This is a genomic window from Sphingomonas spermidinifaciens, from assembly GCF_002351485.1.
GTDB lineage: Bacteria > Pseudomonadota > Alphaproteobacteria > Sphingomonadales > Sphingomonadaceae > Sphingomonas > Sphingomonas spermidinifaciens.
In genome coordinates, this window is record NZ_NWMW01000002.1 from 903,149 (window position 1) to 957,293 (window position 54,145).

The 54,145-nt window shown below is 68.2% G+C and carries 59 protein-coding genes (2 of these 59 cut by a window edge); 37 read left to right on the forward strand and 22 right to left on the reverse strand.

Annotated features, from left to right (window positions below; translation table 11 throughout):
- The 8 genes from COC42_RS14275 to COC42_RS14310 all read left to right on the forward strand — a co-directional run.
- Window positions 1-488, forward strand: partial view of an intermembrane phospholipid transport YdbH family protein gene (locus COC42_RS14275; RefSeq protein WP_245844152.1) — the end only. 2,653 nt of this gene lie to the left of the window's left edge; 488 of the gene's 3,141 nt are visible here — the last part of the coding sequence; the start codon falls outside the window, past its left edge; its stop codon occupies window positions 486-488.
- Between the two features lie 98 nt (window positions 489-586).
- Entirely contained in the window at window positions 587-712 is a 126-nt protein-coding gene (locus tag COC42_RS14280; RefSeq protein WP_342747316.1) for a YnbE family lipoprotein, read from the forward strand.
- Window positions 713-714: 2 nt separating this feature from the next.
- The gene (locus COC42_RS14285; protein WP_096343948.1) at window positions 715-1,086 is read left to right on the forward strand and encodes a YdbL family probable chaperone protein; all 372 of its coding nucleotides are present in this window, start codon (window positions 715-717) and stop codon (window positions 1,084-1,086) included.
- A gap of 422 nt (window positions 1,087-1,508) precedes the next feature.
- Entirely contained in the window at window positions 1,509-1,826 is a 318-nt protein-coding gene (locus tag COC42_RS14290) for an AtpZ/AtpI family protein (RefSeq protein WP_096343949.1), read from the forward strand.
- Window positions 1,827-1,891: 65 nt separating this feature from the next.
- The gene (locus COC42_RS14295) at window positions 1,892-2,653 is read left to right on the forward strand and encodes a F0F1 ATP synthase subunit A (RefSeq protein ID WP_096343950.1); all 762 of its coding nucleotides are present in this window, start codon (window positions 1,892-1,894) and stop codon (window positions 2,651-2,653) included.
- 35 nt (window positions 2,654-2,688) lie between these two features.
- Window positions 2,689-2,916, forward strand: a complete 228-nt coding sequence (locus tag COC42_RS14300) for a F0F1 ATP synthase subunit C (protein ID WP_096343951.1) — start codon at window positions 2,689-2,691, stop codon at window positions 2,914-2,916.
- A 58-nt stretch (window positions 2,917-2,974) separates the two neighbouring features.
- Window positions 2,975-3,466: a F0F1 ATP synthase subunit B family protein gene (locus COC42_RS14305; protein ID WP_096343952.1), complete on the forward strand. Its 492-nt coding sequence runs from the start codon at window positions 2,975-2,977 to the stop codon at window positions 3,464-3,466.
- Window positions 3,459-4,118, forward strand: a complete 660-nt coding sequence (locus tag COC42_RS14310; RefSeq protein ID WP_425442855.1) for a F0F1 ATP synthase subunit B family protein — start codon at window positions 3,459-3,461, stop codon at window positions 4,116-4,118. The genes COC42_RS14305 and COC42_RS14310 overlap by 8 nt, the downstream gene beginning before the upstream one ends.
- A 70-nt stretch (window positions 4,119-4,188) precedes the next feature.
- Here the strand turns inward: COC42_RS14310 and COC42_RS14315 are convergent, their stop codons facing one another.
- From COC42_RS14315 to COC42_RS14330, 4 genes are all read right to left on the reverse strand, one after another.
- Window positions 4,189-4,653 carry an immunity protein Imm33 domain-containing protein gene (locus COC42_RS14315; protein ID WP_096343953.1) on the reverse strand — a complete coding sequence of 155 codons (465 nt, stop codon included), beginning with the start codon at window positions 4,651-4,653 and terminating at the stop codon, window positions 4,189-4,191.
- Between the two features lie 263 nt (window positions 4,654-4,916).
- Window positions 4,917-8,090, reverse strand: coding sequence for a TonB-dependent receptor domain-containing protein (locus COC42_RS14320; RefSeq protein WP_096344227.1), 3,174 nt, complete (start codon window positions 8,088-8,090; stop codon window positions 4,917-4,919).
- A gap of 147 nt (window positions 8,091-8,237) precedes the next feature.
- Window positions 8,238-9,413, reverse strand: a complete 1,176-nt coding sequence (locus COC42_RS14325; RefSeq protein ID WP_096343954.1) for an acetyl-CoA C-acetyltransferase — start codon at window positions 9,411-9,413, stop codon at window positions 8,238-8,240.
- Between the two features lie 25 nt (window positions 9,414-9,438).
- Complete coding sequence (locus tag COC42_RS14330) at window positions 9,439-10,455, reverse strand: alpha/beta fold hydrolase (RefSeq protein ID WP_425442862.1); 1,017 nt, start codon at window positions 10,453-10,455, stop codon at window positions 9,439-9,441.
- 94 nt (window positions 10,456-10,549) lie between these two features.
- Between COC42_RS14330 and phaR the strand changes: the two genes are divergently transcribed.
- Entirely contained in the window at window positions 10,550-11,110 is a 561-nt protein-coding gene (phaR, locus tag COC42_RS14335) for a polyhydroxyalkanoate synthesis repressor PhaR (protein WP_096343955.1), read from the forward strand.
- Between the two features lie 13 nt (window positions 11,111-11,123).
- On the opposite strand, the gene COC42_RS14340 is transcribed toward phaR, so the two are convergent.
- Entirely contained in the window at window positions 11,124-12,266 is a 1,143-nt protein-coding gene (locus COC42_RS14340; protein ID WP_096343956.1) for a hypothetical protein, read from the reverse strand.
- Between the two features lie 142 nt (window positions 12,267-12,408).
- Between COC42_RS14340 and COC42_RS14345 the strand changes: the two genes are divergently transcribed.
- The 6 genes from COC42_RS14345 (at window position 12,409) to COC42_RS14370 (ending at window position 19,743) form a co-directional block, all read left to right on the forward strand.
- On the forward strand, window positions 12,409-14,211 hold the full coding sequence (locus COC42_RS14345) for a DUF885 domain-containing protein (RefSeq protein WP_096343957.1): 1,803 nt from the start codon (window positions 12,409-12,411) through the stop codon (window positions 14,209-14,211).
- Window positions 14,212-14,273: 62 nt separating this feature from the next.
- Window positions 14,274-15,335 carry an alpha/beta hydrolase gene (locus tag COC42_RS14350; RefSeq protein WP_217991295.1) on the forward strand — a complete coding sequence of 354 codons (1,062 nt, stop codon included), beginning with the start codon at window positions 14,274-14,276 and terminating at the stop codon, window positions 15,333-15,335.
- 90 nt (window positions 15,336-15,425) lie between these two features.
- Window positions 15,426-17,345, forward strand: coding sequence for an excinuclease ABC subunit UvrC (gene uvrC, locus COC42_RS14355; protein ID WP_096343959.1), 1,920 nt, complete (start codon window positions 15,426-15,428; stop codon window positions 17,343-17,345).
- A 90-nt stretch (window positions 17,346-17,435) separates the two neighbouring features.
- Window positions 17,436-17,672: a hypothetical protein gene (locus tag COC42_RS14360; protein WP_096343960.1), complete on the forward strand. Its 237-nt coding sequence runs from the start codon at window positions 17,436-17,438 to the stop codon at window positions 17,670-17,672.
- A gap of 236 nt (window positions 17,673-17,908) precedes the next feature.
- Window positions 17,909-18,862 carry a polysaccharide deacetylase family protein gene (locus COC42_RS14365; RefSeq protein WP_176484695.1) on the forward strand — a complete coding sequence of 318 codons (954 nt, stop codon included), beginning with the start codon at window positions 17,909-17,911 and terminating at the stop codon, window positions 18,860-18,862.
- On the forward strand, window positions 18,859-19,743 hold the full coding sequence (locus COC42_RS14370) for a GNAT family N-acetyltransferase (RefSeq protein WP_096343961.1): 885 nt from the start codon (window positions 18,859-18,861) through the stop codon (window positions 19,741-19,743). The genes COC42_RS14365 and COC42_RS14370 overlap by 4 nt, the downstream gene beginning before the upstream one ends.
- Before the next feature lie 61 nt (window positions 19,744-19,804).
- On the opposite strand, the gene COC42_RS14375 is transcribed toward COC42_RS14370, so the two are convergent.
- From COC42_RS14375 to serS, 5 genes are read right to left on the reverse strand one after another with little or no spacing between them, the layout of a single operon-like run.
- Entirely contained in the window at window positions 19,805-20,152 is a 348-nt protein-coding gene (locus COC42_RS14375; RefSeq protein WP_096343962.1) for a DMT family protein, read from the reverse strand.
- Window positions 20,149-21,174: a potassium channel family protein gene (locus COC42_RS14380; protein WP_096343963.1), complete on the reverse strand. Its 1,026-nt coding sequence runs from the start codon at window positions 21,172-21,174 to the stop codon at window positions 20,149-20,151. Before COC42_RS14380 ends, COC42_RS14375 begins: the two co-directional genes overlap by 4 nt.
- A complete protein-coding gene (locus tag COC42_RS14385) occupies window positions 21,171-22,238 on the reverse strand; it encodes a M23 family metallopeptidase (RefSeq protein ID WP_096343964.1) in 1,068 nt (355 codons plus the stop codon). Before COC42_RS14385 ends, COC42_RS14380 begins: the two co-directional genes overlap by 4 nt.
- Window positions 22,239-22,248: 10 nt before the next feature.
- On the reverse strand, window positions 22,249-23,019 hold the full coding sequence (surE, locus tag COC42_RS14390) for a 5'/3'-nucleotidase SurE (protein WP_096343965.1): 771 nt from the start codon (window positions 23,017-23,019) through the stop codon (window positions 22,249-22,251).
- Entirely contained in the window at window positions 23,019-24,299 is a 1,281-nt protein-coding gene (gene serS / locus COC42_RS14395) for a serine--tRNA ligase (RefSeq protein ID WP_096343966.1), read from the reverse strand. The genes surE and serS overlap by 1 nt, the downstream gene beginning before the upstream one ends.
- 91 nt (window positions 24,300-24,390) lie before the next feature.
- Between serS and COC42_RS14400 the strand changes: the two genes are divergently transcribed.
- From COC42_RS14400 to COC42_RS14420, 5 genes are all read left to right on the forward strand, one after another.
- Window positions 24,391-24,849, forward strand: a complete 459-nt coding sequence (locus COC42_RS14400) for a host attachment family protein (protein WP_096343967.1) — start codon at window positions 24,391-24,393, stop codon at window positions 24,847-24,849.
- 52 nt (window positions 24,850-24,901) lie between these two features.
- Window positions 24,902-25,327, forward strand: coding sequence for a hypothetical protein (locus COC42_RS14405; protein ID WP_245844158.1), 426 nt, complete (start codon window positions 24,902-24,904; stop codon window positions 25,325-25,327).
- Between the two features lie 6 nt (window positions 25,328-25,333).
- The gene (locus tag COC42_RS14410) at window positions 25,334-25,888 is read left to right on the forward strand and encodes a hypothetical protein (RefSeq protein WP_245844161.1); all 555 of its coding nucleotides are present in this window, start codon (window positions 25,334-25,336) and stop codon (window positions 25,886-25,888) included.
- Window positions 25,889-26,446: 558 nt separating this feature from the next.
- On the forward strand, window positions 26,447-26,908 hold the full coding sequence (dksA, locus tag COC42_RS14415) for an RNA polymerase-binding protein DksA (protein WP_096344231.1): 462 nt from the start codon (window positions 26,447-26,449) through the stop codon (window positions 26,906-26,908).
- A gap of 84 nt (window positions 26,909-26,992) precedes the next feature.
- Window positions 26,993-27,391, forward strand: a complete 399-nt coding sequence (locus COC42_RS14420) for a PilZ domain-containing protein (RefSeq protein WP_096343969.1) — start codon at window positions 26,993-26,995, stop codon at window positions 27,389-27,391.
- A 48-nt stretch (window positions 27,392-27,439) separates the two neighbouring features.
- Here COC42_RS14420 and COC42_RS14425 read toward each other — a convergent pair whose 3' ends face one another.
- On the reverse strand, window positions 27,440-27,595 hold the full coding sequence (locus COC42_RS14425; protein WP_096343970.1) for a YdcH family protein: 156 nt from the start codon (window positions 27,593-27,595) through the stop codon (window positions 27,440-27,442).
- Window positions 27,596-27,757: 162 nt separating this feature from the next.
- Between COC42_RS14425 and COC42_RS14430 the strand changes: the two genes are divergently transcribed.
- A complete protein-coding gene (locus tag COC42_RS14430; protein WP_096343971.1) occupies window positions 27,758-27,955 on the forward strand; it encodes a YdcH family protein in 198 nt (65 codons plus the stop codon).
- An 81-nt stretch (window positions 27,956-28,036) separates the two neighbouring features.
- Window positions 28,037-28,495 carry a DUF1465 family protein gene (locus COC42_RS14435; RefSeq protein ID WP_096343972.1) on the forward strand — a complete coding sequence of 153 codons (459 nt, stop codon included), beginning with the start codon at window positions 28,037-28,039 and terminating at the stop codon, window positions 28,493-28,495.
- Between the two features lie 26 nt (window positions 28,496-28,521).
- On the opposite strand, the gene COC42_RS17510 is transcribed toward COC42_RS14435, so the two are convergent.
- Window positions 28,522-28,755: a hypothetical protein gene (locus tag COC42_RS17510; protein WP_141395857.1), complete on the reverse strand. Its 234-nt coding sequence runs from the start codon at window positions 28,753-28,755 to the stop codon at window positions 28,522-28,524.
- A 112-nt stretch (window positions 28,756-28,867) separates the two neighbouring features.
- Between COC42_RS17510 and COC42_RS14440 the strand changes: the two genes are divergently transcribed.
- The 8 genes from COC42_RS14440 (at window position 28,868) to COC42_RS14475 (ending at window position 35,023) form a co-directional block, all read left to right on the forward strand.
- Window positions 28,868-29,239, forward strand: a complete 372-nt coding sequence (locus tag COC42_RS14440; protein WP_096343973.1) for an arsenate reductase — start codon at window positions 28,868-28,870, stop codon at window positions 29,237-29,239.
- A gap of 52 nt (window positions 29,240-29,291) precedes the next feature.
- Window positions 29,292-29,732: a hypothetical protein gene (locus tag COC42_RS14445; RefSeq protein WP_096343974.1), complete on the forward strand. Its 441-nt coding sequence runs from the start codon at window positions 29,292-29,294 to the stop codon at window positions 29,730-29,732.
- A 43-nt stretch (window positions 29,733-29,775) separates the two neighbouring features.
- Window positions 29,776-30,648 (forward strand): 3-methyl-2-oxobutanoate hydroxymethyltransferase, encoded by an 873-nt coding sequence (panB, locus tag COC42_RS14450; RefSeq protein ID WP_096343975.1) that lies wholly within the window; start codon window positions 29,776-29,778, stop codon window positions 30,646-30,648.
- Between the two features lie 166 nt (window positions 30,649-30,814).
- The gene (locus COC42_RS14455) at window positions 30,815-31,519 is read left to right on the forward strand and encodes a tetratricopeptide repeat protein (protein WP_096343976.1); all 705 of its coding nucleotides are present in this window, start codon (window positions 30,815-30,817) and stop codon (window positions 31,517-31,519) included.
- Entirely contained in the window at window positions 31,516-32,838 is a 1,323-nt protein-coding gene (locus COC42_RS14460) for an outer membrane protein assembly factor BamB family protein (protein WP_096343977.1), read from the forward strand. The genes COC42_RS14455 and COC42_RS14460 overlap by 4 nt, the downstream gene beginning before the upstream one ends.
- A 144-nt stretch (window positions 32,839-32,982) precedes the next feature.
- Entirely contained in the window at window positions 32,983-34,329 is a 1,347-nt protein-coding gene (gene der, locus COC42_RS14465; protein WP_096343978.1) for a ribosome biogenesis GTPase Der, read from the forward strand.
- Window positions 34,326-34,529, forward strand: a complete 204-nt coding sequence (locus COC42_RS14470; protein WP_096343979.1) for a sulfurtransferase TusA family protein — start codon at window positions 34,326-34,328, stop codon at window positions 34,527-34,529. The genes der and COC42_RS14470 overlap by 4 nt, the downstream gene beginning before the upstream one ends.
- Window positions 34,530-34,600: 71 nt before the next feature.
- Complete coding sequence (locus COC42_RS14475; RefSeq protein ID WP_425442856.1) at window positions 34,601-35,023, forward strand: Hpt domain-containing protein; 423 nt, start codon at window positions 34,601-34,603, stop codon at window positions 35,021-35,023.
- A 179-nt stretch (window positions 35,024-35,202) separates the two neighbouring features.
- On the opposite strand, the gene COC42_RS14480 is transcribed toward COC42_RS14475, so the two are convergent.
- On the reverse strand, window positions 35,203-36,378 hold the full coding sequence (locus COC42_RS14480; protein WP_096343980.1) for an acetyl-CoA C-acyltransferase: 1,176 nt from the start codon (window positions 36,376-36,378) through the stop codon (window positions 35,203-35,205).
- 19 nt (window positions 36,379-36,397) lie between these two features.
- Window positions 36,398-36,850, reverse strand: coding sequence for a MaoC family dehydratase (locus COC42_RS14485; protein WP_096343981.1), 453 nt, complete (start codon window positions 36,848-36,850; stop codon window positions 36,398-36,400).
- A gap of 98 nt (window positions 36,851-36,948) precedes the next feature.
- Between COC42_RS14485 and COC42_RS14490 the strand changes: the two genes are divergently transcribed.
- Window positions 36,949-39,912: an L-glutamate gamma-semialdehyde dehydrogenase gene (locus tag COC42_RS14490; protein WP_425442857.1), complete on the forward strand. Its 2,964-nt coding sequence runs from the start codon at window positions 36,949-36,951 to the stop codon at window positions 39,910-39,912.
- A 45-nt stretch (window positions 39,913-39,957) separates the two neighbouring features.
- On the opposite strand, the gene COC42_RS14495 is transcribed toward COC42_RS14490, so the two are convergent.
- The 3 genes from COC42_RS14495 to COC42_RS14505 all read right to left on the reverse strand — a co-directional run bounded on the left by COC42_RS14495 (window position 39,958) and on the right by COC42_RS14505 (window position 43,181).
- The gene (locus COC42_RS14495; protein ID WP_096343983.1) at window positions 39,958-41,178 is read right to left on the reverse strand and encodes an argininosuccinate synthase; all 1,221 of its coding nucleotides are present in this window, start codon (window positions 41,176-41,178) and stop codon (window positions 39,958-39,960) included.
- A gap of 38 nt (window positions 41,179-41,216) precedes the next feature.
- On the reverse strand, window positions 41,217-42,521 hold the full coding sequence (locus COC42_RS14500) for an MATE family efflux transporter (RefSeq protein WP_096343984.1): 1,305 nt from the start codon (window positions 42,519-42,521) through the stop codon (window positions 41,217-41,219).
- 81 nt (window positions 42,522-42,602) lie between these two features.
- Window positions 42,603-43,181 carry a hypothetical protein gene (locus tag COC42_RS14505; protein ID WP_096343985.1) on the reverse strand — a complete coding sequence of 193 codons (579 nt, stop codon included), beginning with the start codon at window positions 43,179-43,181 and terminating at the stop codon, window positions 42,603-42,605.
- 142 nt (window positions 43,182-43,323) lie between these two features.
- Between COC42_RS14505 and COC42_RS14510 the strand changes: the two genes are divergently transcribed.
- Genes COC42_RS14510 through COC42_RS14535 form a run of 6 tightly spaced genes read left to right on the forward strand, consistent with a single transcriptional unit; the run spans window position 43,324 to window position 50,755 of the window.
- Window positions 43,324-44,439 carry a GNAT family N-acetyltransferase gene (locus COC42_RS14510; protein ID WP_096344233.1) on the forward strand — a complete coding sequence of 372 codons (1,116 nt, stop codon included), beginning with the start codon at window positions 43,324-43,326 and terminating at the stop codon, window positions 44,437-44,439.
- Between the two features lie 46 nt (window positions 44,440-44,485).
- Complete coding sequence (locus tag COC42_RS14515) at window positions 44,486-44,995, forward strand: 2Fe-2S iron-sulfur cluster-binding protein (protein ID WP_096343986.1); 510 nt, start codon at window positions 44,486-44,488, stop codon at window positions 44,993-44,995.
- Window positions 44,992-45,975 (forward strand): FAD binding domain-containing protein, encoded by a 984-nt coding sequence (locus COC42_RS14520; protein WP_096343987.1) that lies wholly within the window; start codon window positions 44,992-44,994, stop codon window positions 45,973-45,975. The genes COC42_RS14515 and COC42_RS14520 overlap by 4 nt, the downstream gene beginning before the upstream one ends.
- The gene (locus tag COC42_RS14525) at window positions 45,972-48,305 is read left to right on the forward strand and encodes a xanthine dehydrogenase family protein molybdopterin-binding subunit (protein ID WP_096343988.1); all 2,334 of its coding nucleotides are present in this window, start codon (window positions 45,972-45,974) and stop codon (window positions 48,303-48,305) included. Before COC42_RS14520 ends, COC42_RS14525 begins: the two co-directional genes overlap by 4 nt.
- Before the next feature lie 9 nt (window positions 48,306-48,314).
- A complete protein-coding gene (locus COC42_RS14530) occupies window positions 48,315-49,133 on the forward strand; it encodes a glycoside hydrolase family 16 protein (protein ID WP_245844165.1) in 819 nt (272 codons plus the stop codon).
- Window positions 49,134-49,174: 41 nt separating this feature from the next.
- Entirely contained in the window at window positions 49,175-50,755 is a 1,581-nt protein-coding gene (locus tag COC42_RS14535) for a cisplatin damage response ATP-dependent DNA ligase (RefSeq protein ID WP_096343990.1), read from the forward strand.
- A 154-nt stretch (window positions 50,756-50,909) separates the two neighbouring features.
- Here COC42_RS14535 and COC42_RS14540 read toward each other — a convergent pair whose 3' ends face one another.
- The 5 genes from COC42_RS14540 to COC42_RS14560 form a co-directional block, all read right to left on the reverse strand.
- The gene (locus COC42_RS14540) at window positions 50,910-51,536 is read right to left on the reverse strand and encodes a PAS domain-containing protein (RefSeq protein ID WP_245844167.1); all 627 of its coding nucleotides are present in this window, start codon (window positions 51,534-51,536) and stop codon (window positions 50,910-50,912) included.
- A gap of 77 nt (window positions 51,537-51,613) precedes the next feature.
- Window positions 51,614-52,159 (reverse strand): LptA/OstA family protein, encoded by a 546-nt coding sequence (locus COC42_RS14545; RefSeq protein ID WP_096343991.1) that lies wholly within the window; start codon window positions 52,157-52,159, stop codon window positions 51,614-51,616.
- On the reverse strand, window positions 52,159-52,803 hold the full coding sequence (gene lptC / locus COC42_RS14550) for an LPS export ABC transporter periplasmic protein LptC (RefSeq protein ID WP_176484696.1): 645 nt from the start codon (window positions 52,801-52,803) through the stop codon (window positions 52,159-52,161). The genes COC42_RS14545 and lptC overlap by 1 nt, the downstream gene beginning before the upstream one ends.
- A gap of 24 nt (window positions 52,804-52,827) precedes the next feature.
- Window positions 52,828-53,448 (reverse strand): ribonuclease D, encoded by a 621-nt coding sequence (locus COC42_RS14555; protein WP_096343992.1) that lies wholly within the window; start codon window positions 53,446-53,448, stop codon window positions 52,828-52,830.
- A 31-nt stretch (window positions 53,449-53,479) separates the two neighbouring features.
- On the reverse strand, window positions 53,480-54,145 hold the 3' portion of the coding sequence (locus tag COC42_RS14560; protein ID WP_096343993.1) for a TerC family protein. It continues 126 nt past the right edge of the window; 666 of the gene's 792 nt are visible here — the last part of the coding sequence; its start codon lies beyond the right edge, outside the window; it ends in the stop codon at window positions 53,480-53,482.

The following is a 54,145-nucleotide window of genomic DNA, read 5'->3' on the forward strand; positions in this document are numbered from 1 at the left end:
TTAGCAACCTCAACGCCACCGGCACTTTCGACGGGACGCTTCCGATGATCTTCGACGAGCGCGGCGGGCGGATCGAGAACGGCCGACTGACGGTGCGGGAGGGCGGCGGGACGCTGGCCTATGTCGGGGCGGTGTCGCAGGAGAATCTCGGCACCTGGGGCAATCTGGCGTTCCAGGCGCTGAAATCGCTGCGCTACCAGCGTCTGAACCTCACCCTCAACGGCCCGCTTGACGGCGAGATGGTGACCGAGATCCGCTTCGCCGGCGTGACGCAGGGGGAGGGGGCGAAAAGCAACTTCCTGATCCGGCGGCTCGCGCGGCTGCCGCTCGTCTTCAACGTGACCGTGCGCGCGCCCTTCCGCCAGCTGATCGATTCGGTCCAGTCCTATTACGATCCCAAGCGGTTGATCGAACGCAACCTGCCCGCGCTCCTCGAACAGCAGAAAAAGGCCGGCGTTCAGCCGCTCGCAAGCGAGAATATGCCATGAGCGAAACAACAGGATTGATGGCCCCCGTGAAACGCGCGACTCTGGTTCCCATGTATAGGATCGCGGTGATAGCGGCGGCAGTCGGCCTTGGCGGATGCGTGAACGTGAGCGCGCCCGACAAGCCGATCGTCATCAACCTCAACATCAACATCACTCAGGAAGTGGTGTACAAGCTGGACGGCGAGGCAAAGTCGCTGATCCAGAACAATCCGGGGATTTTCTGACCATGCGGTACGGACTTGCGGCTCTCATCCTCTCGGTCGGCGCGATCGCGTCGGGCGCCGCCCATGCCCAGCGCGACCCGGCCTACGCCGCGGCGCGCGCCGCCGGGCAGGTGGGCGAGCAGACCGACGGCTATCTGGGCATCGTCGGTGCGGCCACCCCGGACCTTCGTGCGCTGGTGAACAAGATCAACATTCAGCGCAAGGCCGCTTACACGCAGGGTGCGCAGGCGGGATCGACGGTCGAGCAGTTCGCCTTCGTTTCCGGCTGCAACCTGATCGCGCGGACCGAGCCGGGCGAGATGTACCAGGCCCCGGACGGCAGCTGGAAGAAGCGCGGCGCGGGTGCGCCGCAGCGCGATCCGCGGTGCGTGTAAGCTTGCGATTTTCGCGAGTTGTGCTATTTAGGTTTCGCAGTCTCTAATTCAGAGATCATCTTCCGAACCCCGGCCGTTCCAGCGGCCGGGGTTCATTGCGTTTGGGGGCTGGTTCCAGCCAGCCCCCGCCCGTCGCCCTTACGAGCGAGCCACCTCGATGATCTTGATCACCAGGGTGGCAAACGCGATCACCAGCATCGCGATGCCGATGATCAGGTTTGCAGTCTCTTTCTTCAGGGATATCACCTCCCTCCGCGTTCCTGATTGCGGCTGAACCGCGGAACGCATTGTGAACATAGCGCCGTCGCCGGCCCCGTCCACCCGCCCGGTTGACTTGCTCGCCACCCACCCCTAAGCGGCACCTGCCTTGGCGGGCTCGCCGCTTGGCGTATGACTGGCCCCGCCGACAGGAGGGGACAGACATGGCCGAACCAGAGCCCGGACCGGACCCCTTGCCCGAGGATGCGCGGCTCAGCACGCTCGACGAGCGGTTGCGGCGCGCGACTTCCGAGGAGGCACGGCGATCGGGCGAGGGGGCTTCCGCTTCGTCGGAGGGCTATCGCCTGGGCAATCGCGTGCTTGCCGAGTTGATCGGGGGAATGGTCGGCGGTGCGGTGATCGGGGGAACGCTCGATTACTTTCTCGGCACCTCGCCATGGCTCCTGCTCGTGCTGCTTGCCCTCGGCATCGTCAGCGCGTTCAGGAACATCATCAGGCTTTCTGGCAAGCGCCCGGAGTAAACTTCGGGCGCTTTGGTCAAATGGGAACGGCAGTGGCGGCTGAAGGACAAGGCACCATCGATCCGATGCACCAGTTCGAGGTGCAGTCGATCGCCGACATGTTCACGCTTGGCGGGCAGACGATCGCCTTTACCAACTCGGCGCTCTACATGGTCGCCGCGCTGGTGGCGCTGTGGGCGTTCATGCTGATGGGCATGAAGCGCGAACTCGTCCCCGGCCGCGGCCAGATGCTCGTCGAGAGCTTCGTCGGCTTCATCGACAAGCTGCTGGCGCAGAACATCGGCCATGCCGGGCGCAAGTACGTGCCCTATGTCTTCACGCTGTTCATGTTCATCCTGCTCGGCAACCTGATCGGCCTGATGCCGCTGGGCCTGTTCAAGCTGCATCCCTTCACCTTCACCAGCCATTTCACGGTGACGGGCGTGCTCGCGATCATGAGCTTCTCGATCGTGCTGATCGTCGGCTTTGCCAAGCACGGCCTCCGCTTCTTCAGCCTGTTCGCGCCCAAGGGCACGCCGATCCCGGTGCTGCTGCTGGTCGCGCCGATCGAGTTCGTCTCTTTCATGGTGCGCCCGTTCAGCCTCGCGCTGCGACTGTTCGTCGCGATGACGGCTGGGCATATCCTCCTGAAGGTGCTGGCGAGCTTCGTCGTCAATGCGGCCAACACCGGCGCGGGCATCGGCCTCGCCGTCGGCATCCCCAGCTTCGCGCTGATGGTCGGCGTGTCGGCGCTCGAGGTGCTGGTCGCGGGCGTTCAGGCTTACGTTTTCGCGCTGCTCACGTCGCTCTACATCAACGACGCCGAGCATCTGCACGATCATCATTGATTTCCTCACAAACTGATTTCCCAAGGAGTTGAACAATGGAAGCTGACGCAATCAAGCTGCTGGGTGCCGGTCTCGCGGCGATCGGTGCCGGCCTCGCCGCGCTGGGCGTGGGCAACGTCTTCGCCGCCTTCCTCGAGGGCGCGCTGCGCAATCCGTCGGCGGCTGCCGGCCAGCAGGGCAACATGTTCATCGGCTTCGCCGCCGCCGAGCTTCTGGGCCTGCTGGCGTTCGTCGTCGCCGTGCTGCTGATCTTCGTCGCGTAATCACGCGCGAGACGGGGACCGGCACGTTGCCGGTCCCGGCAGCTGACAGGGACGTCCAATGCCTCAGATCGAACAAGTCGCCGCGACCTATGCGTCGCAGATCTTCTGGTTGGTCCTGACCTTCGGTCTGGCCTTCCTGATCGTCGGCCGCGGCATGGTGCCGCGCGTCCAGTCGACGATGGATGCGCGCGACAACCAGGTCGCCGCCGATCTGAAGGCGGCGGAAGCGGCGCGTGCCGCCGCCGACGCTGACGAGGCCAAGTGGCGCGCCGACGAGAATACGGCGCGTGAACAGGCGCGCGCGACACTCGCCGCCGCCAAGGAAGAAGCGACGCGGGCGACCGAGGCGCATCTCGCGGCGTCGGATGTCGAGCATCAGGCGCGTATCGAGGCGGCCGAAGCCCGCATCGCGGCGGCGAGCAGCGCGGCGACCGCCGAGATCGAGGGTGTCGCCGCCGACGCGGCGCGCGACATCGTCGCGCGCCTGTCGAGCGCGACCGTGACCGAGGATGAGGCGCGCGGCGCCGTGAAGGCAGTGCTCCATGGCTAATCCCGTCCACGGCGACCCCGCCGTTCAGACCACACCCGCCGCGACCGGCGGTAATTATCAGGCCGAGCTCGACGCCGCGGCGCACGGTCAGGGCATGGGCATGCCCGAAACCGGCGTGAACGCGATCGAGACGCATGGCGAGGCGGTGCCGCACAGCGACCCGACCGCCTTGTTCCTTGACCCCACCGGCTGGGTGTCGGCGGCGATGGCCGTCTTTATCCTGATCCTGCTGTGGAAGGGCGTGCCGAAGTTGATCGGGCGGATGCTCGACGGCCAGATCGCCGCGATCCGCAGCCGCCTCGACGAAGCCAAGCAGCTCCGCGCCGAAGCCGAGGCGCTGAAGGCCGAGTATCAGGCGAAGCTGGCGAGCGCCGAGGCCGATGCGGCGGCGATGGTCGCCCATGCCGAGGAAGAGGCCAGGGCGCTCCGCACCAAGGCCGAGGCCGACGCCGCAGAGCTGGTGCAGCGCCGCGCGAAGATGGCCGAGGACAAGATCGCCGCGGCCGAGCGCCAGGCAATCGCCGACATCCGAGTCAAGACCGCCGACGCCGCCGCCAAGGCCGCCGCCGCGATCCTCGCCAAAAAGCACGACGCTGCCGCTGACCGCGCGCTGGTGGACCGGACGATCGCCGGGCTGGTCCGGCCGAACTGACTCCAGCCTGATGGATTGAGCCGGTGGAGGTGGCCGAGGGCCGCTTCCGCCGGCTTTTTCGTGTGTGGCGTCAATCGGCCGGGTAGAAGGCCCCGTCTTCGCCGCGCTGGAATGCCGCGCCGATTGGCGCGTCGATCAGCGGAAGCCAGCTGTCGTCTTGGTTCAGCACTTTGCCGAGCGCGATATATTCCGGCCCGTGTCCGTCGACCTCGATCGCAGCGGCCGAGCCGCGGATGCGCCACCCGCTGTCGGAATAGCGGTCGCCCTCCCGCGTCATGTCGGGATCCTCGCGATAGAGGTAGTCGATCGGCTCCCCCTCCAACACGCAATGATCGACGAGGCAGCGATCCCAGAATTCGCGGCGCGGCGTCGGTGGAGGTGCCCGCTCGGGCGCCGCCCAGTCGATATCGATGAGAAACGCGCGGTCGACGGTCACGAAGTCGCCGTGCTTGACGGGCGCGTTCGGCTCGTCGGGCTGATTGGCGAGCGTGCAGGTCAGCGTCGATCCGGCGACCGCGGACACCGTCAGCCACATCCGCTCGGCGCCCCACTTCTCGACCGGGCCGTCATATTCGAAGACGAGCTTGACGTGGTCGCCGATGCCGACGGCCGCGATCTCGGCGTCGTTCGGCAGGAAATAGGTATAGAGCGCTTTCGGCGATCGGCCGCGGATCGGCGAGCGTGTAGCCCGAATTGGAAAGGGCGTTCATCGATGCGCCGTTTCGTCTGATGAGGTCAAGCGAAAAGGGGTCGGACGCCAAGGCGTCCGACCCCCCGATCTATCGATCGCTCGTTCAATCAGAAGCGGGCGGTGACACCGGCGTATAGCATCCGGCCCAGATTGCCATAGGGCGAGTTCGCCTCGGTGCCGAGCTGGTCGAATGGCGGCAGGGTGTCGAAGATATTGTCGATACCCATGTAGAAGCGGAAATCGTCCGCCGCCTTAATCCCGAAGCGAATGTTGTGATAGAAGGTCTCGGGATAGAAGACCTCGGTCCGCAGGTCCGGGTTTAGCGCCGGACGACCGTCAAACGGGAAGAAGTTTTCATACAGGCTCGTCACCTGCTTATCCAGATAGCGGACCTGATAGAAAACGTCGAAGCCCGGCATGTCGAGGTTCGCCGAGAACGTCCCCGCCCAGCGCGGCTCGCCGATCTCCGACAGCGTCCGATCGCGGAAGTCCGGACGCGACACGTCGGTGAAGTTGTTCCGGCGGAACACGTGGCTGACAATACCGCGCAGGTTCAGACGGCCCGCGCCAACTTCGGTGGTGTAGTTGAGGTCGAAGTCGATGCCGTTGGTCTGGAATCGCGCGAAGTTGAACGGCTGGTTGAGAAACGCCGGACCCGTCCGCGTCAGCGGGACGGTGCCCCCGCCGTGCAGAACGTCCTGCTGACCCGCAAAGGTGCCGTCGGGGTTGCGGAAGACCGCGGCGCAGAACGGATTGTCGATGCCGCCTTCATTGTCATAGCACTGATTGATGATCGTCTGGCCGGTCAGGCCCTGGATCGCCTGCTCGATTTCGATATCGTAATAATCGACTGTCAGCGACAGCCCGGGGACGAAGTTGGGCTGGATGACCGCACCGATGGTAAGGCTGCGGCTCTCTTCCGGATCGAGCAGCGAGTTGCCCTGGTTGAAGCCGGCGACGCCAGAGGCGGCGCGGTTGGTGAACGGTTCGGTCGTGCCGTTGAACGTTTGAGTCGTTGGGACGCCGGCCGCGGCGCAGTTGGCGACGCGGTTGGGATTGTTGTTGATGTTCTGCTGACCGCATGGGTCGAGCAGGCCGTTCGCGAACGTCTGCGACTGGGTGGCGAACAGGTTGCTCTGCGTGGGCGCCCGAACGGCTCGCGCGAGCGTCGCACGGAGGCGGATGTCCGGGATCGGCGCGTAGATGCCGCCCAGGTTCCACGTGAAGGTCTGGCGCGTGTTGCCCACATTATAGTCGCTGAGACGGCCTGCCGCCTCGAACGTCAACTCATGTGCGAATGGCAGCTCGCGCAGGACGGGGATGCGGACCTCGCCATAGACTTCCTTGATTTCAAGCGCGGGGGGGCGGAAATCTTGGATCGCGTTGAGGAAGGTCAAACCCGAGCGGGTTGTCTCGTCATACGCGGCGAAGGCGGTTTCACGGCGATACTCGGCGCCGATCGCGAAGCCGACCGGCCCACCCGGGAGCTCGAACAGCTGGCTGAGGTCACCGGACATGAATGCTGACGCGACGAACTGCTCGGCCTTCTCGTCTCGCGTCGAAACATAGCCGAAATAGTCGAGCGCCGCCTGCGATACTTGGCCGCTACCGAACAGGTTGACGGGCACGCAGTTCGGATCGTCGTTGGTGGTGCTAGCATCGGCGTTGACGGCGCAGACGATCTGGCCCGCACCATTGCGCACCGCGTTGATCGAACGGCCATATTCGGCTAGGAGGACGTTGCCGGCCGTCTGATAGGTGCTGGTGTAGCGGCCGTAGTTGGCCGCAATTTCATATCGCCAATCTGTGTTGAACGTACCCTCAATGCCGCCGACGATGCGGAAGGTTTCGCGCGTGTGGCTCTCGCCGCGTCCCGCAAAGTCGGTGTTGAAGCGCTGTGCAGTGAACGTCGTTGCGCCGGGGGCGAGCGTCGACAACAGGGTGCTGCGCGCCTGGTCGGTCAGGAACGGATTGTTCACGCTGAACGTGTTGTTGAAGAAGGTCGGCTGACCTTCCTGAAGCGACTCAACGCGGTTGTACTTCCCCTCGATAAAGGGTCGAAACGCCGGCGAGAACTCAAAGCTTGCAAGCAGATTGGCCGAGAAACGATCGACGCGGGGCTGAAGCATGCCGGTCTCGCGCAGCGTCGAGCCCTCGCCGCCGACGCAGTTCGCCGAACCGAATGCGCGGAAGTCCTGAATGCAATTGTTGCGTACCAGCGAGCCGTCTGGACGGAACACATAGGTGTTGCCGAACTGAGACAGCGTATTCGCCGAACCGGGATTGGCGATCCCCGAGCAGACGCGTGCGCGACGTGCCAGGAAGGCGGCGTTCGATTCACCGGCGGCGGCGGCCGTCGGGCAGACCGCGGTAAAGAGCCCACCGTTCGAGATGCTGTTGTTGCGCACGCCGCTGATAAGCGCGGTATCCGGGATTCCGTTGCCCGTCGCCGGCTCCGGCGTGGTGCGGATCACGCCGCCGTTCGGGTTCAGCTGCTGGCCGGTGTTCTCGACATTCTGGAACTGGGTCCGGCCGCTGAAGGCGCCGGTCTGATTGTCGCGCTGCGTGAAATAGAGCACCGAGCTGTGCGCATACTCAACATTCGCAGCGATGTTGCCGCGGTTGTCGGCGAAGTTCTTGCCGGCCGTCGCACTGACGAAATAGTTGCCGGCGTCGCCGCGATCCGAAACGCCGCCCTGGGCCCGGAGCGAAAAGCCGTCATAGTTACGCTTCAACACGAAGTTGACGACGCCTGCGACGGCATCCGGGCCGTAGATGGCTGAGTTGCCGCCGGTCAAGATATCCGTGCGCTCGATCAGGTCGATCGGGATCGTGTTGACATCGACCGAGTTAGACCCCGGTTGCGACGTGACATGACGGCGGCCGTTGACGAGCACCAACGTACGCGGAGTGCCGAGGTTGCGAAGATCGAGAATGCTGAGGCCGGCGGTGCCGATGAACCGGGTCGAGTTCGCCGACGTAAACGTCTGGCCGAGCTGCGGGAGGTTGGTGAGCGCATTGCCGAGCGAGATGTCGCCCGACAGGATCTCGTCAATCTCAACCGAAGCGATCGGGTTCGATGACTGCAGGTTTGGCCGGCTAATGCGCGATCCGGTCACGACGATTTCGCCGTCATCCTCGGCGATCGCCGACGGGTCATTGGCGTCCTGTTCGGCACTTGTCTGTTCGGCGGGGGGCGTTTGCGCCCAAGCCGCCGACGGCAGACAAGCGATGGAAATGCCCGCAACCGCGGTTGCGGACAGCCAGCGGTTCATACGCATCATATCCCCTTTTTTTACCAGCTAAAACTAGGGGAGAGACAACCGCTTCATGGTGCGTTCATCAAGTCATCAAAATGACGCAATTGCATTTTGTCGTTTCAATTGTGACGAATATGTCACGCTGTTCTGCAATTAGGGCCGCGCCGATCAGTCGCGCTCGACGCACATGGCGATGCCCATGCCGCCGCCGATGCACAGCGTCGCCAGGCCCTTCTTCGCGTCGCGGCGCTGCATCTCGTACAGCAGCGTCGTCAGCACGCGCGCGCCCGAGGCGCCGATCGGATGGCCGATCGCGATCGCGCCGCCGTTGACGTTCACCTTGTCGAGCGGCCACCCCATGTCCTTGCCCACCGCCAGCGCCTGTGCCGCAAAGGCTTCGTTGGCTTCGATGAGGTCGAGGTCGGCGACGGTCCAGCCCGCCTTCTCGAGCGCGCGGCGGCTGGCGGGAACAGGGCCGATGCCCATGATCGAGGGATCGACGCCGGCGCTGGCGAAGCTCTTGATCGTCGCGAGAGGCTGGATACCGCGCTTGTCGGCTTCCTCGCGGCTCATCAGCACGATCGCGGCGGCGCCGTCGTTAAGGCCGCTGGCATTGGCGGCGGTGACGGTGCCGTCCTTCTTGAAGGCGGGGCGAAGCCCGGCGACGCCCTCCACGGTCGCGCCGGCGCGGATATACTCGTCATCGGCGACCACCGTGTCGCCCTTGCGGCCCTTGATCGTCACCGGCGCGATCTCGTCCTTGAAGCGGCCCTCGCTGCGCGCCGCTTCGGCGAGGTTCTGGCTGCGAACCGCGAACTCGTCCTGCTCGCCGCGCGTCACCTGATATTGCTCGGCGAGGTTCTCGGCGGTGATGCCCATGTGATAGCCGTTGAAGACGTCGGTCAGGCCGTCCTTGATCATCGTGTCGACGAGGCTCGCGTCGCCCATCTTGGTGCCCGCGCGCATCGGTACCGCGTGCGCGGCAAGCGACATCGATTCCTGACCGCCCGCGACGACGATCGCGGCGTCGCCGTTGGCGATCGCCTGTGCGCCGAGCGCCACTGCGCGCAGGCCCGAGCCGCAGACCTGGTTGACGCCCCAGGCGGGCACTTCCTTGGGCACGCCGGCTGCCATCGACGCCTGGCGCGCGGGGTTCTGGCCCTGCGCGGCGGTCAGCACCTGGCCGAGAATCACCTCGGACACTTCCTCGCCCTTGACGCCCGCCTGATCGAGCGCCGCCTCGATCGCGACGCGGCCGAGTTCGTGAGCGGGGGTGGCGGCGAAGGCGCCGAGGAAGCTGCCGACTGGGGTGCGCTTGGCGGCGGCGATGACGATCTCGGTCATGGGGCTTCGAAGCTCCTTGAGGGATTCAGGATGGGGCGCTCTTAGCGGGCGAGAGCGCGCTTAACCAGTCGGCGAGCGGTTCCCAGAGCTGGTCACGCGCGCGAGAGCCGACGACCATCCCGACATGCCCCGCGCCCAGCAAGCGCCGATCGGGGAGCATCGCGCTCGACGCGGCGGGGACGATCCGGTCGCCGGCGGAGACGAACTCGACCGCTGGGCAGGCGAGTGCCGCCGGATCGATCGCGCGCCCGCCGACGCGCCAGCGGCCGGTGCCGGGCAGATCGGCATCGTAGAAGTCGTCAAACAGCTCGCGCCCCGCTGCGTAAGTGAGCGGCGCGCCCTGGTTAGACCAGTCCTCCAGCGCGACGAAGGCGGCGGCCGCCTCGGTTTCGGGATGGAGCGCGGCGAAGCGGGCGTATTTGTCGAGCGTCCGCTCCGCGTCGAGCTGCCAGAAGCCGGTCTGGAGTACTTCCATGGGGACGAGCCCCAGTCGGTCGCAGGCGGGCTCGGCCGCGGTCCACAGGTCGGCGATGTCGGCGCGCGCGCGGTCCGAAAAGCCCGAGAAGCGCCAAGGCGCGGCGATCAGCACAAGCCCGGCGACCCGCGTTAGCAGGCTTGCCGCCAGCGCCATCGTCCCGCCCAGGCAATAGCCGACGAGCACCGGCGGCTCGGGCAACGCGGCAAGAAGCGGGAGCAGCCGGTCGGTGACATGCGCGGCGATGTCGAGTGTCCGCTCGGCGGGATCGGGGTCGCCCCAATCGACGAGCAGTGGCGCGTGACCTTGGTCGGCCAGCCAGCCGAGCAGCGACTTGTCGGGCGTGAGATCCAGTACGCGCGGCGGGTTGATGAGCGAAGGGACGAAGACGACCGGCGGCCCCCCGCCGGGCCCGGTGCGATGGTCACGCAGCGTCGCGCGGCCCGCGCTCGCGACCACGGGGCGCGGCGGCGGCGCGGGCGGGCGCGGTGCCCGCTGATAGGCGGCGAGACCGGCCATTATTGCGCTGCGGCGCTGAGGTGATGCTGCGGCATGCTCGCGCAACATCGACAGAAATAGGGTCAACGGCCTCGGCCCGTGTTGCGGCGCGTCAACAAAGGATGTTACGGTCAGGTCATTCAAAACGATGGGGTCCGTAGCGATGAAAAAGGCCAATCCGGGGAACGGCCCCGTCATCATCAAGAAATACGCCAATCGCCGGCTCTACAACACCGAAACCTCTTCCTACATCACCCTTGACCATCTGGCCGCGATGACGCGCGAGGGACGCGACTTCAAGGTCGTCGATGCGCGCAGCGACGAGGACATCACCCACAATGTCCTGACCCAGATCATCATGGAAGAGGAAGCACGCGGCCAGACGATGCTGCCGGTCAGCTTCCTGCGCCAGCTCATCAGCCTCTATGGCGACAGCATGCAGGCGATGGTGCCCGGCTATCTGGAGGCGTCGATGGACAGCTTCCGCCGCAACCAGGAGCAGTTCAAGTCGGCGGTCGAGGGCGCTTTCGCCAACTCGCCCTTCGCCGAGATCGCCAAGCGCAACATGGAGATGTTCGAGGCGGCGACCGCAGCGTTCAAGCCCAAGCCGGCGGCACCCGCATCCGCGGCCGGCACGCCGCCCGCCCATAGCAAGGACGAAGAGATCGCCGCACTGAAGGCACAACTGGCGGACCTCCAGTCGAAGGTCGAGAAGCTGGGCTGAAAGGCGTAGCGGGTCAGGCGCCGGTTGCGGCGGCGGCCGGGTCGCGGGTGATGTCGAGCACCTCGACCGACTCCCGGCCAACCGGCTGCTTGACCAGCGATCCGGCGGGCACGACGCGCCGGGGCCGCAGCGTGATGCGCTCGACCCGGTAGAGGCCGGGGCTCCCCTCCGGCAGGGCTATCGGCGCATATCGGCGCCGCTCGATCGCAGCGACATAGGGGTTCGCCCACTCCTGCGACCCGCTGCCGCGCAGGACCTCAGCCTCGGCGACGGTGCCGTCGGGGGCGACCATGAAGCCCACATCGACCCAGCGGATGCGCGGTGACGACGTCTTCCAGGTCGGCACTGGCACATCGCCGAACTTGTCGGCATGCATAATCGCCAGATTGGCGGCGGAGACGACCGGCGCGTCCTTGACGAGGAGCGGCGGCAGGTCGGGCTGGGTCCTGAGCGTCGCGAGCAGGTGATCGACGCCCTTCTCGTCGCCGCGATAGGTGGCGAGGCGCGCCCTGACCACCGATGCGACCTGCATTACCGAAGTGTCCGACGCGGCGGGAGAGGCCGCCACCTCGTCCAACCGCTGCTCGGTTTCCTTGGTGTCGCGCATCGCCAGCGCGACCATCGCGACCCGCAAAGTCGAAAGCGCCGCGAGCTGATGTTCGCCGCGCGCCGCGAACCCTTGCGCGGCATCCGCATACTGGCTGCGCGCGACGAAGGGATCGCCCTGCTTGATCCAGAAGTCGCCGAGCCGAAGCTGCATCAACAGCCGCTGCTTGTCGTCGGGGGGCAGGTTTTCCAGCGCCTTGCCCTGGCCGATCGTCATGGTGCGATACGCATCCATGTCGCCCATATGGAGATTGACCGTCGCGGCCGCTTCGTAAAGCGCCGAAACCACGCGCGGAAAGCGCTTCGCATTGCCCTTCTGCCGCGACAGCGCGGCCTGCAGCGTGCGGCGGGCATCGTGATACTGGCCCTGCGCGAACTGCGCCTCGGCATGGGCGATCGCGAACCGCGCCTCGTCGGGGGTGGGGCAGCGGGTGGCGATGCACCGCTCCAGCGCTTCGGCCGAGCGGCGCGCCCGGACGACGATGTCAGTGCCGGCGGGGGTTGGCGTGGGCGCCGCCTGAGCGAGTGCGAGCAGAAAGATCAGCGACATCAACGCCTCCTGTGCCAGGATCGGTAGCGTGGTTCGCCCGCATGCGTCCGTCAATACCGGACCGCGTCAGCGCGAGTTGCGGTTGCGCGGTCCCTCCGATCGGCTAGGTTTCGGCCGAAACCATCTGCTTACGGGAGTTGCCATGCGCCGCCGCCAGTTTCTTTCGACCGCGGGCCTTGCCGCCGCGACCGCCGCGCTGCCCGCCGCCGCGCGGGTGCAGGGCACGGCCGATGCGGACCTGCGCGCGATGCTCGACCGCTTCTTTTATGCGCGGCTGGAGGACAATCCCGAGGGCGCGACCTCGCTCGGCCTCGACACCGGGCCGCGCGCGCATCTGAAGTCGAAGCTCGGCGACACCTCGCGCGCCGGCCAGGCGAAGCAGTTCGCACGCGCGAAGCAGGAAATGGCCGCGCTCAAGGCCATTCCCCGCGACCGCTTGGGGGAAACTGCGCGGCTCGATTACGAAGTCGTCGAGTACAGCCTCAATCGCACCATCGACGGCGAGCGCTTCACCTATGGCGCGAGCGCGGGGCGGTATGCGCCCTATGTGCTGACCCAGCTGACCGGCGCGTATCGCGACACCCCCGATTTCCTCGCCAATCAGCACCGGGTGAAGGACGCAGCCGACGCCGACGCCTATGTCGCGCGTGTGGAGGCGTTCCCGCGCGCGATCGAGGCGGAGACCGAGCGCCAGCGCGAGGACGCGGCCAAGGGCGTGTTCGCGCCCGACTATATTCTCGATACCGCGCTGAAGCAGCTCGCCGCCGTTCGCGACGTCGCGCCCGAGGCGAGCGGGCCTGCGACGGATCTCGCCGCCAAGCTCAAGACCGCGAACCTGCCCCCGGAGCGCGCGCAGGCGGTGGCGACGCTGATGCGAGAGCGGGTATTCCCCGCGCTCGACCGCCAGCGCGCGCTCGTGACCGAATTGCGGGCCAAGGCGGCGCACGATGCCGGCGTGTGGCGGCTGCCGGACGGCGAGGCCTATTATGCCGCCGCGGCGAGTGCCGCGACAACGACCGAGATGAGCGGCGACGAGATCCACAAGCTCGGTCTCGCTCAGGTGGCGGAGATCGGCGCGCGGATCGACGGCATCCTGAAGAAGCAGGGCATGGGGCAGGGGACGGTCGGCGAGCGGCTGGTCGCGCTCAACAAGCGGCCCGACCAGCTTTACCCGAACACCGATCCTGGCCGCGAGGCGCTGCTCGAACAGTTGCGTGCGCAAGTAAAGGCGATGGAGGCACGGCTGCCCGAGCAGTTCGGGGTGCTGCCCAGGGCACCGGTCGAGGTGCGGCGCGTACCGCCTGCGATCCAGGCGGGGGCGCCGGGCGGCTATTACCAGTCGGCCTCGCTCGACGGCACGCGGCCGGCGATCTACTTCATCAATCTGCGCGACACCTTCGACCGGCCCAAATTCGGGCTGGCGACGCTCAGCTATCACGAGGGGGTGCCGGGCCATCACCTTCAGGTCATGTCGGCGCTCGAGAGCGAGGACATCCCGCTGATCCGCCGCCGCGGCGGCTATTCGGGCTACTCGGAGGGCTGGGCGCTCTATTCGGAGCAGCTGGCGGACGAGATGGGCATGTACGACGGCGATCCGCTGGGGCAGGTCGGCTACCTCCAGTCGCTTCTCTTCCGCGCCACGCGGCTGGTCGTCGACAGCGGGATGCATGCCAAGCGGTGGAGCCGCGAGAAGGCGACCGATTATCTGATCGCCACCACCGGCATCGCGCGCGGGCGCAGCCAGGGCGAGATCGACCGCTATACGGTCTGGCCGGGCCAGGCATGCAGCTACAAGATCGGCCACACCGTCTGGGTGCGCCTGCGCGACGAGGCGAGGCGCAAGGCGGGGGCGAGCTGGGATCCCAAGGCGTTCCACAAGGTGCTGACACTCGGCGCGATGCCGCTGACGGTGCTGGAGCGCGTGGCGCGGGCGCGGATGGTGTGATCGTATAGGATTGACTTGATCCTCCAACCCCCCGACCACCGTTCAAAACCAGGGAGCGGATGATGGTGGTTCGGAAATGGTGCGGCATCGCAATCGGCGCGGCGGCGCTGATGGTAGGGAGCGCGGAGGCGCAGGTTGCCACGAGCGCGCCACCGCCGGTTGCGGGCGCGAGGCCCGTCGCGGTCGAGCGGATCAAGGTCCGCTCGCCGGCGATCGAGGGCAATCTGGAGGGCAATGCCGCGACACGCGACGTGATCGTGCTGCTGCCGCCCGGCTATGCCGCGAACAAGCGCCAGCGCTATCCGGTGCTCTACGCCCTTCACGGCTATTCGATCGGGGCCGAGCAATGGGCGAAGGAGATCCATGTCCCCGGCTCGATCGAGGGCGCCTTCGCCAAGGGCGCGCGGCCGTTGATCGTCGTCATGCCCGACAGCAAGACGGTGCATAACGGGTCGATGTACTCGCGCTCGCCGACCACGGGCGATTTCGAGACCTTCGTGTCGCGCGACCTCGTTGCCGCGATCGATGCAAAATACCGGACGCTGGCGAAGCGCGAGAGCCGCGGGCTCGTTGGCCATTCGATGGGCGGGTACGGCGCGTCGAGGATCGGGATGAACCATGCCGACGTGTTCGGCGCGCTCTACATGATGAGCCCCTGCTGCATGTCGGCGCGGACGGCGCAGGGGCTGGATGCCAAGGCCGAGGCGGCGTTCGCCGGGGTGAAGACGATCGAGGACGCGCAGAAGCTCGGCTGGCTCCAGCGCGCGACGCTGGCCGCGGCGTCGGCCTGGTCGCCCAACCCGGCCAAGGCGCCGCTCTACCTCGATCTGCCGTTTGGTGACGAGAAACCGAAGGCGGACGTGCTCGCGCGCTGGGCGGCGAATGCGCCGCTGGCGTTTGTCGACCAGCACGTGGCGGACCTGAAGCGATACAGGGCGATCGGCCTTGACGTGGGCGACAAGGACGGGCTGGCGGCGGACACCGCGACGCTGCACGCCAAGCTCGCCTCCTATGGCATCGCGCATGATTACGAGGTCTATGACGGCGACCACACCAATCGCGTGGCGGTGCGGATGCAGGAGAAGGTGCTGCCGTTCTTCAGCCGGCATCTGGCGTTTCGGTGATCGTCGGCTGAGCGGCGGGCCGGGCCGTCCGCCGGAAAGAGAGAGCGATGGCGCTTCACCGAACGGGCCCGACCCCCTAGATCAACGCCGATGTCCGTCCGTACCCCCGACCGCTTCAACGAAGACGCTGCCACCTATGCCGTGAAGGGGGCCGACGCGCCCGATCTCGAGACCGGCGTCGCGGCGATCCGCAATGTGGTGAAGACGCTGCCCACCCGCCCCGGCGTCTATCGGATGCAGGATGCGCGCGGCGACGTGCTGTATGTGGGCAAGGCGCGGGCGCTCAAGAACCGCGTCACCAACTATACCCAGGTCGCGCGGCTGTCGAAGCGGTTGCAGCGCATGGTCGCGCAGACGCGCAGCATGACCGTCGTCACCACCAATAGCGAGGCAGAGGCGCTGCTGCTCGAGGCGCAGCTCATCAAGCGCTACCGGCCGCCCTACAACGTGCTGCTGCGCGACGATAAGTCGTTCCCCTTCATCCTGATCCGTGCCGATCACGACTATCCGCGCGTCCAGCTGCATCGCGGCGCCCGGCGGGCGAAGGGGGATTATTTCGGGCCGTTCGCCGGCGCGGGACAGGTGCGCAAGACGCTCAACGCCCTCCAGAAGCTGTTTCTGCTTCGCTCCTGTACCGACGGCTTCTTCAACACGCGCGACCGGCCGTGCCTGCTCTACCAGATCAAGCGCTGCTCCGCCCCGTGCGTCGATCGCATCAGCGCGGCGGATTACGCCGAGCTGGTGGCGGATTCGAAGCGTTTCCTCGCGGGCAAGTCGACCGAGGTGCAGGCCAAGCTCGGCGCGCAGATGCAGGACGCAGCCGAGAAGATGGACTTCGAACTCGCCGCCGTCCTGCGCGACCGGCTGAAGGCGCTGACCTTCATCCAGGGGACACAGGCGATCAATGCCGAGGGGGTTGGCGACGCCGACGTGTTCGCGATGGCGGAGAAGGAAGGGCAGATCGGGATCCAGGCCTTCTTCATCCGCGGCGGGCAGAATTGGGGGCACCGTGCCTTCTTTCCCGCGCATGTCGCTGACGTGCCCCAGGACGAGGTATTCAGCCAGTTCCTGATGCAATTCTACGAGGAGGTGCCGCCGGCGCGGAACGTGCTGATCGACCGCGACCTGCCCGAATGCGAGCTCTTGGCCGAGGCGATGAGCGAGCGCGCGGGCTACAAGGTCGCGCTGTCGGTGCCGCAGCGGTCGGCGCGGCGGCGGCTGATCGAGCAGGCGAAGCGGAACGCGGTCGAAGCGCTCGACCGGCGGCTGGCGGAATCGACGACGCAGGCGCGGCTGCTGCGCGAGGTGGCCGAGCTGTTCGGCCTGCCCGACAGCCCGAACCGCATCGAGGTCTATGACAACAGTCATATTCAGGGCACCAACGCGTTGGGCGCGATGATCGTGGCCGGCCCAGAGGGATACCGAAAGGGCCAGTACCGCAAGTTCAACATCAAGCGTGCCGAGACCGCCCCCGGCGACGATTTCGCCATGATGCGCGAGGTGCTGACGCGGCGGTTCAAGCGCGCGCAGGATGAGGACCCCGACCGCGACCGCGGCGATTGGCCCGACCTGGTGCTGGTCGATGGCGGGCGCGGGCAGCTTTCGGTCGCGCTTGAGGTGCTGGAGGATCTCGGCATCGAGGACGTGACGGTGGTCGGCATTGCCAAGGGTCCGCATCACGGGCGCGAGGGGCGCGAGGTTTTCCACCTCGCCGACGGCCGCGAGTTCCAGCTGCCGGTCAATTCGCCGGTGCTCTTCTACCTCCAGCGGCTGCGCGACGAGGTCCACCGCTTCGCAATCGGCGCGCATCGGGAGAAGCGGGCCAAGGCCATGGGCGCCTCGCCGCTCGATGAGGTCCCCGGGATCGGCCCCGCGCGGAAGAAAGCGCTCCTGATGCACTTCGGCACGGCCAAGGCGGTGCGCTCGGCGAGCCTGGAGGATTTGCAGAAGGCGCCGGGCGTGTCGAAGGGGACGGCGCAGCAGGTGTACGACTTCTACCACGCGCGGTAATTTCGGCTGCGACGAAGCGTGCTTCGCCTACTGGTCAGCCTCATCGACGCACGTTAGCCTCCGCTCCGGGGAGTGAATTCGGGGGTTCATATGCTGCGTCGTGTCGCCTTCATGGCTTGCCTGCTGGCGAGCGCTGCACCCGCATGGGCGGGTGACACGCCGATCTATCAGCCGGTGCCCGACTGGGTGAAGCAGGCGCCGGCGCCCGATCCCGGCAAGCTGCCGACGCCGCGCCCGCAGATCTTGATCTTCGACCAGCAGCAGCGCGTCGAGGACGGGCGGCTGTCGAGCATCCGCACTGCTCGCCAAGGGCGGTCGGCATCCTGACCGCAACGCTTGAGGTCGAGGGCGCCGAAGCACTGGGCCTTTCGCCCGAACTAGCCGCCGCGCGCTATCTGCGCGGGGTTGTCCGCAAGCGACAGGGGATGCCGCGGGCGGCTCGGCCGATATCGAGGCGGCGGCGTTCGAAGCGCCCCGGATCGGCGACGATTACCAGCGCTGGTGCGTGACGGGTTGAGGCGTCCGTCCACGCTTTCTTCACGCGGCCGCGCTACGCCCGCGCGATGACGCCCGTGTTCCTCACCGTCGATACCGAGTTGATGTGGCGGCATCACTGCGCGCGCCTGCCGCTCGCCGAGCAGGTCGCGCGGTCGATCGAACCGGCGGGCGTGGGCGTCGCCTGTCAGCTGAGGATGCTCGCCGAGCATGGGCTGAAGGCGTGCTTCTTCGTCGATCCGATGCCCGCCGCCATTCACGGCGTCGGGGTGGTGCGCGCGATCGTCGAGCCGATTTTGGCGGCGGGGCAGGAGGTGCAGTTGCACCTGCACCCCAACTGGATGGGCGCGGCCGCGGGCGACGGCGGCGAGCGCCACGGGGTGTTTGAACTGGTCGATCTCGATCGCGCCGCGCAGCAGGCGCTGTTGGCCAAGGCAATCGACTGGCTGGTCGAGGCCGGGTGCCAGCGGCCCGTGGCGTTTCGCGCGGGCAGCTATGCCGCGAATGACGACACGATCGACGCGCTGGCGGCGCTGGGGATCGACTATGACAGTAGCCATAATGGCTCGGCGCATCCCTGGCCGAGCGGGCTGAGCCTGCCGCCCGGGCGGATCGCGCCGGTCGCGCATCGCGGGCTGGTCGAATGTCCGGTGACGCTGATCGAGGAAGCGCCTGGGCGGCTGCGCCACTTCCAGATCTGCGCGCTGTCGGTGGGCGAGATGCGCGCTGCACTCGACCATGCCGCGCGCGAGGATCATGCCGCCGTGACGATCGTCAGCCACGGGTTCGAGCTCGCCAATCGCGCGGGCACCGCGGCAAATGCGGTACATGTGCGCCGGTTCGAGGCGCTGTGCGCGATGCTGGCCGAGCGGCGCGACGTGCTGCCGACGACCTGGTATCGCGACCGGCCCGCGATGCGGCTGGGGCAGGCGGACCGGCCGCTTCCCGCCAACCGCCTGCGCACCGCGCGGCGGCGGGCCGAGCAGCTCTGGTCGAATTGGGTCGCCGAGCACGCGGCATGAGCGGCGCGCTCGACCTGCCGATCGCGTTTCGGGTCGGGACGCGCACCGTCGCCTCGCTCAGGCGGCAGCTGGTGCGCGTGGCGGTGAGCCTTGAGGATGCATTGGATGGCAGCCTGCCGTCGCTCCCCGCCCTGCCGGCAGGGGCGGACGGCTATTCGCTGCTGTCGGTGCCTATGGCGGCGGTCGCCGGGCTCGACACGCGTGCGCTGATCGTTGCCGAGCGGCAGCGCTACCGGCGCTGGTATGCCGACCTGACGCTGGGATGGGGCGCCTATCATGCGGCGCTGTCGGGCAACCTCCGTTCGACGCTGAAGCGCAAGGGCAAGAAGATCGCGGCTGAGGATGGCGGGACGCTGGACGTGCGACGCTATCGCACGCCCGAGGAACTGGCCGCGTTCCATGCGCTCGCCCGCCCGCTGGCGGCGGGGACCTATCAGGAGAAGCTGCTCGGCATGGGCCTGCCCGGCAATGCCGCATGGGTCGAGGCGATGCTGCGCGCGGCTGCGGCAGACCGGGCGCGCGGCTGGCTGCTGTGTATCGGGGGACGAGCGGTCGCCTATCTCTATTGCCCGGTCGAGCGCGGGACCGTGGTCTATGAGTTTGTCGGCCATGATGAGCGGTTCGACGCATTGTCGCCGGGGACGGTGCTGATGGCCGAGGCGCTGAAGGACCTGATGGACGAAGGCCGACATGCACGCTTCGACTTCACGGAGGGCGAGGGACAGCACAAGCGCCAGTTCGCGACCGGCCATGTCGAGGCGTGCGACCTCTTTCTGCTGCGCCCGACGATCACCAACCGCGCGGCGATGGCGGCGCTGACGGGGTTCGATCGGGCGGTGGCGTGGGGGAAAGCCATCCACCGGCGCTCGACCCGGACCTGATCCGGGCTCCCGTTGCCTTCCCAGCGAAGAAGCAGGGCCCGGATCAGATCCGGGGTGACGTCTAACTGCGGAACAGGAAGAACGCGCCGCCGGCGATCAACGCGAAGCCGATCAGGTGATTGGGCGTCACCTTCTGCCCGAGATAGAGGATCGAGAACACCGCGAACACGCTGAGGGTGATGATCTCCTGCATCCCTTTCAGCTGCGCCGCCGAATAGACGCCGCTGCCGATCCGGTTTGCGGGCACCGCGAGCATGTATTCGGGGAGCGCGATCAGCCAGCTGACGACGATGACGGCTGAGAGCGCCGCGCCCTTGTGCTTCAGGTGCCCGTACCAGGCGAAGGTCATGAAGATGTTCGAGCCGATCAGCATCACGATCGGCAGGACGCGCGATGCTTCTGCGTTCATGCCGATGTGCCCGGCCGCCGGATAATCTCGACGATGACGTCGCCCGCCTCGATCGCGCGGGCCTCGGCATCGAAAAAGCCGTGCGGGACGCCGCCGCGATAGAGGCGTACGCCAAGCCCGGTCTCGATCGCGGTCAGGGGCTTGCCCACTTCCTCGGGCCGGGCGGCGCGCTCGGCCAGTTGCACTCGGCCGTCGAAGCTGGCGAGGTCCATCATGTAATCGGCGACATGGCTGCCGCTGCACGAACTGGCGAGAAGCAGGCCGGCGAAGCTGACCGGGTTGATGACCGTCGTCGCGCCCGCGGCGCGCGCGGGCAGCTCGTTGTCTTCGGCCTTGACGATGACGCTGATCGGCAGCTCGGGGGCAAGGTGCCGCGCGGTGAGGGTGATGAGGATCGAGGTGTCGTCCCGCCCCGCCGCGACGATCAGCGAGCAGGCGTCGGCGATGCGCAGGTCGAGCAGCGTGCGGTCGCGCGTCGCGTCGCCCAGCATGATCGCGCAGCCCAGCGCCTCGGCCACCGCCAGACGCTCGGCCGAGCCGTCGACGACGACGATCGTTGCCGCGTCGCGGCCGCGGGCGATGAGCTCGTCGACCGCTTCTGATCCGGTCTGACCGAAGCCGGCGACGACGATGTGGCCAGTGAGCTCGCGCTGGATGCGTGCCATGCGCCACTTCTCCCATGTGCGTTTGAGGACGAAGTCATAGGTGGTGCCGATGAAGAGCAGCACGACGAAGACGCGGATTGGCGTCACGATCAGCGCGTCGAACAGGCGCGCCCGCTCGGTCACGGGGGCGATGTCGCCATAGCCCGTGGTGGTGATCGAGATGAAGGTGAAATAGACGACGTCGACGAAGCTGATCTCGCCGTCGTAATTGTCGCGCAGCCCCTCCCGGTCGAGCCAGTGGACGCCGATGGCGACGGCGAGCAGGCCGAGCACTGCCGTCACCCGCCAACCGATCGAAAGCCAGATCGGCAGCTGCGACTTGCGCCTGAGCGTGCCCGGGGCGGCGCGCCCGCTCATCGCCGCGGCAGGCGCGTCAGCGGATCGACGGGGGTGCGGCCGTCACGGATTTCGAAATGGAGCTCGGGTCGGTTGGCGGTGCCGGTGTCGCCCGAGAGTGCGATCGTCTGGCCGCGCTTCACCGCCTGGCCGCGCTGGACGAGGAGCTGGCCGGCATGGCCATAGACCGAGGTCAGGCGGCTGCCATGCTTGAGGATGACGAGCCCGCCCAATGACGGGATGTCGCTGCCCGCATAGGCGACGACGCCGTCGGCGGCGGCGGTGACCGGGGTTTCGAGCGGGACGGCGATCTTGATCCCGTCGTTGCGCTCGCCGCTGGCGCCGGGGCCGAAGCGGCGGACGACGCGGCCGCCGGCGACGGGCCACTGGAAGCCGCTGGTGATCCGCGCGGGCTCTGCCACGGCGGCCGTCGAGGGGAGAACGCGCTTGGCGGTCGCGGCGGGTCTGGCCGGCGCGGCATTCTCGGCGATGGCGGGCTGGCTGCCGGTGACGAGATCGTCGATGTCGAGGCGGAAGGCGGCGGCACGCTCGGCGCGGCTGGGCGCGCGCGCGGCGTCGCCGGGGATCAGCACACGCTGGCCGGTGCGCAGGATATAGGGCTCTTCAAGCCGGTTCGCATCGACGATGCGCGACCATTCGACGCCGTAGGCGCGGGCGATGGCGATGCCGGTCTGCCCCTCGCGCACCAGATGCCAGCGGCCGCCGGGGATCGACAGACGCTGACCGGGGAAGATGGTGAAAGGCGCCGAGAGCCCATTCTCGCGCGCGATCGCTTCGCTGGCGGCGCCGGTGCGGTCGGCGATGCGGCGAAGGTTGTCGCCGCGCTCGACGATGTAGGTCGAGGGCGAGATCGTCCGAGCATCGGCTGTGACCGGCCGCGCGACCCAGGCGGGCGGCGGCGCGGGGAGCGCGCGCACGCTTTCGTCCACGTCGCGGCGGATGGGCTCGTCCTGCGCGGGTGGCGGGGGCGGGGCGGGCGCGCGATCGGCACCGCCGGGGATCAGGCAGCCGGCAAGCAGTGCCGCCGGCCCCATCGCGGTCAGCCCGCGCCGCAAGTCCCCCATGCCGTCCCCCCTAGTCGCGATACGCTGCGATCAGCCTATTCATCGACTCCGCGTGCGTCAGGTCAAGATGGAGCGGCGTCACCGCGACGAAACCGTCCTGCACCGCCTCGAGATCGGTGGCGTGCGCCGGCGTCTCGACCGCGACGGGGCCGAGGCCGAACCAGTGATATTCATAGCCGCGCGGATCGCGATTGGTGACGATCTGCAGCCGGCCATAGTCGCGCAGGCCCTGTGAGACGACACGCACGCCCTGCACCTGGTCTGCGGGGAGCGCGGGGAAGTTGATGTTGACCAGCGTTCGCGGCGCCCAGTCGAGGTCGATCAGCGGCGCGAGGACCCTCGCCCCCCAATGGATCGCCGCGTCGAAGGGCACGGTGTCGCCCATCCCCTCGCGCGCATAGACCTGGCTCAATGCGATCGAACGAACGCCCGCCAGCGCCCCCTCCATCGCGGCGGAGACGGTGCCCGAATAGGTCACGTCCTCGGCAAGGTTCGCGCCGCGGTTGACGCCCGACAGGATGATGTCGGGGGGCGCGTCGGCCATGATCTTGGCGAGCGCCATCATGACCGCATCGGTGGGCGTGCCGCTGACCGCGAACCGCTTTTCGCCGAAGCGGCGTATGCGCAAGGGGCGCGTGAGGGTCAGGGAATGGCCCGCGCCCGATTGCTCGTCGGCGGGTGCGACGACCCAGACGTCATCGCTGAACTGCGCGGCGATGTCCTCCAGCACCTTGAGGCCGGGGGCGTGATAGCCGTCGTCGTTGGTGACGAGGATGCGCATCAGCGTGTCTCCAGCCGCTCGATGCCGCCCATATAGGGCCGCAGCACCTCGGGCACCGTCACGCTGCCGTCGCCCTCCTGATAGTTCTCGAGTACCGCGACGAGCGTCCGCCCGACCGCGAGGCCCGAGCCGTTGAGCGTGTGGACGAACTCGGTCTTCTTCTGCTCGCCGGCGACGCGGTAGCGGGTGTTCATCCGCCGCGCCTGGAACGCGCCGGTATTCGAGCAGGAGCTGATCTCGCGCCACGCCCCCTGGCCGGGCAGCCAGACCTCCAGATCATAGGTCTTGCGCGCGCCGAAGCCCATGTCGCCGGTGCAGAGCAGAAGCTTGCGATAGGGCAGGTTCAGGCGTTCGAGGATCGTCTCGGCCGCGCGGGTCATGCGCTCGTGCTCCGCCTCGCTGTCCTCGGGCCGGACGATGCTGACGAGCTCGCACTTCTCGAACTGGTGCTGGCGGATGAAGCCGCGCGTGTCGCGCCCAGCGGCGCCCGCCTCCGACCGGAAGCAGAGGGTGAGCGCGGTGAGGCGGAGCGGCAGGACGCTTTCGTCGATGAGCTCGCCCATGACGCTGGCGGTGAGGGAGACTTCGCTGGTGGGAATGAGCCAGCGCTGATCGGACGTCTGGAAACTGTCGTCGGCGAATTTGGGCAGCTTGTCGGTGCCGTACATCGCCTCGTCCCTGACAAGGACGGGCGGGTTGCATTCCTCGTACCCGTGCTCGCGCGTCTGGACGTCGAGCATGAACTGGCCGAGCGCGCGGTGGAGGCGCGCGATCGGCCCGCGCAGGAAGGTGAAGCGTGCGCCCGACAGCCGCGCGCCGGTCTCGAAATCCATGCCGAGCGCGGGGGCGAGATCGGCGTGCTCGCGGGGCGCGAAGTCGAACTCGCGGGGGGTGCCCCAGCGGGCGACCTCCTGATTGTCTTCCTCGCCGCCGCCCATCGGCACGTCGTCGGCGGGCAGGTTGGGGATCACTTCCAGCGCGGCCTTGAGCCGGCCGGCGACCTCGCGCTCCTCGTCTTCCAGTTGCGGCAGGCGGGTCTTGAGCGCGGCGACCTCTGCCTTCAGCGCCTCGGCGGCGGCGGTGTCGCCCTTGGCCATCGCGGCGCCGATCGCCTTCGATGCCTCGTTGCGGCGGGCCTGACCCACCTGAAGCTCGGTGACGATCGCGCGGCGGCGCTCGTCGAGCGCAACCAGATCGGCCGCGAGCGGCGACAGGCCACGCTTCGCCAGCGCAGCGTCGAAGGCGGCAGGGTCGTCGCGGATCAGGCGGATGTCGTGCATGGCCCGCGCTATGGCCCTTGAGACCGCCCGAGCGCAACCCGCGCGGGCCGGGGCGCGTTGATCGTGCGGACCCAAAACAAGGAGAAACGCGATGCAGGTTCCGCACGAGGCATTCGTGGTGGTCGCCGACGGGCGCAAGATGCTGTTCTTCCGCAACCAGGGCGATGCCGAGCATCTCAACCTGGTGGTCGAGCGGGTGCGCGAACAGGACAATCCGCCCGATCGCGATCAGGCCGCCGCCCCCTCGGACCAGTCGCAATCGTCACGCGCCTATGGCAGCAATTTCGCGAGCGGCGGCGCGACGTCGGAGCGCGTCGACTTCCACCAGATGGCCGAGGACCGCTTCGCTGCCGAGACCGCCGAGATGCTCAGGAAGCGTGCGCTTCGTAACGATTTCGAGACGTTGATCGTGGTGGCGCCGCCGCGCACGCTCGGCGAGCTGCGCAAGCATTATCACAAGGAGGTCGAGCAGCGGCTGGCGGGCGAGCTCGACAAGGACCTGACCGGGCATCCGGTGCCTGAGATCGAGAAGGCACTGAGCGCGGCCTGAGCCGACATGAAAAGCCCCTCCCGTCAGGCACGGGAGGGGCAGGGAGTGTCGGTTGAGCGGGACGGTGCGCCCGCCGATCGCGAATCAGGCGGCCTTGCGCTTCATGAAGCGGCCGCGGGCGACCAGCGCCGCGGCGCCGGCGCCGAACAGCAGCAGCATCGGCGGCGCGGGGACCGGGGTCGGCGGCGGGCCGCCCGACGAGCCGCTCGAACCCGACGAGCTGGCGCTCGATGCCGACGAGGCGCTGGAGGCCGAGCTCGCGCTCGAACCCGACGAGCCGGTGGAGCCCGAGGAGGTGCTCGACCAGCCGCCCGAGGTCGACCAGCCGCTCGACCCGCTCGACGAGGCCGAGGAGGCGCTGGAAGCCGAGCTGGCGCTCGATGCGCTCGACCCGGACGAACCGCTGGAACCTGAAGAGCCGCTCGATCCCGACGAGCCTGACGAACCGCTCGAACCCGAGGAGCCATGGCCCGGATAGTCGGGCTTGTCAGGCTTGCCGGGCTTCCCGCCCGACGACCCGCCCGACGACGCGGAGGAGGCCGACGACGCGCTCGAGGCCGAGGACGCCGACGACGAGGACGAAGAAGACGAGACGTTGCCGCTAGACGAGCTGGTCGAGGAGACGTTGCCGCTCGAGGTCGAACTGGTCGAGGACACGCCGCCGGTCGAGGTCGACGATCCGCCCGACGCCGAGGAAGTGGACGACCCGCCCGAACCGCCCGAGGCCGACGAGGTCGAACCGCCGCTGGTGCTGGTCGAGCCGCCCGACGAGGTCGAGGAGATGACGATCGAGCCGCCCCCGCCGCCGCCCGCGAAACCGCCCCCGAAGAAGCCGCCGCCAAAGCCGCCGCCGAACCCGCCCGAGCCGCCGACGAAGACGGGACCGCCGCCGCCGCCGCCCGAGATGATCGGCTGGGCGTCGAGCGCCGGGGGCACGGGGATCGGCGCGCCCTGCGTCGTCACCGTCACCGTCTGCGGCTGGCACTGCGCGGTTTTGGTGATCGTGCGGCGGACGAGCTTCTTGCCGGTGCCGGCATAGGCGCGCTTGGCCGCGACGCGCTTTTCGACGACACGCTTCGTCACCACGCGCTCGGCCCGCGCCGTTTCGGCGACATGGACCGCGCCGCCACCGACGATGGCGCCGCCACAAGTGCAGGCGCAGAGTTTCGCCAGAGCCATCTTTACCGACATACCGCTCATCTCTTTTCGCTACTGACAACCGGCGGGCCGATCATCAGATGAAGCAGCCACATGCCGCCGATGAACTCACAGTGCAGAACAAAGAATTAAGTTCAACGATGTTAACCGTCTTCGCGGCGTCCCGTCGCAGGATTCTCGCCGCTTGACAGTCGCCATTATGGTTAACGTCCGCTTCCGGGACAGAATCGCCGCGGGGCGATCGCTATATTGAGAAAACGCGGCGTTCACCGTCGCGCAAGCCGGTCGCGGCTATGTCACGGCTCACCGCCGGGCTGCGGCCGAATTTAACGTGCTTGTAGCGACCCTTCGCCGCTTCTATAGGCGCAGCCCAAGGCAAGAGGTCCCGGGCGTTCGCGGCATGGGGGTGTCGCACCGGCTCCCGGTCGTGGAGAGTGGCATGGCGACTGCGTTGGATCGATTCGAGAGCGCGCCGGATCCGGCGGCGAATGACGGCCTGATGGACGGCTATCGTCCGAGCGCCGACGAACCTTTCATGAACGAGCGGCAGCAGGCCTATTTCCGCGCCAAGCTGCTTGGATGGAAGGACGCGATCCTGCGCGAGGCGCAGGTGACGCTGGGCCAGCTCCAGATCGACTCGCTGCGCGAGGCCGACCTGACCGACCGCGCGTCGAGCGAGACCGACTGGTCGATCGAGCTGCGCACCCGCGACCGCCAGCGCAAGCTCATCTCCAAGATCGAGGCGGCGCTGCGCCGGATCGACGAAGGCGAGTACGGCTATTGCGAAGTTACCGGCGAGCCGATCAGCCTCGCCCGGCTGGAAGCGCGGCCGATCGCGACGATGACGGTCGAGGCGCAGGAGCGCCACGAGCGCAACGAAAAGGTGTCGCGCGAGGAATAGCGGGGCGCCGACGGGCGCCGGGTTAACGCTTTCGACACCGCGCGTAAGTCAGATGGCAATGCCCGTTTCGTAGTCGAGACCGTGATGGACCGTTCGCCCGATCGCCCCAGTGCCGATGCCGCCGTGCTCGCGAAGGGCAGGGGACGTCATGCCGCGCGCGACAGCCTGCTTCTCACCGCGCGGCTCCGCATCGGCGAGAATGCCGCCGACGTGCGTATCCGCAACCTGTCCGCCGGTGGCCTGATGGCCGAATACCCGCGGCCGGTGTCGCTGGGTGAGCCCGTCGAGATCGACGTTCGCGGGATCGGGCCGGTCGTCGGGCGTATCGCCTGGGCCACCGACGGTCGCGTCGGCATCGCCTTTGACGAGCCGATCGATCCGATGCTGGCGCGAAAGCCCGTGACGTCGCGCAAGGCGAAGGGCAGTGATTCGAGCTGGCTGCACGTCTATCCGGCAGCGACTCCGCCGCGCCTCAAGCGCTGAAGGCAGCGGGGGGCCGCGCCGCCCGTCGCGGCGCGGCGGGTGCCGCGATCAGATCGCGGCGATCTCCTCCTTCACGCGGAGCTTGCGACGCTTCAGATCCGCCAACAGCGCCTGGTCGGGAAGCGGTCGCTTGATCTCGGCCGAGATGCGGCGGTCGAGCGTGGCGTGCTTGGCTTCCAGCGCGGTCAGGTGCGAGGTCTGCATTGCTGCGGTCTCCTTGGCTCTGGTTTGGGGGAGTCGGATTAAATCACCGATCGGCCCGGTTGTCGCGCCCCAATCGCCGTGCGACACGCTATGCCGAGCCGATTTTCGCGCCCGGCGGTTCGTCGCATCGCCGGGCCGGGGCATGAAGGGGACCAAGCGCGCATGGACGACGCCGAACTGCGCCGCCGACTCGAGCTCTTGCGCGTCGAGCATCGCGACCTCGACGACTCGATCGCGGCGCTGCGCGAGGCGGGGAGCATCGACCAGCTCCAGCTCGCCCGGCTCAAGAAGCGCAAGCTGCGCCTGCGCGACGAGATCGCGATGATCGAGGACGAGCTCGTTCCCGACATCATCGCCTGACCCGCGCCAGTTCGGGACATCGCGCGACGGCCCGCCCAATCGGAGATTTTATCGGCCGCGCGGCTATGGCATCGATGCGCGATGCAAGGGGAAAGTGCCGCCCGGTTCGAACGCCGGCTGATCGACTCGCTCTATACCGAGGCGATGCTGCTCGCCGACGAGGCGCGCGACTATTTCGACGAATCGGGCCGTGCCGACCGCGACGCGCTGGCGCCGCTGGCGCGGGTGTCCTTCTCCTGCGAATCGCTCAAGATCACGACGCGGCTGATGCACGTCATCGCCTGGCTCCTGACCCAGCGCGCGGTGATGGCGGGCGAGCTGAGCGCGGTCGACGCGCTCGACGGCTCGCGCCGCTTGGGCGATGCGCCCGCGAGCGAGCCGGCGGCGGTCGAGACTCTACCCCCGCGCGCCCGCTCACTGGTCGAGGCGAGCAGCCGCCTTCATTGGCGAGTCGCGCAGCTCGATACCGCCCAGGCGAGCGTGACCCCGGCCGCGAGTCCCGCGCGGGTGATGATCGAGCGGCTGGCGCGGGCGCTTTAGGGCGGGCGGGCTCGCGCCTAGCGTTTTCAGCTTGCTGCTTGTTCGGCGTCGGAAGCATGACATAGCTGCCGACCATTCCGGACGGCCGTCATCGCGACCGCCTCAACTCGGATCGCATTTTCGGTGCCATCGTGCTTGAACGCTGGTTCGCGTGAGTGGCGCGCTTTCACGTCATATGCCGTTGCCCCGCAGACCTGCACGATGAGGCCGTCATTACCTTCCCAATGCAAGGTCGCGCGATCCGCATTGGTCGCCGCCACGATCGTCTGTCCCGAAGGCGCTTCCGCAGCACCTTGTCGCACAAGTCGAATGACGGGCTGTATTCGCAGTCGCAAGCCGCTACTCACCGCGGCGACGTTCCAAGGGCACCCAATGACGATCAACCTCTACGGCATTCCCAACTGCGATACCGTCAAAAAGGCGCGCGCCTGGCTGCAGGCGGCGGGGGTCGAATATGCCTTCCACGACTACAAGAAGGCCGGCGTCGATCCGGACCGGCTGCGGCACTGGGCCGGGCAAGTGGGTTGGGAGAAGCTGCTCAACCGCGCGGGCACCACGTTCCGCAAGCTGCCCGAGGGCGAGCGGGTGGTCGGCGATCTCGATGCGGCGGTCGCGCTGATGGCGACGCATTCTTCGCTCATCAAGCGGCCGGTGGTCGAGCATGACGGCGGGTTGCTGGTCGGGTTCGCGCCCGACCGGTGGGACGAGGCGCTGCGATCACGCGAGGCGCAGATTTGCCCTTAACGCGACAGTAAGTTAGCCTCTTGCCACCAAATAATCGGGGAGGGGACAAGACTTGGCAGCCTATATCCGTCAGGCGCCGCCGCGATGGCTGGTACTCGTCGCGTTCCTACTGCTGCTGTTCGGTGCGGCGGGGCTGTTCGCCTTTTACCGAGACGCGACGATGAACGAGACGCGGCTGGCGACGATGAGCGAGTTTGATCGCAACTTCTTCGTGTCCCGGCCCGGGTGGTTCATCTGGGTTTACGGTGCGGCGGTGTGGGCCGGGTTTTTCGGCGCGCTCGCGCTGATGCTGCGCCGACGGGTCGCGCGGCCGCTCTACATCGTGTCGCTGATTGCCGTCGTCGTGCAGTTTGGCTGGGTGTTCGCCGTGACCGACCTGATCGCCGCCAAGGGCGCGGCGACGGTGTTACCGTTTCCGCTGGTGATCCTGGGCGTGACGCTGCTCGGCGTCTGGCTCTCGACGCGCGGCATCCGGCGCGGCTGGCTCCGGTAAGCGGGCTTTCCACCGGGCCCCGCCGGGGGTAGAGCGCGCGCGCATGTCCACGACTTTCACCCTCGACACGGCAACAAGTCGCGCCAACCCGACGCCCGCGCCGATGCGCCGGCTGACGGTGCCCGCGATCCAGCGGCGCAAGGGCGGCGAGCCGATCGTGATGCTCACCGCCTATACCGCGCGGATGGCGCAGCTGCTCGACGCGCATTGCGATCTGTTGCTGGTGGGCGACAGCCTGGGGCAGGTGATCTACGGCCTGCCCTCGACCCTGTCGGTCACGCTCGACATGATGATCGCGCACGGTGCGGCGGTGGTGCGCGGCAGCTATCATGCGGTGGTGGTCATCGACATGCCGTTCGGCAGCTATGAGGGCTCGCCCGAACAGGCATTCGCGAGCGCAGCGCGGGTGATGGCCGAAACCGGTGCGGCGGCGGTTAAGCTGGAGGGCGGCGCGGCGATGGCCGAGACCGTCGCCTTCCTGACGAAGCGCGGCATTCCCGTCATCGGCCATGTCGGCCTGACGCCGCAAGCGGTCAACGCGCTCGGTGGCTATGGCGCGCGCGGGCGCGATGCGGCCGAGCAGGCGAAGATCCTGGCCGATGCCAGCGCGATCGCCGAGGCGGGCGCCTTTGCCCTCGTGGTCGAGGGGGTGGTCGAGCCGCTGGCCAAGAAAATTACCGCCGCAGTCGCCTGTCCCGTCATTGGCATCGGCGCTTCGGCCGACTGCGATGGGCAGGTACTCGTGACCGAGGACATGCTCGGCCTGTTCGACCGCACTGCGCGCTTCGTGAAGCGCTATGACGATATGGCCGGCCGCATTTCCGCCGCGGTCGAAACCTATGCGGTCGAGGTGCGGTCCCGGGCCTTCCCCGGGCCGGAGCAGCTCTATCCGGCCGAGGTGGCGAACAAGCAGTAGAATATGCGCCTTTGTCACCCGGACTTGATCCGGGGTCCCGCTCGATATTCGTCCGAGGCAGGGGACCCCGGATCAAGTCCGGGACGACGTGCAGAACAGTCAACCATTTCGTTTCGCTCCGGCCGCCGCTAAGGTCCGCCGCCGCACGATCCCCACGGAGTTTAACTTGGCGCTACCCCCCGAGAACAATGCGGTCTTCATGCGCGAGGTGGACGAGGAGCTGCGCCGCGAGCAGCTGGCCAGCTTCTGGACCCGCTATGGCCGCTGGATCATCGTGGCCGTCGTGCTTGCGATCGCGGCGCTCGGCGGCTGGTTCTACTGGCAGCATCGCCAGACCGTAAAGGCGGGTGAAGAAGGCGTCGCTTATGCCAAGGCGCTCGAGGATCTCGGCGCCAATCGCGCCGCCGCCGCCAAGGCCCCGCTCGCCGAACTCGCCAAGAGCGATCGCGCGGGATATTCGGCGATGGCGCGCTTCGTCGAGGGCGACGTGCTGCTCCAGGCCGACGACCTGAAGGGTGCCGCGGCCAAGTTCGCCGCGATCGCCGCCGACACCAAGCTCGACCAGCCCTATCGCGACCTTGCGCTCGTCCGCCAGACCGCGGCCGAATATGACACGCTCCCACCTGCGAAGGTGGTCGAGCGGCTGGGCAGCCTCGCGACCAAGGACAGCCCATGGTTCGGCAGCGCCGGCGAGATGGTGGGCGTCGCCTATATCCGCATGAACAAGCGCGCCGAGGCCGGGAAGCTGTTCGGCGAGATCGCCGGGACCGAGAGCGTACCCCAGACCATCCGTCAACGCGCGGTTCAGCTGGCGGGCGTACTCGGCGTCGATGCCGTAACCCAGGATCAGGAAAAGAAGAAGGCCGAATGAACAAGAAGCTGACGCTGCCGCTCGCGGCGCTGGCGCTGACCGCCCTCGGCGGCTGCGGCATCTTCAAGGGCGGCGACAAGAAGACGCCCGTCGTCGGCAATCGCGTGCCGATCCTGGTGGCCGAAAACGGCACCGACGTCGATCCGGCGCTCGCCGGGCAGGACGTGCTGCTGCCCGCCGCCGCGCCGAACGACGCGTGGACGCAGCCCGGCGGCAGCGCGTCGAAGTCGATGGGGCACCTCGCCCTTGCCGACCAGCCGACGCGCGCGTGGAGCGTGCGCATTCCCGGCGGCAATACGCGCGTCCGGCTGGGCGCCGCACCCGTCGTCGCCAACGGCCGGCTCTATGTCGTCGACGTCGACGGCGTGGTCCATGCGATCGACGCCGCGACCGGCGCGACGGCGTGGCGTGCGCCGACCGCCAAGGGCGACGGTAACGCGCCCGCCCGCTTCGGCGGGGGGGTGAGCGTCGAGGGCGACCGCCTCTATGCGACCAACGGCCTGGGCGACGTGGTGGCACTCAACACCGCCGACGGCGCCGAGATCTGGCGTGCCAAGCCGGGCGGGCCGCTGCGCGGCGCGCCGGGCGTGGGCCTTGGCGACATCTTCGTCCTCAGCCAGGACAACCAGCTGTTCGCGCTCAACGCTGCCGACGGCAAGACCGTGTGGACACAGTCGGGCAGCCTCGAGGCGCAGGGTGTGTTCGGTGTCGCCGCGCCGGCGATCGCGCAGGGAACGGTGGTCGCGGGCTTCAGTTCGGGCGAACTCAATGCCTATCGCTACGAGAATGGCCGCACGCTGTGGGGCGACAGCCTGTCGCGGACCAGCATGTCCACTTCGGTATCGGCACTCGCCGACATCGATGCCGAGCCGGTGATCGATCAGGGCCGCGTCTATGCCGTCGGGCAGGGCGGCCGCATGGTCAGTCTCGAGATCGTCAGCGGTCAGCGACTTTGGGAACAGAATATCGCCGGTATCTCGACCCCCTGGGTGGCGGGCGAGTGGCTGTTCGTCGTTGACAGCGAGGCGCGGCTGTTCGCGATGGCGCGCGGCACCGGCCGCGTGCGCTGGATCGGCAACCTTGGCCGCTGGCGGAACGAAAAGAAGAAGAAGGGACCGATCAGCTGGGTCGGCCCGGTGCTGGCGGGCAACCGCCTGTGGGTGCTGAGCTCGGAAGGAGTCATCGCCGCGGTCAATCCCGCCGACGGCAGCGTCGGCGCGCGGATCGAGACAAAGGGCACCTTCACCCTGCCGCCGGTGGTCGCGAACTCGACCCTCTACGTGCTCAGCGATGAGGGTGAACTCAGCGCATATCGTTAAACGCCTGTCGCATCGGCGTCCGATGCGTTAGTGCAAATCCTCCGTGCTCCCGCAAAGTCGGGAGCCTAGAGCCGCAGGCGAGCCGCTTGTGACCCTGGGCTCCCGCCTTCGCGGGAGCACTCGCGTTTTGACCGAAAGCCCCTCATGCCGCTTCCCACCATCGCCATCATCGGCCGCCCCAATGTCGGCAAATCGACGCTGTTCAACCGGCTGGTCGGCAAGAAGCTGGCCTTGGTCGACGACCAGCCCGGCGTGACGCGCGACCGGCGCGAGGGCGAGGCGAGCCTGCTCGGCTGCGACTTTCGCGTCATCGACACCGCAGGGTTCGAGGATGAGGATGCCGCCAGCCTGCCCGGCCGGATGCGCCAGCAGACCGAGGCGGCGCTGCGCGAGGCCGATGTCGCGCTGTTCCTCGTCGATGCACGCCAGGGCCTGACCCCACTTGACGAGGAGGTCGGCCGCTGGCTGCGCGCTGCCGACGTGCCGGTCATCCTCGCCGCAAACAAGGCCGAGGGACGGCTCGCCGAATCGAGCATCTACGAGGCGATGGCATTGGGCTTCGACGACCCGATCGCGCTGTCGGCCGAGCATGGCGAGGGGATCGCCGACCTGTTCGATGCGCTGCGCCCGTACATCGATCGCCCGGACCTCGAGGTCGAGATCGACGATCCCGAAAGCCCCGACGCGCCGCTCAAGCTGGCGATCGTCGGCCGCCCGAATGCTGGCAAGTCGACGCTCATCAACAAGCTCCTGGGCGAGGATCGGCTGATCACCGGGCCGGAGGCGGGAATCACCCGCGATTCGATTGCCGTCGACTGGGAATGGCAGGGTCGGCGCGTCCGCCTGATCGACACCGCCGGCATGCGCAAGCGCGCCAAGGTGCAGGAGAAGCTGGAGAAGCTGTCGGTCGCCGATGCCCTCCGCGCGATCGATTTCGCCGAGGTGGTCGTCATCCTGCTCGACGCCACCAAGGGCCTCGAGGGCCAGGACCTCAAGATCGCCGACAAGGTGATCGCCGAGGGGCGGGCGATCATGATCGTGCTCAACAAATGGGACGTGGCCGAGAACGCCTCCTACCTGTTCAACGGCGTCAAGCAGGCGCTCGACGACGGCCTTGCGCAGGTGAAGGGCGTGCCGCTGCTCACCGTGTCGGCGGCGACGGGCAAGGGCCTCGACACGATGCTCAAGGTCGCGTTCGAGACGCGCGAGGCGTGGAGCCGGCGCGTCTCGACCGGCTCGCTCAACCGCTGGTTCGAGCGCGCGATCGAGGCCAACCCGCCGCCTGCGCCCGGCGGAAAGCGGATCAAGCCGCGCTACATCACCCAGAACAACACCCGCCCGCCCAGCTTCGTGCTGTTCGGCACGCGCGTCGATCTGCTCCCCGAAAGCTATCGCCGCTACCTCATCAACGGCCTGCGCCGCGAGTTCGATTTCGGCGCGGTGCCGGTGCGGCTCAACCTGCGCGCGCCCAAGAACCCGTTCGACCCATGATCGAGGTAGATGCGCGGGGGCTGCGCTGTCCATGGCCGGCGCTGCGCGCGGCGCGGGCGTTACGCGAGGCGGCGGCGATCGAGGTGCGCGCCGACGACCCCGCCGCCGCGCGCGAACTCGCCGCGCTTGCCGCCGCGCAAGGACTTGGTTTCGAAGCGATCGCGCCCGACCTTTTCCGTATCGGGTCTGCCGCTTCGTAACCGCTCTTTTACCGCCTAAAGGCTAGATCAGGTGCGTGAAAGCCCGCGCCGCGGGCGTGGGAGGCGCGAAGATGACGATGTCGGTCGACGACCGATCGCTGGTGAACTGGCCGAGCTATGCCCAGGCGCGTGCCGAACTGGGCGCCAATTTCGTGCGCATTCTCGGTTATTTCCGCGAAGACGGGCTGAAGTCGGTCGATGCGATCGAGGCGGCGATGCGCGCCCGGTCTGCCGTGGCCCTTGTCGTCCCCGCTCACACGCTGAAGGGCGAGGCGCGCCAGTTCGGCGCCGACCCGCTCGCCGACCTCGCCGAAACGATCGAGGTCGCGGCGCGCGACTGCGTCGAGCGCCGCGACGCGCCCGACCTGATTCTCGAAGCGGTCGTCAAGCTGCGTCCGCTGTTCGAGCAGACGCTGACGCTGCTCGAGCGCGAGGCCAACCCGCTGGTGTTGCGCAAGCCCGGCGGGGGGTTCGGGCGGCGCGCCGCAGTTTGAGGTCCTAGCTCGCAAATAATCCGTTCGTGCCGAGGACCGGCGCAGTCGCGCATCGAAGGCTCGTATCGAGGCATTGCGCCTGACCCAAGTCCTTCGACACGCGACTTCGCTATGTCGCTGCAGGGTACTCAGCCGCTACTCAGGATGAACGGAAGGGGTTGGATCCCCTCCCGTCCGGCTCAAAGAACTTCGAACAGGCCGGCCGCACCCATGCCGCCGCCGACGCACATCGTCACGACGACGTACTTCGCACCGCGGCGCTTGCCCTCGATCAGCGCGTGGCCGGTCATCCGCGCACCCGACATGCCGTAAGGGTGGCCGATCGAGATCGCGCCGCCATTGACGTTCAGCAGCTCGTTCGGGATGCCGAGCTTGTCGCGGCAATAGAGCACCTGCACCGCGAACGCCTCGTTGAGCTCCCAGAGGCCGATATCGTCCATCTTGAGGTTGAAGCGCTCGAGCAGCTTGGGGATCGCATAGACGGGGCCGATGCCCATCTCATCGGGCTCGGTGCCCGCCACCGCCATGCCGACATAGCGGCCGAGCGGGGTGAGGCCGTGGCGCGCCGCGACGCTCTCCTCCATCAGCACGCTTGCCGAGGAGCCGTCCGACAGCTGGCTGGCATTGCCCGCGGTGATGACGCCGCCGGGCAGCACCGCCTGGAGCGCGGCCAGCCCCTCGGCCGAGGTGTCGGGGCGATTGCCCTCGTCCTTGGAAAGCGTGACTTCCTTCTGGCTGACTTCCTTCGTTGCCTTATCGACGACGTTCATCGTCGCGGTGACGGGGACGATCTCGTCGTCGAACTTGCCTGCGGCCTGTGCGGCGGCGGTGCGCTGCTGCGACTGGAGGCCATATTCATCCTGTGCCTCGCGGCTGATGCCATAACGCTTGGCCACCGTCTCGGCGGTCTGGAGCATCGGCATGTAGACGTCCTTGTGCATCGCCAAGAGCTCGGGATCGGGGGCGATGCGCATCTGCGGCGTCTGGACGAGGCTGATCGATTCGACGCCGCCGCCGACGACCACGTCCATGTTGTCGACGACGATCTGCTTGGCGGCGGTGGCGATCGCCATCAGGCCCGAGGCGCACTGGCGGTCGACGGTCATGCCGGCGACGCTGACGGGCAGGCCGGCGCGCAGCGCGATCTGGCGCGCGACGTTGGTCGACTGATGCCCCTGCTGCAGCGCGGCGCCGATGATGACGTCGTCGACCTGAGCGCCCTCGATCCCGGCGCGCTGGACCGCGGCCTCGACCGACTTGGAGCCGAGCGTCTGCGCGGGCAGGTTGTTGAACGCGCCGCGATAGGCGCGGCCGATGGGCGTGCGGGCGGTGGAGACGATGACGGCGGCGCGCATGGCAGTTCCTTCTGGTCGTTCAAACGAAGATATGGCTGATCCATTCGGCGATGAGCGCGGGCTTTCCCTCGCCCTCGATCTCGACGGTGAATTCGGTGGTCTGCTGCCACTGGCCCCGCCGCTTCTCGGTGAGCTCCAGCAGCTTGAAATGGCCGCGTACGCGGCTGCCGGAGCGGACGGGCGTCAGGAAGCGGACGCGGTTGCCGCCATAGTTGACGCCCATCTTCGCGCCCGCCATGTCCAGCCCCTCGGTCCGCTCGGCCAGCAGGGGCATCAGCGAGAGCGTGAGGAAACCATGGGCGATCGTGCCGCCGAACGGGGTCTGCGCCGCGCGTTCGGGGTCGATATGGATGAACTGACGGTCGCCGGTCGCCTCGGCGAAAGCGTCGATCATCGCCTGATCGACGCGCACCCAATCGGACGTACGGACCGTACCGACCTCTTTGGCGCGCTGTTCGATGGCGACGGGCATTCCCTCTCCGCAGGCTTTGGCGCATATCGCGCGCCATCATCTAGTGGCGAGGCGGGCGTGCTCGCAAGCCCAAAGAAACCGGAAACACGAAAATGCAGATGGCCCTAACGTCACCCGCCCGAGATGCGCTGGCAAAGCTGCACCGCGCGAGCGAACCCGATGTTCTAAAAGTGCTGCTCGACCGTGCGCGACTGACCCCCGATTCGCGCGAGCGGGTGCTGGGCCATGCCGCCGGGCTGATCGCCGACCTGCGCGCGGCGCAGACGAAGGGGTGGGTCAATCAGTTCCTCCAGGAATATCGCCTCAACTCGTCGGAGGGCGTGGCGCTGCTCAGCCTCGCCGAGGCATTCCTGCGCGTGCCCGATCCGGAAACCGCGGACCTCTTGATCGCCGACAAGCTCGGCGACGCCGACTGGCGATCGCACACGGGCAAGTCGAATTCGGCGCTGGTCAACTCGGCGACCTGGGGCCTCGTCGTCGGCCGCGCGCTGGTGGGCGAGGGGGCGGCGGGCGCGCTCAAGCGGCTGATCGCGCGCGCGGGCGAGCCCTTCGTGCGGCAGGCGGTCGGCGCAGCGATGCGGATGATGGGCGAGGTCTTTGTGATGGGCCGCACCATCGACGAAGCGATGCGGCGGATGCGCAAGCCCGAGAACCGCGGCTTCACTGCCAGCTTCGACATGCTGGGCGAAGCGGCACGAACCAAGGCCGATGCCGAGCGTTATTTCGAGGCCTATGTCGGCGCGATCCGCGCGGTCGGCAGCGATCCGGCGGCGGGGCATTCGGTCAGCGTCAAGCTGTCGGCGCTCCACCCCCGGTACGAGGTCGGCCAGTGGGACACGTGCGTCCCCGAACTCATCGACATGCTGGCGCAACTCGCTACCGAAGCGGCGGGGCGCGGCATCGCGCTGACCGTCGATGCCGAGGAGAGCGAGCGGCTGGAAATGAGCCTCGAGATCATCGGCGCGGTCGCGCGCCGGCCCGAGCTTGCCGGCTGGGACGGCTATGGCATGGCGGTGCAGGCCTATGGCAAGCGCGCGCGCGCCGTCATCCGCTGGGCCGATGCGCTTGGCCGGATCATGAACGTGCGGCTGGTCAAGGGCGCCTATTGGGACAGCGAGATCAAGCGGACGCAGGTCGAGGGCCTGTCCGACTATCCGCTGTTCACGCGCAAGGCGGCGACCGACGTCTCCTATCTCGCCTGCGCGCGCGACATGCTCGACGCGGTGCATATCCGCCCGGCCTTCGCCAGCCACAATGCGCTGACCGTCGCCACGATCCTCGAATGGGCGGGGGATTCGCGCGACTTCGAGTTCCAGCGGCTGCACGGCATGGGCGAGGGCCTTTACGAGCGGCTGGTGCGCGAAGAGGGCTATCACTGCCGCATCTATGCGCCGGTCGGCGGGCACCGCGACCTCCTCGCCTATCTGGTCCGCCGGCTGCTGGAGAACGGCGCGAACTCCAGCTTCGTCCACCAGCTCGCCGACGAGCATCTGACCGACGAGGAGCTGCTCGCCGATCCGGTCGAGAAGATCGCCGAGGTGGGCGGCACGCGCCACCCGTCGATCCCGCTGCCCAAGGACCTGTTCGGCGCGTGGGGCAACAGCGAGGGCATCGACCTGTTCGACCGCGCGATCCTGAAGACGACGGCGGATGCGATCGCCGTAGCGCCGGTGCCGCATGTCGGCACGGCCGGCGGCAGCGAGGTCGGCCTCGCCATCGCCAAGGCGCAGGGGGCGTTTCCGGCATGGAATGCGCGGCCCGTGGAAGAACGCGCTGCGATCCTCGAACGCTATGCCGACCTTCTCGAAGCGAACCGGATCGAGCTGATGGCCTATGCGGTGAAGGAGGCGTTCAAGACGATCCCCGACGCGCTCGGCGAAATCCGCGAGGCGGCCGACTTCTGCCGCTACTATGCGATGCAGGCGCGTGGAATCCTCGGCCTCCGCGTGCTGCCGGGGCCGACCGGCGAGCGCAACGAGCTGCGCATGGGCGGGCGCGGTACCTGGGCGACGATCGCGCCGTGGAACTTCCCGCTCGCGATCTTCACCGGCCAGAACGTGGCGGCGCTGGTGACGGGCAACACTGTCGTCGCGAAGCCCGCGCCGCAGACGCCGGGCATCGCTGCGCGTGCGATCGAACTGGCGCATGAAGCGGGTGTCCCCGCCGACGCGCTGGTGCTCGTGACCGGCGGGCCGGAGGTCGGCGCGGCACTGACGGACGATCCCCGCATCGCCGGCGTCGCGTTCACCGGCTCGACCCCGACTGCCAAGAGGATCGCACGCTCGCTGCTGGAGGGCGAGGACCGCCCGATCGTGCCGCTGATCGCCGAGACTGGCGGCGTCAACGCGATGATCGTCGATTCGACCGCGCTCCCCGAACAGGTGGTGGCGGACGTGGTGACGAGCGCCTTCCGCTCGGCGGGCCAGCGCTGCTCGGCGCTTCGCCTGCTGATCCTGCAGGAGGAGATCGCAGAGCCGATCCTCGAGATGCTGAAGGGCGCAATGCAGCTGCTGCGCGTCGGCGATCCGGGCGACCCGCGCACCGATGTCGGGCCGGTGATCGACGATGCCGCCTATGAGAAGCTGATGGCCTATCGCGAGAGCGTGCGCAGTCAGTGGATCGCGACGATCGACGTGCCCGCCGAGGGCCGCTTCGTGCCGCCGACTGCAATCCGCCTTAACGCGATCGAGGAGCTGAACACCGAGTGGTTCGGGCCGCTGCTCCACGTCGCCACCTGGCCCGCGGGCGAGCTCACGAAGACCATCGAGCGGGTCAACGCCAAGCGGTTCGGGCTGACGATGGGCCTGCACAGCCGCATCGCCCGCTCGGCCGAGATCGCCGAGGCGAAGGCGCATGTCGGCAATCTCTACATCAACCGCTCGATGATCGGCGCGGTCGTCGGCAGCCAGCCGTTCGGCGGCGAGGGTCTGTCGGGCACGGGGCCGAAGGCAGGCGGGCCGAACTACCTCCCGCGCTTCTGCGCGGAGCGGGCAGTGTCGGTCGATACGACCAGTGCGGGCGGCAATGCGTCGCTGCTCAGTCTGGATGAAGGGGGGATCTGATCGGGCGTCCGCCGCCCCGGCATCAGGCCGGGGCGGCGGTGCGGCTCAACCCTCGCCGCGGCGGCCGAGCAAACGCAGCCGCAGCGCGTTGAGCTTGATGAAGCCCGCCGCATCGCGCTGGTCGTAGGCGCCGGCATCGTCCTCGAACGTCACGACCTTTTCACTGTAGAGCGTGTTCGGCGACTTGCGGCCGACGACGTACGCGCCGCCCTTGTAGAGCTTCAGCCGGACCGTGCCCGCGACCTTTTCCTGGCTGTGGTCGATCGCCGCCTGCAGCATCTCGCGCTCGGGCGCGAACCAGAAGCCGTTGTAGATGAGCTCGGCATAGCGCGGCATCAGCTCGTCCTTGAGATGCGCAGCGCCGCGGTCGAGGGTGATCTGTTCAATGCCCCGGTGCGCGAGGGCGTAGATGGTACCGCCCGGCGTCTCGTACATGCCGCGCGACTTCATGCCGACGAAGCGGTTCTCGACGAGGTCGAGGCGACCGATGCCGTGCTTGCGGCCGAGCTCGTTGAGCGCCGCCAGTAGCGTGGCCGGGCTCATCGCCTCACCGTTGAGCGCGATGCCGTCGCCGCGCTCGAAGTCGATGGTGATGAACTCGGGGGCGTCGGGCGCATCCTCCGGGTTCACCGTCCGCGAATAGACGTAATCGGGCACCTCGTCCCATGGATCCTCGAGCACCTTGCCCTCGGACGAGGTGTGGAGGAGGTTGGCGTCGGTCGAGAAGGGGCTCTCGCCGCGCTTGTCCTTGGGCACGGGGATCTGGTGCGCCTCGGCAAAGGCGATCAGCGCGGTGCGGCTGGTGAGGTCCCATTCGCGCCACGGGGCGATCACCTTGATGTCCGGGTTGAGCGCATAGGCCGACAGCTCGAACCGGACTTGGTCGTTGCCCTTGCCGGTGGCGCCGTGCGCGACAGCGTCGGCGCCCACCTCGGCGGCGATCTCGATCAGCCGCTTCGAGATGAGCGGGCGCGCGATCGAGGTGCCGAGGAGGTAGAGTCCCTCATAGAGGGCATTGGCGCGCATCATCGGGAAGACGAAGTCGCGGACGAACTCCTCGCGCAGATCGTCGATATAGATGTGCTCGGGCCGGACCCCCATCAGCTCGGCCTTGGCGCGCGCGGGTTCCAGTTCCTCGCCCTGGCCGAGGTCCGCGGTGAAGGTCACGACCTCGCAATTGTAGGTCTGCTGGAGCCATTTGAGGATCACGCTGGTGTCGAGGCCGCCCGAATAGGCGAGGACGACGCGCTTGATCGGGTCGGACATGGCGTAGACTCCAGAATGCTTGGGGATCGCGCGCGCCTCTAGGGCGAGGGGGACAGGCGGCGCAAGAGGCCGCGCCAGTAGAGGCCGAGCGCGAGCGCCCGCCAGGCATAGCCGAGGAGCAGCGCGAGCCACACGCCGCTCGCGCCCAGCGGGCGGAGCGCGAGGTCGGTGGCGACATAGGCCGCGGTCGAGAGGAGCGCGGCGTTGCGGAGCGCCCGGCCCGCCGTCGCGCCGATGAACACGCCGTCGAGCAGCCAGGCGGGCGTGCCGATGAGCGGAACGATGGCGACGAGGGGGAGGAGCCCGGCGGCGACCGCGCGGACCTGGGTGCTGGTGGTGAGCAGGGCCACGAACGCCTCGCCGCCGATCGCGATGGTGAGCGCGAACGCGGCGGCGGTGCCGAGGCAGAACTCGCCCACCAGCCGCACCGCGCGGAGCATCCCCGCCCGATCGCGCGCGCCGATTGCCGCGCCGACCCGCGCCTCGGCCGTGAAGCAGAAGCCATCGAGCACGAAGGCGCTGACCGCGACGAACTGCATCAGCACCTGCTGCGCCGCGAGCGTCTCCGCGCCCAGGCGTGCGCCGGCATTGGTGAACCAGGCGAACAGCGCGAGCAGCGCGAGGGTGCGGATCATCAGGTCGCGATTGACCGCGAACAGCCGCGCGAGCGCCGCGCGGTCGAACAGCCGCGCCGCCTCGCCCCGCCAGCCGCTGCGGGTGACGCCGAGCGCCGCGACCACCGCGATCCAGTCGGCGGCGGCGGTCGCGAGCCCGACCCCGCGTACCCCCCAGCCGAGCGCCCATACGAACCACGTCGTCAGCGCGACATTGGCAAGGTTGAGGATAAGCTGGATGCCGAGCGCCGCGCGTGTCCGCCCAAGCCCCAAGAGCCAGCCATTGGCGGCATAGAAAGCGAGCGCCGCGGGCGCGCCGAACAGCCGCGCGGTGACATAGGCGCGCGTCGCCTGATCGAGCGACCCGCCGCCCGCCATCAACGCCAGCGCGGCGGGCACGATCGCGAGCTGGAGCACGAACAACGCCGCCCCCACCGCCCCGCCGAGGATCAGCCCGCGCCGCAGCAGGGCCGCCATCTCCGCCCCGTCGCCCGCCCCGCTCGCCTGCGCGGTGAGGCCGGTCATCCCCATGCGCAGGAACCCAAACGCCCAGAAGAGAAAGTTGACGATCGTGGTGCCGAGCGCCACCGCCGCGAGCGCCGTCGCGTCGCCCGTCCGCCCGATCACCGCGGTATCGACGATCCCGACCAGCGGCACCGTCGCCTGCCCCAGCATGATCGGCCACGCCTGAGCCAGGATCGCGCGGCGGGTTAGGGACGGGGCGGGCATGGGGTCGGTTAGGGGGTGGCGAGGGGTGGGTAAAGCGGCATGGAAAAAGTGATTTAGCTGGCGATCGGCCGTGCGGGCTCTCTACTCGGCGGGTGTTCGCTCGTCGCGTTCCAGCCGGTTCAATCGTCCCCTCGGTGCGATAGTCGGCGTTGGGCGCCGGTCGCACGCGGGATCGGGGGCGAATGCGAACCAATGAACGGTCGTGCGCTGGAGCAGCAGCCGCTGCTGCTTGCCGGTTCCATGGTCGATCATCACCGCCTCGAACCGGCCGGTCGTTGACAGGACGGCATGCCAGTCGGTCAGCGGCGTGCGGATGCCCGCGCGCGCGGCGTCGGTGTAATGCGACTGGATCCAGGCCGGCTCGACCTGGGCAACAACGTTTTCGCCCGCCATCACGTTGACGAAGGTGGTCCCGGCATATTCCTCAACCGACCAGCTACCGTCGGCGGCCGCTTCGCCCCAGCCTACCCGGATCGGACTGCCGCGCCGTATTGCCTTCAGAAGATGCCCGCGGTTGCCTGACAGCGCTTCGCCTTCCGGCCCGTTCACGAAGAGCAACCGCCACTGCGAGGCCGTTTCGCACGCGGCAAAAGCGATTGCCGGGTTTAACGCCAAGAAAAGGATCAGAATGATCTTGAAGGCTAGGCCGCGTGACATCATCCCACCCCTCCATTCGCCCTGTCCTTGCCGGCTTTGAACCCATATGTCGATCCTACGTAGTGCGCGGGCTCATGAAGGGCGGGGCATGCCCCATGCATCCCTCTCCACCACTTGCTAACCCAATCCCGCTATGCCGCCCGCGATGACCAAGCCGATGTCGCTCGCCGAGTTCGATCGCCTGCCGCCTGCACACAGCGTGGAGGCCGTGGTCGGCCTGTCGGCGGCGATCGATGCCGTGGCGGAGCGCGCGCGGGCGACGCACCGGTTCCTGCGCTATGGCTGGTTCGCGGCGGCGCTGGCGGCCTATGGCGGGTCGGCGCGGACGCTGACCGTGACGCGCGAGGGGCAGGCGGTCGCCACGCTGCCCATCGTCGCGGCGGGGCCGTCGCTGCTCAAGCTCGTCGCCGTGCCCGGCTGCTATTGGCCAATGCGCAGCTTTCCCGTCGCCGAGGATGCCGGGGTGGAGGCGGGCGAGGTGCTGCTCGATGCGCTGGGGCGCGAGGCGCGGGCGTTGCGGCTCGGGCCGGTCTATGACGACGATCCGGCGCTCGCGCTCCTGCGCGCGGCTGCGGCGTCGCGGGGGTGGCGGGCGATGCCGCGCGATGTCGCGCCGAGCTTCCTCCTCGACATGGCCGCCAAGGACGAAGAGGGGCCGTTCCCGAGGCTCTCGACGCTCAAGAAGAACCGTTTCCACGAAAAGCATCTTGGCGCGCATGGCGCGCTCGACTGGTCGTTCGTCAGCGGTTCGGACTGGAACGAGGGGGCGTTCGACGCGCTCGCCGCGGTCGAGGAAGCGAGCTGGATCGCCGAGCGGACCGACGGCCGCGATGCCAAGTTCACGCGCACCGGCCACGGCGCGTTCTGGCGCGCCGCCGCCGCCGATCCGGTGCTGGCGGAGATGATGTGGGCCGCGGTGCTCCGGGTCGAGGGGCGGCCGGCGGCGTTCAGCTTCGACATGAATGTCGGCGACCTCAAATACGCGATCGCCAACAGCTATGTCCCCGATTACGCGAAGAATTCGCCGGGCAAGCTTCTCTACTACCGCAACCTCGTCCGCGCGCGCGAGGATGGCATCCACCGCGTCGATTGGGGCGCAGGCGACAGCGGCTACAAGCGGGTGATCGGGGCAGAGCCGGGGCCGATGATCCGCGATTGGCTGTTCGTGCGGCCAGGCCTCGCCTCCGCCGTTGCGCGGTTCGTGGAGCAGCGCTGGACGGTCAGCGGTCAACGGCAGGTCGACGGCGAAAGGCCCGTCTAGCGGGCGTCACAAAGCCTCTATAGGCTATATGCCGAAGGAGAGGCGCATGGCATTGATCGTCAACGGGATCGAGGCGCCCCCGCCCGCCGATCCGCGCGTGTCGCTGCTCGATTTTCTGCGCGAGCATCTGCATCTGACCGGCACCAAGGTCGGCTGCAACCAGGGCGCGTGCGGCGCCTGTACGGTGATCGTCGACGGGCGGCGGGTGCTGTCTTGCCTGACGCTGGCGGTGCAGGCCGACGGCGCGAGCGTGACGACGATCGAGGGGCTGGGGACGCCCACCGCGCTCCACCCGCTCCAGGCCGCGTTCGTCGAGCATGACGGGTTGCAATGCGGTTATTGCACGCCGGGCCAGATCTGTTCGGCGGTGGCGATGGTCGAGGAACTGCGCCGCGGCGTGCCGAGCAACGTCACTGCCGACGTGGCGGCGCAAGCGATCGCCGCCACGCGCGAGGAACTGCGCGAGCGGATGAGCGGCAATCTCTGCCGCTGCGGCGCGCACAACGGCATCATTGCCGCGATCGAGGATGCGTTCGGACTGGAGACCGCGGCATGACGCCCTTCACCTATGCGCGCGCCGACGCACCGGACGCGGCGGTGCGGCTGGGCGAGGGCGGCGCGCGGTTCCTGGGCGGCGGCACCAACCTGATCGACCTGATGCGCGAGCGAGTCGAGGCGCCCGGGGCGCTGGTCGATGTGAGCGGGCTGTCGCAGGCGATCGAGGAAACCGCAGAGGGTAGCCTGCTGATCGGCGCGGGGGTGCGCAATACCGCGCTTGCCGAGCATGGGCTGGTCCGCACCCGCTACCCGCTCGTCACCCGCGCGATCGTCGCGGGAGCGTCGGCGCAGATCCGCAACATGGCGACGGTCGGCGGCAACCTGATGCAGCGCACCCGCTGCACCTATTTCTACGACGTCGAGGGATCGCGCTGCAACAAGCGCTCGCCCGGCGAGGGCTGCGACGCGCGGGGCGGGTTCAACCGCATCCACGCGATCCTCGGCGCGAGCGAGGCGTGCGTCGCGACGCATCCGTCCGACCTGTGCGTCGCGCTGGCTGCGCTCGATGCCGTGGTACATGTCGAGGGGGCGGGGGGTGCGCGCACGATCCCGTTCGGCAACTTCCACCTGCTGCCCGGTGAGACGCCCGATCGCGAGACAGCGCTCGAACCCGGCGAGCTGATCAAGGCGGTCGAGCTGCCGCCACTGCCGATCGCCGCGCACTCGCGCTATCGGAAGGTCCGCGACCGGGCGAGCTATGCCTTCGCGCTGATCTCGGTCGCGGCGGCGCTGCGCGTCGAGGGCGGCAAGGTCGCAGAGGTGCGGCTCGCGCTTGGCGGCGTCGCGCACCGCCCGTGGCGTGCCCATGCGGCAGAGGCGGCGCTGGTCGGCGCGCCGGCGAGCGAGGCCAGCTTCCTCGCCGCCGCCGATGCCGAACTCGTGGGCGCAGTGCCGCTGCGCGACAACGCGTTCAAGATCGAACTCGCGCGGCGGACGATCGCCGCTGTCCTTTCCGACCTTTCGGAGGCAGGCGCATGAGCATCATCAAGGGCGCGAAAGCGCGCGCACAGGGCCTTGCCATGGGCGCCCTCGCCAAGGCGGTGGCGCTCGCCCCCGACAGCTGGATTCCCGGCAGCACCCCCGATCCGCTGATCCGGCGGCGGAGCGGTCACACCGGCAAGCCGATGTCTCGGCTCGACGGGCCGCTGAAGGTCGCGGGGCAGGCGCGCTTCGCGGCGGAGATCGCGCTGCCCGGCATGGCTTACGCCGCGCTCGCGCACGCTACGATCGCCAAGGGCCGGATCACCGCGCTCGACACCGCGGCGGCAGAGGCTGCGCCGGGCGTCGTCCTCGTGATGACGTACCGGAACGCGCCGCGGCTCCAGCGTCCGCCAGTGTTCATGTCCTCGGCCAAGGCCGCGTGGGGCGACGACCTGCCGATCCTGCAGGACGATCAGGTCCGCTGGAACGGCCAGCCGATCGCCGTGGTCGTCGCCGAGACGCAGGAGCAGGCCGACCATGCGGCGAGCCTCGTCACTGCGATCTATGCAGAGGAGCCCGCTGCCACCGCTTTTGCTGAGGCGAAGTCGAAGGGGAGCAGCCCCGGCAGCTTCATGATGCAGCCGCTCCACAACGAGAGCGGCGACGCCGAGAAGGCGCTGGCAGCCGCGCATTTCCGCGTCGATGCGACCTATACGACGCCGCGCCACAACCATAATGCGATCGAGCTGCACGGCCTCACCTGTGCCTGGGAGGCCGACGGGACGCTGCGCATTCACGACGCATCGCAGATGGTCGCGCACGAGGCTTGGACGCTCGCCAGGATCTTCGGCCTGGCCGAGGAGAAGGTGGTCGTGACCTCCCCCTTCGTCGGCGGCGGGTTCGGCGGCAAGGGACTGTGGCAGCATCAGGTGCTCGCCGCCGCCGCGGCGAAGCTCGCCGAGCGGCCGGTGCGGCTGCTGCTGCCGCGCGAGGGCGTCTATCGACTCGTCGGCGGACGCGCGCAAACCGAGCAGCGCGTCGCGCTCGGCGCCGATGCGAACGGCAGGCTCACCGCGCTCATCCACACCGGCTTCACCGCCAAGCCGCCCGCGAGCGCCATGCCCGAGCCGTTCATCGTGCCCACGCGTAGCGCCTATGCCGCGGGCGCAATGCTCCTCGACGTGCAGGTGGTCGAGGTCGATGGCCTGTCGAACACCTTCATGCGCGCGCCGGGTGAGGCCGTCGGCACCTTCGCGGTCGAATGCGCGATCGACGAGCTGGCAGAGGTGGCGGGCATCGACCCGATCGAGCTCCGTATCCGGAACGAGCCCGATAAGGACCCCGTGTCGGGCCTGCCTTTCTCCGGCCGCAACCTCGTCGAGGCGTATCGCCTGGGGGCCGAGCGGTTCGGCTGGGACCGGCGTTCGCCTGCACCGCGGTCGCGGCGCGAGGGCGAGTGGTGGGTCGGCATGGGCTGTGCCACCGGTACCTATCCCTATTACCGGATGCCGGGCGGCGCGGCGCGCATCACCCTGACCGCAGAGGGGGCGACGGTCGACATCGCCGCGCACGAGATGGGAATGGGCACCGCCACGGCTGCGACGCAGGTCGCAGCCGACCGGCTCGGCCTCGACCCCGCGGCGATCACGTTCAACTATGGCGACTCGACTTTGCCCGGCACGGTGATGGCGGGCGGGTCGCAGCAGACCGCCTCGATCGGCGCGTCGGTCGTCGCCGCGCATCGTGCGCTCGTGGCCGAGCTCGTCAAGCTCGCGGGGAACGACTCGCCGATCGCGGGAGCCAAGCCCGATGAGCTGTCCTGCCGCGACGCGGGCCTCTGCCGCGCCGATAACGAGGCGGCGTACGAGAGCTATGCCTCGATCCTTGCCCGGGCCAACCGTCCGTCGATCACGGTGGAGGCGACCCCGTCGATGCCGTTCGAGATGATGCACTGGTCGATGCACAGCCATTCCGCGATGTTCGCCGAGGTGCGGGTGAACGCGGTCACCGGTGAGATCAGGGTAAGCCGCTTCCTCGGCAGCTTTGACTGCGGCCGCATCCTCAATTCCAAGACTGCGGCCAGCCAGTTCAGGGGCGGCATCATCATGGGCCTCGGCCTCGCGCTCATGGAGGAGACGCAGTTCGACGCGCGCACTGGGCGGATCATGAACCCCAGCCTTGCCGAATATCACCTGCCGGTGCATCTCGACGTGCCCGATATCGAGGTGATCTGGACCGACATCCCCGATCCCCACACGCCGATGGGCGCACGTGGAATCGGCGAGATCGGCATCACCGGCACCGGCGCGGCGGTCGCGAACGCGGTCTATAACGCGGTCGGCAAGCGCGTGCGCGATCTGCCGATCACGCTCGACAAGCTGTTGTAAGGAATGACGATGATCCTGCTGGCGATGGCCCTCCAGACCGCGACGCTGGGCGCCACCAACTACACCGTCGATGCACCCATGACGGTGCCGGCGGGCAAGCCCGATCTGGCCGACGAGTTCGACGGCCCGCGCGTCGATACGCGTGTCTGGCGCTACGACACCTCGCGCAACGCGGTGGGATGGGCGAACAACGAGAAGCAATATTACGCCGCCGATCGGCGCGAGAATGCGCGCATCGAAAAGGGCGCGCTGGTCATCGAGGCGCGGCGCGAGACGCTGTCGAAGGATCGCTTCGCCGACTGGGGCGGGCAGGGGTACAGCTCGGCCAAGCTCGTCAGCCGCGAGGCGCTCGGCTACGGCTTCTATTCGGTGCGCGCGCAGCTGCCGTGCGAGCGGGGCAGCTGGCCAGCGATCTGGCTGTTGCCAGAGCGCGGCAAATGGCCTGACATGGGCGAGATCGACATCATGGAGATGGTCGGCTGGGACGCGGGCGTCGTCCATGGCACGCTCCATTCGGGCGATTACAACCATATGAAGGGGACGCAGCGCGGCGCGCAGGTGCGCGTGCCCGACGCCTGCACCGCATATCACGACTATCAGCTCGACTGGCGGCCCGATTCGATCACGATCGGCATCGACGGCCGCGCCTATATGCGCGTGCCCAACACTCAGGCGGGTGACAAGGGTGCCTGGCCGTTCGACCGGCCCTATCACCTGATCCTCAACCTCGCGGTCGGCGGCGACTGGGGCGGCAAGATGGGGATCGACGACAGCGCGTTCCCGATGCGCTTCTCGATCGACCATGTGCGCTACTGGAAAGCGAAATAAGCGCGGGCCGCACCATTTCGTCCGGCGCGCGTTAGGCGGTCATGCGCGCCTTTGCCGACCTGCTCGACCGCCTGATCTATACGCGGTCGCGCAATGCCAAGCTCAAGCTGATCGCTGACTATCTGCGTGCGACGCCCGATCCGGATCGCGGCTGGGCGCTGGCGGCGCTGACGGGCGAGGTCGATTTGCCGGCGGTCAAGCCGGCGCTGATCCGCGCGCTGATCGCCGAGCGCGTCGATCCGGTGTTGTTCGCGATGAGCCGTGATTTCGTCGGAGATACGGCGGAAACGGTGGCGCTGCTCTGGCCCGAGCCCGCGGAGAAGCGCGCGTACAATGCCGAGCCGCTGACGGTCGCGCAGGTGATCGACCGGCTCGCCTCGCTCAGCCGCTCGGATGCGCCCGCCGTGCTTGCCGACATGCTCGACCGGCTGGAGGCCGACGAGCGGTACGCGCTGCTCAAGCTCGCGACCGGCGGACTCCGGGTGGGCGTGTCGGCACGGCTCGCCAAAACGGCGCTGGCGCAGGCCTTCGGCCTCGACGTCGATGCCGTCGAGGAGGTGTGGCACGGGATCGCGCCGCCCTATGCCGAGCTGTTTGACTGGGCTGAGGGGCGGGGCGCACAGCCCACGGCCGCCGACGTGCCGGTATTCCGTCCCTTCATGCTCGCGCATCCGCTCGAGGACGGCACTGTCGACCTTGCCGACTATGCCGCCGAGTGGAAATGGGACGGTATCCGTGTGCAGCTCGTCCATGTCGCCGGTCAGACGCGCCTCTACAGCCGCGCGGGCGACGACGTGACGGGCAGCTTTCCGGAGGTCGCCGCGGCATTTGCGACGCCGGGCGTGCTCGACGGCGAATTGCTGGTGAAAGGCGAGGCGCAGGGCGGCGAGGCCGCGAGCTTCAACGCGCTGCAACAGCGGTTGGGCCGCAAGGTCGTCTCGGCGAAGATGCTCGCCGATTATCCCGCGTTCGTCCGCCTCTACGACATCCTGTTCGACGGGCCGGAGGATTTGCGGACACTGCCCTGGGCCGAGCGACGCCAGCGGCTGGAGGCGTTCATGCCCCGCCTCGATCGCGACCGGTTCGACCTCAGCCGGGTCATCGACGCAACCGACTTCGACGCGCTGACCGAGATCCGCGCGGGTGCCCGCGACTCGGCAATCGAGGGCGTGATGCTCAAGCGGCGCGACTCGCCCTACGTCGCGGGGCGGCGCGTCGGCCTGTGGTACAAGTGGAAGCGCGATCCGCTGACCGCCGATTGCGTGATGATGTACGCCCAGCGCGGCAACGGCAAGCGGTCGAGCTTCTACAGCGATTACACCTTCGGCTGCTGGACCGAGGACGGCGAACTGCTGCCCGTCGGCAAGGCCTATTCGGGCTTCACCGACGAGGAGTTGAAATGGCTCGACCGGTTTGTGCGCAACCACACCGTCCAGCGCTTCGGCCCGGTGCGCGAGGTCGAGAAGACGCTGGTGCTCGAAGTCGCGTTCGATTCGATCCACGAATCGAAGCGCCACAAATCGGGCCTCGCGATGCGCTTCCCCCGCATTGCGCGGATCCGGCGCGACAAGCCGGCGGCGGAAGCGGACCGGGTGGAGACGCTCCAACGGATGGTAACGTGAGTGCGCTTCGTCCTACGGGAGTGGGATCGCTCAGCAGCGGAGCGTGGCGCCAAGTTGTGAACGGCCACAGTCTCACTGGGGCGACCAGGTTCTGAGCTGCTTGACCCCTCAGCCACCACCGTCGTCAGCCCGACCGTAGTCGGGGTTACGGTGATTACAGCCCCGCTTCGACCGCCAGCCGCACCATCTCCGCCGAGCGACTGATGCCGAGGCGTTCCATGACGATCGCGCGGTGCATCTTCACCGTCTTTTCGGAAAGACCCAGCACGCCGGCGATCTGCTTGTTCAAGAGCCCCTTGGCGACGAGCATCAGCACCTGGCGCTGACGCTCGGACAGCGCCTTGATGCTTTCGGCCGCGCGGATGCGGCGGCTGGTCGAGGGACCGGGCACGCCCTCCGCCAATTCGACCTGCGAGCCGACAAAATAGGCGAGTGCGCCTTCCTCGTCGAACATCGGCGCGACGACGACGGCGTTGCGGAAGGGGGTGCCGTCCTTCTTGTAGTTGAGAATCTCGACTAGCACCGGGCGCTGCTCGCGCACGCCCGAGCGGATTTCCTCGGTCAGCCAGGGCTCGGTTCCCGACCCGGCGAGAAAGCGGCAGTTACGCCCGAGGATCTCGTCGCGCCCATAGCCCGTCAACGAACAGAACGCCTCGTTACAGGCGACGATCGGATTGTCCTGGATGCGTGGGTTCGAGATCACCGATGCGATCGGGCTGCCCGCGATCATCGCCTCGACCCAGGGCTCGATGGTCAGGACCGGTTCAGGGAAAGGCGACATGACCGTACAATAATCATTCCGGCCAAGTTGTTCCAGTAGCGTTACACCTTTCGCGCCGAACGGCACGAAGTCGGACGTCAGCGACGCTCGGGTACGGTGAAGCGCCCGGTCACGCGTCCGCTCTGGCGCACCACGCCGTTGTCGGTCGCGGTCCCGCCCGCGCCGCCGCCGACGGAGGAGCCGTCGATGACCGCACGCCCGGTGTCGAGGTTGATCGACAGCCGCCCGCCGGTCACGGTGTTGGTCCCCTGCGTGAGCGAGACGCCGCCAAGCATCGTGATGACCCGCCGGTTGAGGTCGTAGACACCGTACTGCGCGCGCGCGCGCTGCTGCGGCCGCACCACCGTCACGCCGCCCGAGGCATCCAGCCGAGACACCTGCGGGCTGCCACCGATCACCTGGCCGGTATAGGCGACGGTCACGCGGTCGGCGGTCAGCGTCATGTTCGACTGGCGGATATTGACCCCGCCCGACAGCACGGCGCGGTTGGCGCGATCCTGAAGCTCGATCGCGTTGGCGGCGAAGTCGATGGGTGCAGCGGTGTCGTGCCGCTGCGCCCCCGCGATACCAGGAAAGGTCGTGCCGGCGAGCACGAGTGCGAGCGGGGCGAGGGCGCGAAGCATCAGCGCCTATTTGCGCGCTTCGGGACGATCCGCAAGCGGGCGTCGCCGACGATTCGCACGGTGCGCGCCTCGAGATCGGCTTCGAGCCGGTTGCCGCTGAAATTGCCTTGCGGGGTCGAGCCCGTCACCGCGCCGCCCGACCGCAGCCGACGAGTGCGCAGATCGACCGTCGCGTCGCGCGTGTCGAGCGCATAGCCATCGGCGGCGCGGACGGCGATCGGACCGTCGACGGCGACGCGATCGGTTTCCATGTCGTAGCGGCCCTGGTCGGCCTTGATCGTCGCGGGGCCGTCCTGAAGCTCAATGCCCGCCGCCAGCTGGTTGAGCCGGACCACACGCTCAGCGGAACTCTTCTGCACCGCCGAGCCGGCATCGAGCTCGAACGCCCGCCCCTTATCATCGGCGCCGCGGTAGCGCGCGGCCTGGATGCGCATCCGCTCGGCGGCGATGTCCACCTTGTTCTTGTCGAGCACGAACGACACGTCGCCGCCCATGAACAGGGGCGCCATGACAAGGAACGCCGCAAGGATGCCGATCCCCATCGGCAGCACCACCTGGAGCAGCCGCACGAGCGCGTCGTGGCGGCTGCCGGGGGCGGCCCAGCGCTGGCGCTCGGTACGGACGCGGACGGCGATCTCGGACAATGGCGGCTCCCGGCGGGTGGGCGGTCAGGCGTGGGCGAAGATATCGACCTCGGGCCAGCCGGCAAGGTCGAGCTCGGCGCGCGCGGGCAGGAAGTCGAAGCACGCCTGGGCGAGCGCCGTCCGCCCCTCGCGCGCAAGCCGCTTGTCGAACTCCGCCTTGAGCGCGTGGAGAAATCGCACGTCGGAGGCGGCATAGTCCTTCTGCGCGTCCGACAGGTCGGGGCCGCCCCAGTCCGAGGATTGCTGCTGCTTCGAGATGTCCTGGCCGAGCAGCTCGCGCACCAGCTCCTTGAGGCCGTGGCGGTCGGTATAGGTACGCACCAGCCGCGAGGCGATCTTGGTGCAATAGACCGGCGCCGCGACGACCCCCAGATAATGGCGGATCGCCGCCACGTCGAAGCGGGCGAAGTGGTAGAGCTTCAACCGCGCGGGATCGGCGAGCACCGCACGCAGATTGGGCGCGGCATAGTTGCTGCCGGGCGCGAAACGGACGAGATGCTCGTCGCCGCCGCCATCCGACAGCTGCACGACGCAGAGCCGGTCGCGCGGGGTGATCAGGCCCATCGTCTCGGTATCGACGGCGATTGAGGCGCCGGGGGCGAAGACGCGCGCGGGCAAGTCTTCCTCATGGAAATGAACGGTCATCGCCGGCCCATAGGCAAAGCCGGGGCCGGGCTCAATGCCCGGCCTTCGCCCGCTCACGCCGCCGCCGGGCGAAGATGTTGAGCATCTCCACCCCGGCGGAGAACGCCATCGCCGTGTAGATATAGCCCTTGGGAATATGCGCGCCGAACCCCTCCGCGATCAGCACCATCCCGATCATCAGGAGGAAGCCGAGTGCCAGCATCACCACTGTCGGGTTGCGGTTGATGAAGTTGGCGAGCGGATCGGCGGCGATCAGCATGACCGTCACCGCGGCGATGACAGCGACATACATGATCTCGACATGCTCGGTCATGCCGACCGCGGTCAGGATCGAGTCGATCGAGAAGACGATGTCGAGGAGGATGATCTGTACGATCGCGGCGGTGAACCCGATCTCGACCGCGCTGCGCGTCTTGTCGAGCAGTTCCTCGCTTTCGCCGCCGTCGAGCGTGTGGTGAATTTCCTTCGTTGCCTTCCACATCAGGAACAGGCCGCCGGCGATCAGGATGAGGTCGCGCCACGAGAATTGCGTCTCGAAACTCGGCTCGCCATGCGCGCCGAGCGGCCCGGTGATGCCGAGGTCGAAGACCGGCGCCGTCAGTGCGACGATCCAGGCGATCGCGGTCAGCAGGAGCAACCGCATGACGAGCGCCAGCCCGATGCCGATTCGCCGCGCCTTCTGCCGATCGGCCTCGGG

Bases quoted from the DNA above. Each gene is read 5' to 3' on its own strand.
- COC42_RS14285 (WP_096343948.1), top strand. From the start codon at position 715: ATGCGGTACGGACTTGCGGCTCTCATCCTCTCGGTCGGCGCGATCGCG.
- COC42_RS14290 (WP_096343949.1), top strand. From the start codon at position 1,509: ATGGCCGAACCAGAGCCCGGACCGGACCCCTTGCCCGAGGATGCGCGG.
- COC42_RS14295 (WP_096343950.1), top strand. From the start codon at position 1,892: ATGCACCAGTTCGAGGTGCAGTCGATCGCCGACATGTTCACGCTTGGC.
- COC42_RS14300 (WP_096343951.1), top strand. From the start codon at position 2,689: ATGGAAGCTGACGCAATCAAGCTGCTGGGTGCCGGTCTCGCGGCGATC.
- COC42_RS14305 (WP_096343952.1), top strand. From the start codon at position 2,975: ATGCCTCAGATCGAACAAGTCGCCGCGACCTATGCGTCGCAGATCTTC.
- COC42_RS14310 (WP_425442855.1), top strand. From the start codon at position 3,459: ATGGCTAATCCCGTCCACGGCGACCCCGCCGTTCAGACCACACCCGCC.
- COC42_RS14315 (WP_096343953.1), bottom strand. From the start codon at position 4,653: ATGTGGCTGACGGTGTCCGCGGTCGCCGGATCGACGCTGACCTGCACG.
- COC42_RS14320 (WP_096344227.1), bottom strand. From the start codon at position 8,090: ATGCGTATGAACCGCTGGCTGTCCGCAACCGCGGTTGCGGGCATTTCC.
- COC42_RS14325 (WP_096343954.1), bottom strand. From the start codon at position 9,413: ATGACCGAGATCGTCATCGCCGCCGCCAAGCGCACCCCAGTCGGCAGC.
- COC42_RS14330 (WP_425442862.1), bottom strand. From the start codon at position 10,455: ATGTTGCGCGAGCATGCCGCAGCATCACCTCAGCGCCGCAGCGCAATA.
- phaR (WP_096343955.1), top strand. From the start codon at position 10,550: ATGAAAAAGGCCAATCCGGGGAACGGCCCCGTCATCATCAAGAAATAC.
- COC42_RS14340 (WP_096343956.1), bottom strand. From the start codon at position 12,266: ATGTCGCTGATCTTTCTGCTCGCACTCGCTCAGGCGGCGCCCACGCCA.
- COC42_RS14345 (WP_096343957.1), top strand. From the start codon at position 12,409: ATGCGCCGCCGCCAGTTTCTTTCGACCGCGGGCCTTGCCGCCGCGACC.
- COC42_RS14350 (WP_217991295.1), top strand. From the start codon at position 14,274: ATGGTGGTTCGGAAATGGTGCGGCATCGCAATCGGCGCGGCGGCGCTG.
- uvrC (WP_096343959.1), top strand. From the start codon at position 15,426: ATGTCCGTCCGTACCCCCGACCGCTTCAACGAAGACGCTGCCACCTAT.
- COC42_RS14360 (WP_096343960.1), top strand. From the start codon at position 17,436: ATGCTGCGTCGTGTCGCCTTCATGGCTTGCCTGCTGGCGAGCGCTGCA.
- COC42_RS14365 (WP_176484695.1), top strand. From the start codon at position 17,909: ATGACGCCCGTGTTCCTCACCGTCGATACCGAGTTGATGTGGCGGCAT.
- COC42_RS14370 (WP_096343961.1), top strand. From the start codon at position 18,859: ATGAGCGGCGCGCTCGACCTGCCGATCGCGTTTCGGGTCGGGACGCGC.
- COC42_RS14375 (WP_096343962.1), bottom strand. From the start codon at position 20,152: ATGAACGCAGAAGCATCGCGCGTCCTGCCGATCGTGATGCTGATCGGC.
- COC42_RS14380 (WP_096343963.1), bottom strand. From the start codon at position 21,174: ATGAGCGGGCGCGCCGCCCCGGGCACGCTCAGGCGCAAGTCGCAGCTG.
- COC42_RS14385 (WP_096343964.1), bottom strand. From the start codon at position 22,238: ATGGGGGACTTGCGGCGCGGGCTGACCGCGATGGGGCCGGCGGCACTG.
- surE (WP_096343965.1), bottom strand. From the start codon at position 23,019: ATGCGCATCCTCGTCACCAACGACGACGGCTATCACGCCCCCGGCCTC.
- serS (WP_096343966.1), bottom strand. From the start codon at position 24,299: ATGCACGACATCCGCCTGATCCGCGACGACCCTGCCGCCTTCGACGCT.
- COC42_RS14400 (WP_096343967.1), top strand. From the start codon at position 24,391: ATGCAGGTTCCGCACGAGGCATTCGTGGTGGTCGCCGACGGGCGCAAG.
- dksA (WP_096344231.1), top strand. From the start codon at position 26,447: ATGGCGACTGCGTTGGATCGATTCGAGAGCGCGCCGGATCCGGCGGCG.
- COC42_RS14420 (WP_096343969.1), top strand. From the start codon at position 26,993: ATGGACCGTTCGCCCGATCGCCCCAGTGCCGATGCCGCCGTGCTCGCG.
- COC42_RS14425 (WP_096343970.1), bottom strand. From the start codon at position 27,595: ATGCAGACCTCGCACCTGACCGCGCTGGAAGCCAAGCACGCCACGCTC.
- COC42_RS14430 (WP_096343971.1), top strand. From the start codon at position 27,758: ATGGACGACGCCGAACTGCGCCGCCGACTCGAGCTCTTGCGCGTCGAG.
- COC42_RS14435 (WP_096343972.1), top strand. From the start codon at position 28,037: ATGCAAGGGGAAAGTGCCGCCCGGTTCGAACGCCGGCTGATCGACTCG.
- COC42_RS14440 (WP_096343973.1), top strand. From the start codon at position 28,868: ATGACGATCAACCTCTACGGCATTCCCAACTGCGATACCGTCAAAAAG.
- panB (WP_096343975.1), top strand. From the start codon at position 29,776: ATGTCCACGACTTTCACCCTCGACACGGCAACAAGTCGCGCCAACCCG.
- COC42_RS14460 (WP_096343977.1), top strand. From the start codon at position 31,516: ATGAACAAGAAGCTGACGCTGCCGCTCGCGGCGCTGGCGCTGACCGCC.
- der (WP_096343978.1), top strand. From the start codon at position 32,983: ATGCCGCTTCCCACCATCGCCATCATCGGCCGCCCCAATGTCGGCAAA.
- COC42_RS14470 (WP_096343979.1), top strand. From the start codon at position 34,326: ATGATCGAGGTAGATGCGCGGGGGCTGCGCTGTCCATGGCCGGCGCTG.
- COC42_RS14475 (WP_425442856.1), top strand. From the start codon at position 34,601: ATGACGATGTCGGTCGACGACCGATCGCTGGTGAACTGGCCGAGCTAT.
- COC42_RS14480 (WP_096343980.1), bottom strand. From the start codon at position 36,378: ATGCGCGCCGCCGTCATCGTCTCCACCGCCCGCACGCCCATCGGCCGC.
- COC42_RS14485 (WP_096343981.1), bottom strand. From the start codon at position 36,850: ATGCCCGTCGCCATCGAACAGCGCGCCAAAGAGGTCGGTACGGTCCGT.
- COC42_RS14490 (WP_425442857.1), top strand. From the start codon at position 36,949: ATGGCCCTAACGTCACCCGCCCGAGATGCGCTGGCAAAGCTGCACCGC.
- COC42_RS14495 (WP_096343983.1), bottom strand. From the start codon at position 41,178: ATGTCCGACCCGATCAAGCGCGTCGTCCTCGCCTATTCGGGCGGCCTC.
- COC42_RS14500 (WP_096343984.1), bottom strand. From the start codon at position 42,521: ATGCCCGCCCCGTCCCTAACCCGCCGCGCGATCCTGGCTCAGGCGTGG.
- COC42_RS14505 (WP_096343985.1), bottom strand. From the start codon at position 43,181: ATGATGTCACGCGGCCTAGCCTTCAAGATCATTCTGATCCTTTTCTTG.
- COC42_RS14510 (WP_096344233.1), top strand. From the start codon at position 43,324: ATGACCAAGCCGATGTCGCTCGCCGAGTTCGATCGCCTGCCGCCTGCA.
- COC42_RS14515 (WP_096343986.1), top strand. From the start codon at position 44,486: ATGGCATTGATCGTCAACGGGATCGAGGCGCCCCCGCCCGCCGATCCG.
- COC42_RS14520 (WP_096343987.1), top strand. From the start codon at position 44,992: ATGACGCCCTTCACCTATGCGCGCGCCGACGCACCGGACGCGGCGGTG.
- COC42_RS14525 (WP_096343988.1), top strand. From the start codon at position 45,972: ATGAGCATCATCAAGGGCGCGAAAGCGCGCGCACAGGGCCTTGCCATG.
- COC42_RS14530 (WP_245844165.1), top strand. From the start codon at position 48,315: ATGATCCTGCTGGCGATGGCCCTCCAGACCGCGACGCTGGGCGCCACC.
- COC42_RS14535 (WP_096343990.1), top strand. From the start codon at position 49,175: ATGCGCGCCTTTGCCGACCTGCTCGACCGCCTGATCTATACGCGGTCG.
- COC42_RS14540 (WP_245844167.1), bottom strand. From the start codon at position 51,536: ATGTCGCCTTTCCCTGAACCGGTCCTGACCATCGAGCCCTGGGTCGAG.
- COC42_RS14545 (WP_096343991.1), bottom strand. From the start codon at position 52,159: ATGCTTCGCGCCCTCGCCCCGCTCGCACTCGTGCTCGCCGGCACGACC.
- COC42_RS14555 (WP_096343992.1), bottom strand. From the start codon at position 53,448: ATGACCGTTCATTTCCATGAGGAAGACTTGCCCGCGCGCGTCTTCGCC.